The following is a 56769-nucleotide window of genomic DNA, read 5'->3' on the forward strand; positions in this document are numbered from 1 at the left end:
GGGGCGCGCCGTCGTCCCGACCGGCGGATGCGGGGGAGGCAGGGGCGAGACGCCGACCGACCCTGCCTGCCAGCCCCGTGCGGCCGCGCCCCCCCCCGGCGGCGGGGCGGCGGCGGGGCCGCCCCCCCCCCCCACCGCCGGCCCGGCCGCGACCGCCATCCAGGAGCGGACCGGCCGGGCCGCCGAGGCGGGACGCGACGCGGACGACGAGGACGGCGACGACGACCTCGGCTGGTGGGCGAGCCTGCGCGCCGGGCTCGCCGAGGCGCACGCCGACCGGGCCGTCCGCGCGGCGATGCTGCTGGTCGCGGCGGTCGCGGCGGTCTGGGGGGCCCTCGAGGAGTACACGCCGCTGCTGGCGCGGGACACCGGCGTCGCCGAGGCGACGGTGCCGCTGCTGCTCCTGCTCATCTGGGTCGGGGTGAGCGTCGGCGGCCTGCTCGCCCCGGCGGGGGAGCGGCTGACCACCCGCGGGTACGCCGGGCTGCTGGCGGTGTCCGGCGTGGCCCTGGCCGCCGGGGCGCTGCTCGCCCGGCCCGTCGGGTTCGTGCTGGTCGCGGCCGCGTTCTGCGGCTTCCAACTCGCCACCGTGCTCGCCGACGCCCGCTTGCAGGCCCGGATCACCGGCAGCAGCCGGGCCACGGTCACCTCGCTCGCCGGGATGGCCACCGACGTGACGATCATCGCCGTCTACGGCGGGTACGGCCTGCTCGCCACCGGGGCCGGCAACGGGGTCGCCTTCGCGGTGGCCGCCGTGCCGTACCTGATCGTCGCGCTGCTCCTGGTGACGCGCGGCGGCCGGCGGGCCCGACGCGGGCCGGGTCGGGTGGCCGCCGGTCGCGCCGGCTGACGGCGGGCCCGGCGGCGGTCGGTGTGACCGCCGCCGGGCCGGTCCGCCGTCAGCCGGCGACGCGCCGGTCCGACCGCTGGTGGCCGGATCGGAGGGGTCGTGCCGGCGACGTGCTCATCGGCCCGCGCCTTCCAGGAGGTGCTTGAGCGCGGCCAGCCGGTCCCGCCAGTACGCCTTCAGCTCGGCCGCCTGTTCCGCCCCGGTCAGTTTCTCGTGCTGGACGGACACCCGGGACTTCGTCTCGCCCACGGCGGCGAAGCCCACCACGAGCCGGGTCGACCCGTCGCCCCAGTCGGCGCGGAACGTCCGGGGCGCGGTGGCGGTGCGGACCCGGACCTCCGCGTCGGGCAGCCACCGGCGGCGCAGCGCGTCGTCGGCGAAGGCGTCGAAGAGCCGCCGCACCGGTACGGCCACCGTGCGGCTGCCGGCGGCGGAGAAGCCGCCGCCGCGCCGCTGCCCGGGGGCGCGCAGGCCGCGCGTCTGTTCGTACCCGACGGTGAGGGTCTGCGCCCACCAGCCCGGCACCTCGTGCGTGGTGACCAGCCAACGGGCGATCTCGGTGTGCGTACGCCCGGTCGCGTCCCAGGCGTCGAGCAGGACGAACCACTCGTCCCAGCCGCGGCCGGTGCGCTCCCGCAGGAGCGCGTCGGAGATCCGCTCGGTCTGCACCGCCGTGCCCGACGACGTCGCGCCCGGCGCGGGCTTCGAAGGCTCGGGCGGCGCGGCTGCGGGCTCGGGCTCGGGCTCGGCGGCGGTCGACCGGGCGACGAGTTGCCGGCGGGCGGTCGTGTAGCTCTCGCCGGTCTTGTCCATCCGGGCCCGGACCCGGGTCTTGAACGACCTGTCACGCGTCATCACATGCTCCCTCGTCGACGGCGCGGGTCGCAGGGACTCACGCTCCCGTCGACCGCGCCGGATCAGGGCATGTGGCACGGCATCCCGAGAACGCGAGGCTCCCTTTGCCTCCGCGACGCCGGTGGCGTGAGCACCGGTAAGGAGGTGAGGCGCGGGACGGCGCCGCCACCAGCATACGCCGGGCGAAGGGACGGCGGGAGCGGGACGGGGCGGGGTCGGGGCAGCGGTCAGGGGCCGGCGGTCTCGCCGGTCTGCTCCCAGATCGAACTCATCTCGTCGAAGGCCTGCTCCATGAGCTGCACCATGGCCTGCCGGGCGCGCTCGCCGTCGCGCCGCTGGATCGCCTGGGCCACCTCCGCGTGCAGTTGGAGGGCCTGCTCGTGCGGGTGGTGGGGCATGAGGTGGTGCTGGTGCCGGCCGGTGAGCACCTCCGCGACCAACTCCTGCAGCCGGACGAACATCTCGTTTCCGGAGGCGATCAGCACCCGCCGGTGGAACTCGATGTCGAGCCGCAGGAAGCGCTCCTCGTCGCCGGCCTTGCCGGCGGCCCACATCTTCGCCGCGAGCCCGACGAGGTCGCTCGCCTCGTCGTGACCGACCCGGCTGGCCGCGAGCAGGGCGGCGTGCGGCTCGACGGCGGTGCGCAGCTCGGTGATCGAGCGGAGCTGGGCGATGCGGCCGGACGAGGCGAGCCGCCAGCGGATCACCTGCGGGTCGAAGACGTTCCAGGCGTTCGTCGGACGGATCATGACGCCGACCCGTCGGCGGGTCTCGATGAACCCGATCGAGGCGAGCACCCGCAGGACCTCGCGGACGACCGAGCGGGACACGGCGTACCGCTCGACCAGTTCGTCGATGTTGAGGACGGCCCCGGCCGCCAGTTCGCCACCGCAGATGGCCGTGCCGAGGTGGTCGAGGACGCGTGCGTGCAGCCCGGCCTCGGCAGGGGCGATCGGGGCGACTGCGACCCCTGGGGAGGACGGTTTCACAGAGCGGATCATATCAGTTGGGTCTACCTCTTGAATAAATCTGCTTTTTCGGCCTAGCATCCCGACGTTAAGCGGATGTAAACAGGGAGGTGGCGGCCCCACCTCGGGCCCGGCCACGGCCACGGCTTAAGGAGAGATGGACGTGAGACGTCGATCAGTTATCGGGACTTCCCTGGCGATGGTCGTCGCCCTCGGCCTGTCCGCCTGCGGTGGCGGGGACGACGCCGGCGGCTCGGACACCGTGCGCGTGACGCTGGTGAACCACGTCTGGACGGACAACATCAAGAAGGCGCTGCCGGAGTTCGAGAAGCAGACGGGCCTCAAGGTCGAAGTGACCCAGCTCGGCGAGGACCAGCTCTCAGACCAGTACAACGTCAAGCTGAACGCCGGGTCCAGCGACATCGACGTGATGATGTACCGGCCCCTGCAGGAGGGGAAGCTGTTCGCCAAGAACAAGTACCTGGCCGACCTGACCGACAAGGCCAAGTCGGACGGCGCGTTCGAGTTCGGCGACTTCCAGACCGGGCCGGTGCAGGCCACCAGCTACGAGGACAAGCTGGTCGGGGTGCCGATCATCACCGAGCAGGAGGTCCTCTACTACCGCAAGGACCTGCTGGAGAAGTCCGGCTTCACGGCCCCGCCGAAGACCCTCGACGAGCTCAAGGCGCAGGCGGCCAAGGTCGAGGCGGACAACCCGGGCGTGGCGGGCTTCGTGTCCCGCACCGGCAAGGCGGCCGCCGTCACGCAGTTCTCCAGCTTCCTCTACAGCTTCGGCGGCGACTTCGTCGACGCCAACGGCAAGGCGTCGGTCAACACCGACCAGGCCAAGCAGGCGTACGCCTACTACGGCGGGCTGCTGCGCGAGCACGGCCCGGAGAACATCAGCACCGACATGAGCTGGTCCGAGGCGATGGCGATCTTCACCCAGGGCAAGGCGGCCTTCTACACCGAGGCCAACTCGCTCTACAAGAACGCCACCGACCCGGCCAAGTCGAAGGTCTCCGAGACCGTCGGGTTCGCCGCCTTCCCGGCCGGCCCGGCCGGCTCGAAGCCGTACAACATCCCCTCGTGGGCGCTCGGCGTCAACGAGACGTCCAAGAACCAGGACAACGCCTGGAAGTTCATCCAGTGGGCGGCCGGCAAGGAGCAGGCGCTGGCGCAGCAGAAGGCCGGCGTCCCCAGCGCCCGCACGTCCGTCTGGGAGAACCCGGAGGGCTCGGCGAGCTACCCGAAGGACCTCGCCGAAGCCACCACGGTCAGCACCGCCAACGGCGTGGGCCACGACCGTCCGCTGGTCGTGAAGGTCGCCCAGGCGCGGGAGATCGTCGGCCAGCCGATCGTCGACGCGATCACCGGCAAGGACGCGGCCGCCTCGGCGGACGCGGCCAACGAGGCGTTCCAGAAGTTCCTCGACGACGAGGCGAAGTAGCCCGAGGCGCAGGTGGCGGAGCCGACCGGCTCCGCCACCCCGCGTCGGGACGCTGGCCCTGACCCCCACCCGGAGACCTCATGTCAGCCGTCACCACACCAGTCAAAAGATCGACCGAGGCGCGTCCGGCGTCCCCGGAGACCTCAGCCTGGTCGCGCTGGGCCAACGAGCACCGTAAGTGGCTCTTCGCGGCACCCGCCATGGCGTTCGTCGCCGTGCTGATCGTCTTCCCGGTGGCCTGGACCGGGTACCTCAGCCTGACCGACGCCGAGGGCTCGGTACGCGCCGAGAGCGAGTTCATCGGCTTCCAGAACTACCTCGACGTGCTCACCGACACCGACCGCTTCTGGCCGGCCGTGTGGCGCACCGCCCTCTTCACCGGCGTCGTGCTCCTCGTCGAGGTCGTGCTCGGCATGGCGATCGCCCTGCTGCTGTGGCGGCCGTTCCGCGGTGAGAAGTGGGTCCGCGTCGCGATCCTGCTGCCGCTGGTCGCCACCCCGGTCGCGGTCGGCATGATGTGGCGGCTGATCTTCGACCCCAACATCGGTATGGCGAACCAGGTGCTCGGCTGGGTCGGGATCGGCCCCCAGCCCTGGCTGTCCGGGCAGAGCTCGGCCCTGCCCACGACGATGTTCATCGACATCTGGCAGTGGACGCCGATGGTCGTGCTGATCCTGCTCGCCGGCCTGACGTCGCTGTCCGACGAGCCGCAGGAGGCGGCGCTGATCGACGGCGCCAGCACCTGGCAGCGGTTCCGGCACGTCACCCTGCCGCTGCTGATGCCCACCGTGATCGTCGCGGTCCTGCTGCGCGGCATCGACGCCCTGAAGACCTTCGACATCCTCTACGCCACCAAGGGGCGCGGCGGCGGGTCGTTCCACGAGGTGGAGACCCTCAACGTCTACGCCTACGGCCTCAGCTTCGACTACAACGACTACGGCGTCTCGTCGACGGTCCTCATCATCTTCTTCCTGATCATCATCGGGGTGATGTGGGCCCTGACCTACCGCAAGAAGGGGCTGGACCGATGAAGCCGAGCAGGCCGTTCAAGGTCTTCCGGGCGGTGGCCCTGGTCGTCGTGGTGTTCTCGCTGGTGGCGCCGCTGCTCTGGATGATCCTCGCGTCGCTGAAGACCAACGTCGACATCTACGACACCGACAAGGCGTTCTCCTTCTCGCCCACCCTGGACAACTACGGCACGGTGCTGGAGCAGGCGAACTACGTCCAGTTCATCGGCAACAGCCTCTGGGTGGCGTTCGCGGCGACCGTGCTGTCGCTCCTGCTCGGCGTGCCCGCCGCGTACTCGATGAGCCGCTTCAACATGAAGAAGTCCGCGCTCGTCGTGCTCATGGCCCGGGTCATCCCCGGCGTCTCGCTGCTGGTGCCCTGGTACTACGTCTTCTCGAACCTGCAGATGGTCGGCGGGTTCACCGTGCTGATCCTCAGCCACATGTTCGTGTCGCTGCCGCTGATCGTCTACATCATGATGGGCTACTTCGACGGCCTGCCGGCCGAACTCGAGGAGGCGGCGCTCGTCGACGGGCTGACCCACATCGGCGCGTTCCGGCGGATCACCCTGCCGCTGTCGGTGCCCGGCATCGCCACCGCGGGGATCCTGTCCTTCATCTTCTCCTGGAACAACTTCATGTTCGCCCTCGTGCTCTCCGGCGCCGACACCAAGACGCTTCCCGTGGCGATCTTCGACTTCGTCGGCTACGCCAGCATCGACTGGGGCGGCCTGATGGCGGCGGCCACCGTGGTCACCGTGCCGATCATGGTGATCGCCCTGTTCGTGCAGAAGTACATCGTCTCCGGCCTCACCGCCGGCGCCACGAAGGGCTGAGGACGCCATGACGACAATCGAAAAGGTCGAGACCTTCCTCGTCGCGCCGCGCTGGCTGTTCGTCCGGGTGCAGACCTCCTCCGGCATCGTCGGCTGGGGCGAGGCGACCTGCGAGGGCCGTTCCGAGACCGTCCGCACCGCCGTCGAGCAGCTCAGCGAACTGCTGATCGGCCAGGACGCGCTGCGCATCGAGGACCACTGGCAGGTCATGACCAAGGGCTCGTTCTACCGGGGCGGGCCGATCCTGGCCAGCGCCGTGTCCGGGCTCGACCAGGCGCTGTGGGACATCGCCGGCAAGCACTTCGGCGCGCCGGTGCACCAGCTGCTCGGCGGTCCGGTCCGGGACCGGATCCGGGTCTACGGCTGGGTCGGCGGCGACGAGCCCGCCGAGGTCCGCGACCAGATCGCCGCCGCCGTCGAGACCGGCCTGACCGCGGTGAAGATGAACGCGTCCGGGAAGATGAGCCCGGTCGCCTCGGTCGCCGAACTCGACGGCGTGGTCCAGCGGGTGGCCGCCGCCCGCGAGGTGCTCGGCGACGAGCGGGACGTCGCGGTCGACTTCCACGGCCGGTTCACCCTCGCCACCGCCCGCCGGGTCGCCCCGCTGCTCGAGCCGTACCGGCCGTTCTTCCTCGAGGAACCGGTGGTCCCGGAGAACTCGCACCTCATCGGCGAGTTCGTCCGCTCCACCACCACGCCGGTGTCGACGGGGGAGCGGCTCTACAGCCGGCAGGAGTTCCTGCCGGTGCTGCAGGCCGGCATCGCGGTCGCCCAGCCGGACCTCTCGCACGCCGGCGGCATCACCGAGGTCCGCAAGATCGCCGCGCTGGCCGAGGTGTACGACGTGCAGCTCGCCCCGCACTGCCCGCTCGGGCCGATCGCCCTCGCGGCCTGCCTGCAGGTCGGCTTCGCCACGCCGAACTACCTGATCCAGGAACAGAGCATCGGCATCCACTACAACCTCGGCGCCGAGGTGCTCGACTACTGCCTCGACAAGACCCCGCTGACGTTCGTCGACGGGTACGTCGAGCGGCTCACGGCACCCGGACTCGGCATCGAGATCGACGAGCACGCCGTGCGAACGGCGGACAAGCGCGGCCACGCGTGGCGCAGCCCCACGTGGCGGCACCGTGACGGCTCCTACGCGGAATGGTGATCACATGACCCTCGACCTCACCGCCGAACTCACCGACGCCCGCATCCTCGCGGTCATCCGGGGCACCGACACCGCCGGCGCGATCGCCGCCGGCGCCGCCCTGCTGGAGGAGGGCGTACGCCTCGTCGAGGTGGCCCTCACCACGCCGGACGCCCTGCGGGCCGTCGAGGCGCTGCGCGGGGTCGCCCCCGCCGGCTCCCTGGTCGGCGCCGGCACCGTGCTCACCGCCGCCGACGTGGCCGACGTGGCCGCCGCGGGCGCCCAGTTCGTGGTGACGCCGGCCGTGGTCGAGTCGATCCCCGAGGCGGCCCGCCGGGGCATTCCGGTCGCCGCCGGCGCGTTCACCCCGACCGAGGCGTACACCGCCATGCGGATGGGGGCGTCGGCGATCAAGCTGTTCCCGGTGTCGGTCGGGGGCCCGGCGTACCTCAGGGCGGTGCGCGACCCCTTCCCGGACATCCCGTTCGTCGCGGTCGGCGGCGTGGGCCTGGCCGACGTGCCCGGCTACCTGAAGGCCGGCGCGATCGCGGTCGGCGTCGGCGGGCCGCTGGTCGGCGACGCCGCCTCCGGCGGTGACCTGGACGCGCTGCGGACGCGGGCCCGCACCTACCTCGCCGCCGTGCGGGAGCCGGCCGCGTCATGACCGCACCCGACCTGCTCACCTTCGGCGAGACCATGGTGTCGCTGCGCTCCGCCGGCCCCCTCGCCGCCGGCGGACCGCTGACCATGCACCTGGCCGGCGCCGAGTCCAACGTGGCGGTGGGGGTGGCCCGGCTGGGCCACCGGGCCGCCTGGGCCGGCCGGGTGAGCACCGACGAGTTCGGCGAGTACACGCTGCGGCAGCTGCGCGCCGAGGGCGTCGGTGTCGACGGCGTGACCCGCGACCCGGACCGGCCGACCGGCCTGATGTTCCTGGAGCAGCGCACCGCCGACCTGACCCGGGTGCAGTACCACCGGGCCGGATCGGCCGGGTCGGCGCTGCGCGTCGCCGACCTGCGGGCGCCGCTGGCCGCCGGCGCCGGAATACTGCACCTGACCGGGATCACCCCGGCGTTGTCCGACGCCGCCCGCGCGGCCACCCGCTGGGCCGCCGAGGCCGCGGCCGAGGCGGGCATCCCCGTCTGCCTCGACGTCAACTACCGCGCCCGCCTCTGGTCCCGGGACGCCGCCCGCGAGGTGCTCACCCCGCTGGCGGCGTACGCCTCGATCGTCATCGCCTCCGCCGACGAGCTCGACCTCGTCGGCGACCCGGGCGCCGACGAGTCCACGGTCGTGGCGGACCTGTTCGGGCGGGGCGTGGACACCGTCCTGGTCAAGCTGGGCGCCGACGGGGCCCGGGCGCACACCCCGGACGGCGTCCAGCACGTCGGGGCGCTGACCGTGACCGCCGTCGACCCCGTCGGCGCCGGGGACGCGTTCACCGCGGGCTACCTGTCCGGCTGGTTCGACGGGCTCGACCTGGCCGGTCGCCTGCGCCGCGCGGCCACCCTCGGCGCCTTCGCGGTCTCCAGCCGAGGCGACTGCGAAGGGCTGCCCCGCCGCGCCGAACTGTCCCTTCTCGACGGCCACGAGACGGGCAGCGTCCTCCGTTAGCCGCCCCGCGCACCTGTAGAAGAAAGGCATCCCGTGAAGATCGTCGCCGCTGACGTCATCGTCTCCAGCCCCGACCGCAACTTCGTCACCCTGAAGATCACCACCGACGACGGGATCACCGGCCTGGGCGACGGCACCCTCAACGGCCGCGAACTGTCGGTCGCCTCGTACCTGCGCGACCACGTCGTCCCGCTGCTGATCGGCCGCGATCCGCACCGCATCGAGGACACCTGGCAGTTCCTGTACCGCTCGGCGTACTGGCGGCGCGGGCCGGTCACCATGGCGGCCATCGCGGCGGTGGACGTGGCGCTGTGGGACATCAAGGCCAAGGCCGCCGGCATGCCGCTGTACCAGCTGCTGGGCGGGGCCTCCCGCACCGGCATCATGGCCTACGGCCACGCCTCCGGCCGCGACATCCCGGAGCTGTTCGACTCGATCCGCCGGCACCTGGAGCTCGGCTTCCGGTCGATCCGCGTGCAGACCTCCGTGCCGGGCATCAACGCCGTCTACGGCGTCGCCGCCCAGCCCAGCGCCGACGGCAAGCGGTACGACTACGAGCCGGCGCAGCGCACCCCGCTGCCGGCCGAGGAGGACTGGGACACCCGCGCCTACCTGCGGCACCTGCCCGGCGTCTTCGAGGCGGTCCGCAACGAGTTCGGCCCGGAGCTGCCGCTGCTGCACGACGGCCACCACCGGATGACCCCGATCCAGGCCGCGAAGCTGGGCAAGGCCCTGGAGCCGTACGACCTGTTCTGGCTCGAGGACTGCACCCCGGCGGAGAACCAGGAGGCGCTGCGGCTGGTCCGCCACCACACCACCACCCCGCTGGCCATCGGCGAGATCTTCAACACGGTGTGGGACTACCAGACCCTCATCCGCGAGCAGCTGATCGACTACGTCCGGTCCGCCGTCACCCACACCGGCGGCATCACGGCCATGCGCAAGCTGCTCGACTTCGCCGCCCAGTACCAGATCAAGTCCGGCATCCACGGCCCGACCGACATCTCGCCGGTCGGCATGGCCGCCGCGCTGCACCTGGACCTCGCCATCCACAACTTCGGCATCCAGGAGTACATGCAGCACGGGCCGCTCACCAACGAGGTCTTCCGGCAGTCGTTCACCTTCACCGACGGCTACCTGCACCCGGGCGAGCAGCCGGGGCTCGGCGTGGAACTCGACGAGGAAGCCGCCGCGAAGTTCCCCTACGTGCCGGCCTACCTGCCGTTCAACCGGCTCAAGGACGGAACCGTCCATGACTGGTGAGAGCCGCCGGAGCGGCGCGGCCGCGACCCGGCACGTGGTCGTGATGGGGGTCTCCGGGGCGGGCAAGACGACCGTGGCCCGGGGCATCAGCGCCCGTACCGGACTGACCTTCGCCGAGGCGGACGAGTTCCACTCGCCGGCCCACGTGGAGCAGATGCGGGCCGGCGTGCCGCTGGACGACGCCGCGCGGCTGCCCTGGCTACGCAACCTGGCCGCGTGGATGGCGGACCGCTCCGCCGAGGGCGTGTCGACGGTGCTGGCCTGCTCGGCGCTGAAGCGCTCCTACCGCGACGTGCTGCGCCAGGGGCCGCCGAGCGTCGAGTTCGTCCACCTGGACGGGCCGGCCGAGGTGATCCGGGACCGGTTGGCCCGGCGTGCCGGGCACTACATGCCGGCGAGCCTGCTGGAGTCGCAGCTGGCCACCCTGGAGCAGCCCCATCCGGACGAGTCGGTGCTGGTGCTCGACGGCTCGCTGACGCCGGACGAACTCGTCTCGGCGGCGGTCGACGGGCTCCGCCTGCACACCGGCGTCGCCACCAGCGGGTAGCCACGGCCCGGTCGCGGCGCCCCGGCCCCGCGACCGGGCGTCACCCCGGCAGCGCGTCGAGGTAGACCCAGCGCCCGTCCTCGCGGACGAACCGGCTGCGTTCGGTCTGCGTCCCCGGCCGGCCGCCGGCGCGGTAGTGGGCGCGGAACTCGACGACGCCGGTGGCGTCGAAGAGCCCGCCCCGGTCGGCGTCGACGATCTCCAGCCCCGTCCAGCGCTGGCCGGGTTCCAGGTCGAGCCGGCGCGGCCGGGTCGAGGAGTGCCAGCTGCGCAGCAGGTACGCGGTGTCGCCGACGGCGAAGGCGCTGTACCGCGAGCGCATCAGCGCCTCGGCGGTCGCCGCGTCGGCCTCGCCCCGGTGCAGTCGCCCGCAGCACTGCGCGTACGGCTGGGCGGAGCCGCACGGGCAGGTCCGGTCGGGGTCGTCGGCCGCGCTCCGGCGGGGTCTGGTCGCCACGGGCCCATTCTGGCCGACGGCCCGCCGCGACCGGCGTCCGGACCCCGCGCGCGGGCGTCCGCCCCGGCGCCGCACGCCGACGGGTGCGGTCCATTGCCGGAGCACCCGCCGTGCGGGCCGGGTCAGCGGCCGCTCGTCCGGGCTGTCCGCCGGTTGCCGAAGGACTCCATGGTCGTCGCCTTGCGGGCCGGCGCCTTCGCGGCCGCGCCGGCACGGGTCGCGGCGGCCTTCGCCGTCTTCTTCGCGGGCGCCTTCTTCGCCGGCGCGCCCGTGGCCGGCGCCTTCCGGGCGCGGGCGGGGGTCGCCGTGGCGGAGGTGGCCTTCTTCCGGGCCACCCGGGGCGTCGTCGACGTCGGCTTCTCACCCGGGGTCTTGGCCGCGGTCGTCCCGGTGGCCCGCTTCGTGGCCGTCGCCACCTTCTTCGCCGCCGCCGTCCGCTTCATCGGGGCCTTGCGCGCCCCGGTTGCCTTCCTGGCCCGTCCTGCGTCCGCCATCGTCGCTCCTCGGGAATCGGCCCTGGGCGCACCGTCTTCCCCCGGCCCCGGCGGTCAAACGCCGGCAGGTGCTGGGCGTCCGGCCGGCCGGTACACGCGGGCGCGTGGCGCGGGCCGGATCGGACCAGTCGGCGCGACGGAAATCGGCCCTGCCGGTGGGCCGATCGGTCGGTCAGGCTCGCAGGGACTTTCCCCGAGCGTCGACGGACTGGAACCCTCGCAATGACGACCGCCGACATGTCATTTGGGGAGCGCGACGTAGCGCCACTTGCTGTCGCCCGGGTCCTCCCTACCGTCGCTGAGGTCGATTTCGACCCCGGAAGGCTCCAGGGCATCCCGCAGCCGACGCATCATGGCCGCGCTGACGTAGTGGTGCTGGAGGTCGAGCCACCTCAGGTGAGTGAGGGGCCGGCCGTTGAGAAGCGCCGCGGCGCCGGTGTCCGACAGGGCGCCCATGGACAGGGCCAGGGACCGCAACTGTGCGACGACGGGAGCCTCGGCGACCGCCGCGGCAATCTCGTCCTGCAGCATGCTGTTGAGCAGTCCCAGGTGACGCAGCGCAGGGAAGCGTTCGCCGGAGAGCAGTGCTGCCAGGTCAGCAACGGTGGTGTCGCCCCCGCGATCCCGGACTCCGAGCCACAGCTCCAGTTCCTTCAGCGCGGGCAACTCGGAGGCGCAGAGTCCGCGCGCCACCTGGGCCGGAAGGCCAGCGCTCTCGAACTCCAGGTACTGCAGCGAAGTGTGGCGCAGCGGTGAGACGGCCATGCCTGGCCCGCCGCGCGCTTCGAACCGCTCCAGCAGAGGATAGGCGCTCAGCAGGGGGGTCACATCGGTCTGCCGGATCCAGGAGATGTCGCAATCCTCGTAGGAGATGTCCCCGAAGTGGAAGGCTCGCAGGCCGGTCAGTCGGTCCGCTGCGGCGACGGCCAGGCCGAGAATGGGCGCGGGGTCGAACTCATATGTGTCCGCCCAGCCGCCGAATACCAGGGCCCGTACCCCGGCGAGGTCGACCGCCTGGAGGAACTGCTGCCACGTCTCCGCGAAGCTCTGGTCGCTGTCGCACCCGCCACCACTCACGCGCCATGCCACCGACGCTGCTTCCTGTAGGTCACCGTCACTGGTGAAGTCGACGACCGGTAGGCCGTGAAACGTGTCTAGGTCACCCGGCATGGTGCAACTCCTCAGTTGCTGTGTTCTCGGTCATCGCTATCGGGGCAGCTCGATCGGCAGCGGCACGGGTCGCTTGGCGACCCGGTCGTCGCCGGAGGACCGCCCGCGCGCGTGCCGGACCAGCCAGGGCAGCAGGTGCCGGCGGGTCCAGGCCAGCTCGGCGCGGAGCACCTCGTGGCGCCGACGGCGCGGTGCGGTCTCCAGCGGGCGCGTCCAACCGTCGTCGGTTTCCGGCAGCCCGACGGTGTGCGCGAGCGCGGCGGCGATCCGCTCGTGGCCGGCGCTGTTGGCGTGCAGCCGGTCGTCGCTCCACAGCCGAGGGTCCGAGGCGACCGGGTGGGCGCCGAGGTCCAGCAGGGCGGCCCCGGTCTCGGCGGTCACGGCGCGCAGCGCGGCGTTCAGCGCGAGCATCCGGCCGCGCAGCGGGCGCGCCAGCGGCATCACCGGCACCGGGTCGGGCAGGGTGTAGGTCAGCACCGTGGCGCCCTGCCCGACCAGCGCCCGCTGCATGGCCCCGACGTCCTCGGCGACCCGGTCGGCGTCGAAGGAGGGGCGCAGCACGTCGTTCATCCCGGCCACCACGGTGGCGAGGTCCGGCGCGAGGTCGAGGGCGGGTTGCAGCTGCTCGGCGCGGATGCGGGCAGTGGTGCGTCCCCGGATCGCCAGGTTGGCGTACTCCAGGCCGCCCTGCGCGTGGGCCACCGCGAGGGCGAACCGGTCGGCCCAGCCCCGGTAGCCGCCGGCACCGTCGGGGTCGTCGAGCCCCTCGGTGGTGCTGTCGCCCACCGCCACGTACCGCTGCCACATCACGTGGGCGAGGGTAGCGGCCGACGGTCAGGCCAACTCGCGGGCCACTGCCGGGGAACCTCCGGCTCGGCCTGACCGGGCGGGTGGCGACCTCCGCTCAGAGCCAGCCGGAGCGGCGGAAGAGGCGGTGCAGGGTGACCGCGACCAGTGCCATCAGGCCCAGCGCGGCCGGATAGCCGTAGCGCCAGTTCAGCTCGGGCATGGTGGCGAAGTTCATGCCGTAGATCCCGGCGATCCCGGTCTGGGTGGCGGCGATGGCGGCCCAGGCGGCGATCTTGCGCATGTCGTTGTTCTGGTCCACCGCGAGCTGCGCCAACCGGGACTGCAGGATCGAGTTGAGCAGGTCGTCGTAGGCGGCGACCCGGTCCACCGCCCGGGTCAGCCGGGCGTCCACGTCGACGAACCGGCGGCGCAGGCCGCGCGGCGGGTTGTCGGGGCGCTCGTCGAGCAGCGACCGCAGCGGCGCCTGCAACGGCTGCACCGCCCGCTTGAACTCCACGATCTCCCGCTTGAGCTGGTAGATGTGCTGGATGTCGGCGGACCGGTCGCGCGCGAAGACCGTCTCCTCGACCCGTTCCAGGTCCCGCTCCACGTGCCCGGCGACCTCCAGGTAGAGGTCGACCATCCGGCCGCAGACCGCGTACGCCACCGCCCACGGGCCCTCCGCGAGCACTGCCGGGCGGCGCTCGATGTCGGCGCGGACCGGGGTGAGCGCGCCCGCGGCGCCGTGCCGCACGGTGATGACGAAGCGGTCGCCGAGCAGCACCATCACGTCCCCGGTGTCGATCACCTCCGAGGTGTCGGTCAGCTCGGCGTGCTCCACGTACCCGGCGGTGCGCAGCACCAGCAGGGTCACGCCGCCGTCGCGCCGCACCGTGGGGCGGTGGCCGTCGGCGAGCGCCTGCTCGACCGTCAGGTCGTCCAGCCGGAACGTGCGGCCGACCGCCGCCATCACCGCCGGGTCCGGCTCGTGCAGACCCAACCAGACGAAGGCGCCGCGGCTGCGGCGACTGCGGGCGTACGCGTCGGCGTAGTGCGGGCGGCCCGGCTCGCGCCGTCCGTCGACGTAGACGGCGCAGTCCACCACGGCGTCCGGGTTGGACCGTCGGGGCTCCCGCTCGCGCTGCCCGGGGACCGGCCGGCCGAGCAGCCGGTCGAACACGGCCGACAACCGCAGCCGCTCCCTCACCCGCTGCGCCACCCGTCCACCTCCGCGTCGCCGGCATCCGCGCGGACACCGTACTCGGGCCCGGCGAATCCTGGGTCACGGCACCCGGGTGGCGAAGACGACGACGTTGTCGACGTAACCGCCGACGCGCCGGTCGAACCGGCCGCCGCAGGTGATCAGGCGCAGGCCGGCCGCCCCGCTGGGGCCGTAGACCAGGTCGGTGGGGAAGCGGTCCTTCGGGTACGACGCGACACCGTCGACGGCGAAGGTCGCGACGCTGGCGTCGGCGCGGGTGATCCGCACCGTGTCGCCGGCCCGGAGCCGGCCGAGGTCGAAGAAGACGGCCGGCCCGGCGGCGGAGTCCACGTGCCCGACGATCACCGCGTTGCCGGTCTCACCGGGGCTGACTCCGTGCCGGTACCAGCCGGCGAGGGTGGGCCGGTCCAGCGGTGGCACCTCCAGGTGCCCGTCGGCGTCGGCGCCCACCGGGACGATCGGGGCCCGCACGTCGATGGCCGGGATCCGCACGTCCACCGGTTCGGCCCGGCCCAGCGGCGGCACCGACGGCGCGGGGCGGGCCCCGGGTGGCGCATCGGCGGCCCCGGGCCGGGGCGGGCGCGGCGGGGTCGTCGCCACCCCGGCGGTGACCAGGCCGAGCCCGGTGGTGCCGAGCAGGGCGACGACCGCGACCGCCCACCCGGGCCTGCGCCAGGACACGTTCCCACCTCCGTACGCGTTCGCCCGGGTGCCCGCTCCGGCGTTCACCGGTGCGGGCACCCGTCGCGGGGATGGACGGCTCGGCCGTCGGTCAGAGCGTGGCGCCGGCCATGTGGCGTCGGCGGCGGGCCAGGATCAGGGCGCCTCCGGCGGCGGAGCCGAGCAGGACGCCACCGGCGGCGAGCGCGCCGGCCCCGTCGGTGTCGTCGCGGCCGCCGGCCTGGGCGCCGCCGATCGGGGTGACGGTGAACGTGGCGCTGCCGGCCGAGCTGCCGTCGCCGCAGGTCGCGGTCACCGTGTAGGTGCCCAGGGTGAAGCCGGCGGTGAAGAGTTCCGCGCTCAGCCCGCCGCCGGCCGCCGCCGTGGTGGACCGGACGTTCTGGTCGCGGTTCGGCCCGGTGACGTGGAAGATCGCGTCGCCGGACTTGGGGTTGCACGTCGTCGCGGTGAGCACGACCGTCCCGCCGACCGGGGTGGTGGCCGGTGACACGACGGTGTCGGCCAGCGCGGCGCCCGGGAGCAGGAGCGTGCTGAGGCCCACGCCGACCGCCGCCGATACGAGAACTGTTGTGACCTTCATGCGCGTCTCCCTCACTTTTCGTCCGCTGACTGCGTGGGACGTCGTTCGGGTGGCCAACTCCGTGACTAGCACCGGTGTGACCAACCCTAGGAGGGTTGGACCCCCGATCCGGTGAAAATGAGAAATCCTCGTTGCCGTCACGTGTCCACCCCGGAGGCGGAGGGAGCAGCGGAAATGCCGGCACGGCCCGCCCGCGAGGGTTGGCCGGGGCCGATGCCGTCAGTGCCGGGCTGTCTGGGCCTGGGTCGGTCTCGGCCCGTGGCGGGGACGATGCGCGGGGGCGGGCCGGTCTCGTCCGTGCCGCCGCCGGCGCCCTGTACGCACCGAACCGGTGGCGAGGTGTTCGACCGGCACGGAAAAGTGCCTCCGGAACAGGCGGATGAGACCTCGAACAATCTCGTCGTGCCAGCCCGGAAGGCACTTTCGCGTTCCCGGCCTACCGGCCGGGCGGCCCTCAGGAAAGGTCGGGGCTAACAGGTTGACGAACTGGAAATCCGGATCTTGTCAACGGTGCCGTACTGGGACAGGTAGAGCGGGCTGTCCGGGCGGAGGCATACCTGCCTGCCGTTGGTGAAGTGGAAGTAGGCGACGTCGTCGTTGCGGGAGTTGAAGGCGTAGGCGGAGCCACGGCTGGACGAGCCGAGAGTCTGCCAGGTGCTGGTAACGTCCTGATACGCCGCAGTCGGCCGCTGTGCCGTCCAGTCCCCGGGGGTGAGGTAGAAGCACACGCGCGGATAGGTGCACCCGTAACGAGTGCTGGCCTGGGCGGCCATCGGGGCCACCAGTGCGCCGGCGACCAGCGATGAGGCGACAACCGCAGCTGAGGCGACGACTTTCTTCAACATGTAATAGACCTCCCCGTGCGTACCGCCCCCGTGGCAGTACGCATTTAAGGTGACATATGTAAATAATTACTGTCAATGGCTGCGTAACATTGTTGGCTCATCGCGGCCCGGGCCGTCGTACGGAGCCAGACGGTGGTGGGTGGCCGGCGGCCAGCAGCGCGCCAGTGTCGCGCGAATCCCGCGTGCCGGGTGTCGGCGGGGCCGGTAGGGTCGCCCGGTGACGGAGATCAGGACCGAACGGCTGCTGCTGCGGAGCTGGCGGGATTCCGACCTCGCCCCGTGGGCGGCGATGAACGCCGACCCCGAGGTGCGCGAGCACCTCGGCCCGCTGCTCGGCGCCGAGCAGGCCGCCGCCTCGGCGCGGTCGTTCCAGGCCGCCATCGACACGCTCGGCTACGGCTTCTGGGCCGTCGAGGTCCGCGACGGTGGCCGGTTCATCGGCTTCGCCGGCCTGGACCGCGTCGACGACGGGCTCCCGGTCAGCGGGGTGGAGGCCGGGTGGCGGCTCGCCCGCCCCGCCTGGGGCCACGGCTACGCCACCGAGGCGGCCCGGGCCGTCCTGCGGTACGGCTTCGACACCGTCGGACTGCCGGAGATCCTGGCGATCACCACCGCGACGAACGTACGCTCCCAGGCGGTCATGCGCCGCCTCGGCATGACCACCGACCCGGCCGACGACTTCGACGACCCGGACGTCGAGTCCGGCCCGCTGCGCCGGCTGGTCGTCTACCGCACCCGGGCGGGGGACCGCTGAGCACCTGACGCGCCGCCCGGTCGGCCGGCGCGCCGGTCAGGGCAGGACAGCCGCCCGGTCGGCCGGCGTGCCGGTCAGGGCAGGACAGCCGCCCGCTCCGGTGCCGCGCGGAACTGCCGGTCGACCAGGGCCAGCAGGGCGGCGTGCGTCTCCGCGTCCGCCGCGACGAGCAGCCCGCCGACGCCGGTGTGCAGGGGTTGTCCCCTCAGGCCGGTCACCACGCACCCGGCGGCCTGGCACAGGGCGATGCCGCTGGCGAAGTGCACGCTGTCCCGGACGTCCCGGTCGGTGACGTACGCGGCCCGCCGCCCGGCGGCCACCCACGCCAGCGCCAGCGTCGTGGAGAGCACCCGGGGACGGAACCGCGCGGCGAACTCCGGATCGGCGAGCAGCCGCAGCGCGTCGAACACGGGCGCGTTCGGGAACGGCGGGTCGAGGTCGACGTCCACCAGCCGCGACCGGGCCGACGGCACCAGGGCCTCGTCGACGCCGTCGCGGCGCACGTGGGCGCGGCCGTCCCCGACCCAGAACAGCTCCCCGGCGAGCGGGTCGGCGGCCGCCGCGGCGGTGATCTCCGCGTCGACGCGCAACGCCACGTTCACCGCGGCGAGCGGGGTCCGCGCCGCGTAGTTCAGCGTGCCGCAGAGCGGATCGACCAGCCAGGTCCGGGCCGCCGAACGGGAGCCGCCGTGCCCGCTCTCCTCCCCCAGCACGGCGTCGTCCGGCCGCGCACCGCGCAGGACGTCGAGGATGGCCTGCTCCGACTCCAGGTCGGCCACGGTGGCGAAGTCGCCGGGGCCCTTGTCGAACCGGTCCAACGTGCCGCCGTAGTAGGCCCGTACGACGGCCGCGCCGGCCTCCGCCGCGGCGATGGCCAGATCGGGGTCGGTGTTCGCCATGGCTGCACGGTAGACCGCCGGCGTCGGCGAGCCCGTCCTCAGCCCCGCACCGTGGGATCGGTCACCCAGCCGGCGAGCAGCACCAGCCCGGTGAACCGGTGCACGGCGAGGAACCCGAACGGACGGTCGACGTCGAGGCGCACCCGCCGCCTGCGTGCGGTGAGTCGCGGCGGGGCGGAACCCGCCCGCACGGAGAGGGCGGTGACCACGGCGGCGCGGAAGCCCGTCGCGCTGAAGGTGGCCGTCGCGCTCTGCCGCGCCTGCGAGACGGACAGGAGCCGGGCGATGCCGGGGAAGTGGTCGCCGTCCCCGGTCGCGGTCGCCAGGCCGAACGTCGCCGGCCGCTTCAGCAGGTCGTGGTCGGCGGAGACGGTGAAGCCGACCGTGGAGACGTACAGCTCCGGCCGGTCGTCGTACGCGTCCACGACCTGTTCGGTGACCCCGGGTCCGGCGGCGACGGGCAGCGCGGACGGCGCGCCGAGGCCGCCGATCGCGGCGGGCAGCACCTCCGCCGCCGTGCGCCCGGGCGCGCCCAGGGCGAGCACCACGTCGACGTCGGCGGTGCCGCGCACGGTCAGCAGGCTCAGCGGGCCGGCGGCGGTGTCGGCGACCCGGAGCGCGTCGAGGTCGTGGCTCAGCCGGCCCAGCCCGGCGAGCCGGCGGCCCCGCCACGGCCCGCCGGCCGGTTCGCACCGGGCGTCCCGGAACGGCTCGGCCCACTCGGTCAGCAGCGACAGCGCGCTGGCCAGGACCATCGCGGTGTCCGGGGTGACCTGCACCGGCATCCGGGGGACCAGGCCGTCGGTGTGGGTGGCGGCCCACTCGTCGAGGGCCCGCTGGTCCTGCGCCTCGTCGCCGGTCAACTCCCCGCGCATGGCCGCCGGCACCTCCCGCAGCCACCGGTCGGTCAGCCGGAGGTCCCGCCGTGCCCAGGTGGCGAGCGCGAGCCGGGTGGTGGGGGAGCGGTCCAGGTCGAACCGGGCCGGCTCGGGGGCGACCGCGAGCAACTCGTCGCGGGCCGGCCCGGCGGCGTAGGGTGCGAGCAGCGCCAGCAGCGGGTACACGCCCGCACCGGACAGGACGGTCTGCTCCCCGTCCAGGCTGGACGCCCAGCGGGCGGTGAGCGCGTTGGCGGCCGTGGTGCTCATGCGGTGCGGACCCTCCGGTGGTGGCGACGGTGCCCGTCGCCCGGCGGGGCGACCGCCGGCACCCTACCGCCGCGCGGCACCCGGCGGGTGCCCGCGACCGCCGGCCCGGCCGGCCGGTGGCCGGTCGTCGAGGAGGGTGTGGCAGCGTGGTCGGCGTGACCGCCTCCGCACCGCTGGACGTCGACCTGGCCCTGGTCGGCGGCGGCGGTGCCGCGTCGCTGGTGCTCGCCGCCCTGGACCGGCACGGTGTGCGTGACCTGCGGGTCGCCGTCGTCGACCCGGTCCACCGGCGCGGCCAGGACCGCACCTGGGCGTTCTGGGACCACCCCGGCAACGACCTGGACCCGCTGCTGGCCGCGAGCTGGCGACAGGTCGAGGTCGCGACGCCCGCCGGCCGCCGCGTCCTGGACCTCGCCCCCCTGCGGTACGCCATGCTGCGCTCGGGCCCGGTCTACGACCGGGCTGCCGAGGCCGAGCGGCGGCTCGGCGTACGGCGGATCGTCGCGCCCGTCGACAGCCTGCACGACGACGGCGGGCACGTCACGGTGCACGTCGGCGGGGGCCGGCCGGCGCTCCGCGCGTCCTGGGTGCTGGACTCCCGGCCCCGGCCGCCCCGCCGGCCCGGCCGCACCAACTGGCTCCAGCACTTCCGGGGCTGGTGGCTGGAGTCCGAGGCGCCGGTCTTCGACCCGGCCCGGGCCGTCCTGATGGACTTCCGCACCCCGCAGCCCGCCCGGGGCGTGTCGTTCGGTTACGTCCTGCCGGTCAGCGACCGGTACGCCCTGGTGGAGTACACGGAGTTCTCACCCGACCTGCTCAGCGACGCCGGGTACGACGCCGCGCTGGCCGGCTACCGCGACCTGCTCGGCCTCGACCCGGCGCAGCTGCGGGTACGGGAGGTGGAGAACGGCGTGATCCCCATGACCGACGGCCCGTTCGACGCCCGGCCCTCGCCCCGGGTGGTCCGCCTCGGCACGGCGGGCGGCGCCACCCGGCCCTCCACCGGCTTCACCTTCTCCGCCATGCGCCGCCAGGCCGAGCAGGTCGCGGCTGCCCTCGCCGCCGGCCGGCCGCCGGTGCCCGGGCCCGCGTACCCCCGCCGGCACCGCTGGATGGACTCGGTCGCGCTCCGGGCGCTGGACGCCGGCGGCGTCGGTGGGCCGGAGTTCTTCGACCGGCTCTTCGACCGCAACCCGGCCGAGCGCGTGCTGCGGTTCCTCGACGGCGCCACCACCCCGGCGGAGGAACTGGCGGTGATGAGCTCCACCCGGCTGCTGCCGATGGTCGCCGCCGCCGCCGGCGACGTCGTCGCCCGGCTCCGGGACCGCCTCGACCCGGCTCGCCGGTCGGCGACGTGGACGGTCCCGCCGCCGGTGCGGAGCGGCCGGACCGACGCCGACGGCTGACGGCGTGCGTCTGTTGCCCTCGTGGGCGTGGCGGCCGGGCCGGCCCTCCCGTCCGTGCATCGACAGCCGCGGCGCCGGGTCGGCTGCCCCGACGGCGGGAGAGCCGTTCGGGATTCGGTAGGTTGCCGACATGGCGGACGAGACGACCGGCAGGGTCGTGCAGATCTGGACCGACGGGGCGTGCAGCGGCAACCCCGGCCCCGGCGGGTGGGGCGTGGTGCTGCGCTACGGCGCGCACGAACGGGAGATCTGCGGCGGCGAGGCGACCCCGACCACCAACAACCGGATGGAGCTGATGGCCGCCATCCAGGCCCTGGAGAGCCTGACCCGGCCGGTCACCGTCGAGCTGCACACCGACAGCACGTACGTGCGCAACGGCATCACCAGCTGGCTCGCCTCGTGGAAGCGCAACGGCTGGCGGACCGCCGCGAAGCAACCGGTCAAGAACGCCGACCTGTGGCAGCGGCTGGAGGCCGCGTGCGCCCGGCACCGGGTCACGTGGCTGTGGGTGAAGGGGCACAACGGCCACCCGGAGAACGAGCGCGCCGACGCGCTGGCCAACCGCGGCATGACCGAGGCCCGCGCCGCCGCGGTCCCGGCCGGCCGCTGACACGGTCAGCGGCCGGGACCGCCGACACTATTCGCGGTTCGGGTCGACGGTGCCGGAGACGTCGGCCACGTCGTAGCCGGCGCGGCTGACCTCCCGGGCCGAGCGCCGGTCCTCGGCCGGCAGGTCCGCGAAGTCGTCGCCGGTGTCGTCGGTGCTGTGCAGGGACTCGCCCGGCGGACGCAGCGACGCCTGCATGGCGCTCGCGCCGTCCGGCTCGTCGGTGGCGGCCCGGTCGGTACGGTTCTGTTCGGTCATGCCGCCCCTCCTGCCCCCGTGGGGTGATCGCAAACGCCCGGTCCCGGGCTCAACGCGCCGCGTCCGGGTGACCCGGCATGCCGGACCCGCCGCTGGAACTGCCCGACGCGCCGCCGGCCACGCCGGACCCGTCGTCCTCGGTGACCAGGTCGGGCTTCGCCGTCGTGTCGTCCGGCGCCGGGACGTCGGTGTCCGCCCCGACCTGGACCAGCCGGGCCTGGCCGGCCTCGTCCTCGGCGTGCGCCGGGTCGACCGGCAGCTCGCCGTCGCGTGCCCGATACCCCACCGCTGCCTCCCCGTCGCCGCCGTGCCGTTCGGTCCCGGCTACCCGGCGCCGACGGGGTGAAACGTCGGCCGGTGGGCAGGAGGGAGTCAGTGTCGCCGGGTGGGACGGCCGGGCCGCCCGGGGGAGCGCGGCGCGCGGCGCACCGGGGTGAGCGCCAGCGGCGACCAGTGCCCGGGGCGCGTCCGGCCGGGCGGCAGCGCGGTGCGCTGGTCGCCCCGGGCCGCGTCGAGCTGCGACTGGTGCAGGAACAGGCTGCCGGACAGGTCCGCGCCGCGCAGGTCCGCCCCGCGCAGGTCGGCGCCGGTCAGGTCGGCCAGGCCGAGGTCGACGCCGCGCAGGTCGGCCCCGATCAGCAGCGCCCCGCGCAGGTTCGCTCGCCGCAGGTCGACCCGGCGCAGGTCGACGCCGAACAGTTTGGCGCCCCGCCGGTCCGCACCGGCCCGGCCGCCCCGCGACCGGGCCGCGTCCCCGGCGCGCGACAGCAGCGGGTTGACCCGCCCCCGGTGCGCGTCCACGTCGAGCGCCCGCAGCGTCTCGGGGGACTCCCGGGTCAGCCGCTCGGTCTCGGCGAGCGCGCCGACGAGCTCGTCGCGCAGCGGCTGCGGCGGGCGCAGCGTGAGCGCCTCGGTCAGGTACCAGAGCAGCTCGTGCAGCGGCCGCATCACCGCGAACGTGTCGAACATGCTCGCCGCGGTCTCCGGCGCGTCGCGCCAGTCCCGCCCGCCGAAGGTGTGCTGGGCCACCCGCTGCCCGGCGCCGAAGCAGTCGAAGACGGTGCAGCCGGGGAAGCCCCGCTCGCGCAGGTCGGCGTGGATGCCGCAGCGCGAGTCGGCCCCCAGGTTCGGGCAGGGGCGCCCGGCCGGCTTGTCGATGGCGAAGTCGGCCGACGCGGAGAAGGCGGGCGCGACGCAGCAGAGCCCGAAGCATCGGGCGCAGTCGGCGCGCAGGTCGTCCGCCGCCGACGATGACGACCGGGGTGTTTCCGACACGCTGACCGTTCTCCTGCCGATCGTGACCCTTCCACTCGCCGGGACGCGGGCGGACCTCCCATTGTCCCGCGCGGCGCTGGTGGCCCGCCCGGCGGGCCGGGCCACCAGCGCAGAGCGCGCGTCGGGCCCCGCCCGCCCCGCCACGAAACGCTCAGACCCGGGTGACGCGTACGGCGTCCGCGACCACGTAGCCGGTGCCCGAGGTCCACCGGCTCACACCCACCTTGTTGCCGTCGCCCCGGGCGAGGGTGAAGGTGCCCAGCGAGGACCACTTCCCGCCGTTGCTCCGCTGGTCGACGTGCACCGTCTTGTTGCCCGTCGAGGTGGCCACGATGTAGGGGGTGGCGGCGCTGTTGCCGGTGGACGCCGGGTACCAGACGTCGACCCGGTAGGTGCCGGTCTCGGGGACGTCGACCTTGTACCAGGCGACGTCGCTGGCGGCGACCGGGACGGCCCGACGGTAGCTGGTGCCGTACCGGCCGGTGAGGCTGGACGAGACGGCCCAGTTGCTGCTGGCGGTGAAGCGCCCGGCCGTGGTGTTGTCCACCACCGTGCTCCACGGGCTGAAGTGCGTCGACCAGAGGTTGTGCGTCGGCCAGCTGGTCACCTGGCGGGAGGCGGCCCACAGCGCGCCGTCGATGTCGCCGTAGTTGAGGCCGGAGGGATCGTCGCGCTGGTTGAACAGCGCCGCCCAGCTCATGCCCTGGTAGCTTTTGACCAGCAGGGTGTAGGTGCCGGCCAGGCTGCCGGTGTGCCAGATGTTGTACTTCGTCCCGCCGCTGGTGGCGAAGGGGCGCACGGCCCAGCCGAGGCCGTAGTACCAGCCGTTGCCGTTCACGCCGGTCGAAGGCACCGCGGTGACCTTGGCCAGCGAGGCGCCGTCGAGCACGCCACCGGCCCCGTCGAGCATGGTGGCCCAGCGGACCATGTCCACCGCCGAGGCGACCCACCCGCCGTTGGCGTCGCGCAGGCTCATGCTGAAGGTGCCGTACGGGGCCGGCACGATGGTGCCCGAGTCGTCCAGCACGGTGCGCCCGGTGTACTGCGACCGGTAGCTGACCTCGCCGGCGAGCCGCGTCAGGGCCTTCCCGTGCGCCATCCGAGCGATGCCCAACGGCGCGAGGAGCTTCTGCTTGACGTACGCCTCGTAGGACAGGCCGGTGACCTTCTCGACGACGCGGCCGGCGAGGAAGTAGCCGTAGTTGCTGTACGCCACGGTGCTGCCCGGGTTGTGTTGCAGCGGCTGGCCGGCCATGTAGCGCAGGACGTCCTCCTTGCGCAGCTCCAGCGGCACGCCCAGCGCCTGCGCGATGACGTGGTCCCGGCCGTGCAGGGGATCGAAGGTGAGGTCCCGGTCCCAGCCGCCGAGGTGCTGCAGCAGCCGCCGCAGGGTGACCTGCGGCAGCCTCGGGTCGACGGACTGCCCGGTCGGCGGGATGAAGTCCAGCACCGAGGTCACCGGGTCGTCGAGGCCGACCAGGCCGTCCTGCGCCAGCCGGAGCACCGCCGCCGCGGTGAGCGACTTGCTGAGGCTCGCGATGCGGAACAGTGACGTCGGCTGGATCGTCTCCGCCGAGTTGTTGCCGTAGCCCCGGGCCAGCACGAGCCGGCCGTTGTACGCCACCGCGAGCTGCCCGGCGCTGACACCGCGCGCCTGCATGAACGACTTCATGGCGTCGTCGAAGCTGCTCAGCCCGGCAACCGCGGTGCCGGTGGCGACCCACCCGTCCGCCGCCCTCGCCGGCCCGTGGAGCAGCGTGCCGGCACCGGCGGCACCGGCGCCGGCAGCGCCGACGAGCTTTCCGAACGTCCTCCTGCTGACTGTCCGCACGACATCTCCCCGTGTAGTTGATCTAGCTGGGGAGACCCTACAAGAGGATTCGAGATTGGACAGTCCGGTCGACGGCCGTCACGTCACTTTCGCACCGACCGCCAGTCGTGGGAGGTGAGCGCGTTGGCCTGCGGTCCCATCAGCAACATGCCGCCGTCGACGGGCCAGGACGCGCCGGTGACGTACGCGGCGGTGGGCGAGGCAGGCCTTGCCGATGCCGGAGTCGGCGCCGGTGACGACGGCGATTTTCGGGTAGTTCTCGTAACGCGCTGGCATGGTGCCGCACTACCCGTTCCATGCGGATGCAGCCATACGTTGATCCCGGCCCATGCGGGGGATTGCCCACGTCGATGCGCTCTGCCATTCTCCACCGTGGACGCTGCCAGCGACGGTCGCCAATCCGGAGGACCGTGCGGCGGCCCCTATCCGCCGGAGGGACCCTCGTGAAGCGCAGACGTCGCCACCTGCTCGTGGGACTGGCGGTCGGTGCCCTGGTGGCATCGACCGGTCTCGTTGGAATCCATTTCGCCGGCGCCCAGGTGCCGGCTCCCGCCGCCGCGTCCGGCGACGGGGAGATGCCCGGCGCGCTCGGCGCCCACATGGAACGGCTGCGCCAGGCCGTGCCGGGCAACGACGGCATGTCGCCGGACGGCCCGGGCAACGCCGCGCAGCAGGAGTTCCTGGAGCGCGCGTACCCGGCCAACACGATCAGCATCGCCCAGATGGACCGGTCGAAGGCGGCGTACTCGGCCGCGGAGCGGCGCGCCGGCGGCAGCCGGGGCTGGGTCAACGTCGGCCCGAGCGAGGCCCTCTACCCGTTCACCGAGTTCCGCAACGCCGGCAACTACGTGCCGAACGCGTACGTCGCGGGCGGCCGGGTCACCTCGATCGACATCGCGCCGGACTGCAACGCCCTGCTCTGCCGGGCGTACGTCACGCCGGCCGGCGGCGGCGTCTGGGGCACCCTGAACGTCCTCGCGCCCGAGCCGAAGTGGTTCTACCTGGGCGGGCCGCTCGGCATCAACGCCGCCGGCTCGGTCAAGATCGACCGGAACGACAGGACCGGCCTGACCATCTACGTCGGCACGGGCGAGGCGAACACCTGCGCCTCCGGCTGCGTCGCCGGCGTCGGCCTCTACAAGTCCACCAACGGCGGGGTCACCTGGAAGGGCCCGCTGGGCAAGGACGCCTTGGCCGGCAAGGGGATCGGCGAGATCACGATCAAGCCCGGCGACCCGAGGACCCTCTACGTCGCCACCACCACGGCGCTGCGGGGCATGTCCGGCTCCTGCTGCACCGGCGTCACGCGGCCGGTGCCCGACGCCGAGAAGTGGGGCCTCTACAAGTCCACCGACGGCGGCGCGAGCTGGAGGTTCATCCACAACGGCTCGGCCGACGCCACCCAGTGCACCGGCAGCGCCGCGGAGTACGCCAACACCACCGCCTGCTCGCCGCGCGGGGTGCGCTACGTCAAGCTCGACCCGCGCGACGCGAACGTCGTCTACGCCTCCTCGTACGCCCGGGGCGTGTGGCGCTCGGCGGACGCCGGCGCCACCTGGACGCAGATCAAGCCGTCGCTGAACCCGGCCGTCTTCCAGACCCGGGCCGCGATCGACGTGACCGCCCTGCCGAACGGCAAGACCCGGATGTACGTCTACGAGGGCAACCTCGGCAACCCGTACTCGCGGCTGTTCCGCAGCGACGACGTGGCCGGCGGTGCCCCCGCGTTCACCGACCTGACCAGCGCCAACCCGGCCGACCCGGGCTTCGCGACCTACAACCAGTGCACCGGCCAGTGCTGGTACGACGTCTTCGTGCACACCCCGGCCGGGCATCCGGACATCGTCTACACCGGCGGCTCCTACGTCTACGGCGAGACGGTCGCCCACAAGCGGGCGGTGGTCCTGTCCACCGACGCCGGGGTCAGCGGCACCGACATGACCTACGACGGTACCGACGAGCTGCACCCCAACGGCCTGCACCCCGACCAGCACGCGCTGGTCACCAACCCGCGCAACCCGTACCAGTTCTTCGAGGCCAACGACGGCGGCGTGATGCGCTCCAGCGGCCAGTTCGTGGACCGGTCGGCGTGGTGCGACAACCCGGACCGCAACCTCGTCACGGACGCCCAGAAGGCCCGCTGCAAGCAGATGCTGTCGCGGATCCCGTCGAAGCTGGACGGCATCAACAAGGGCATGAACACGCTGCAGTTCATCAGCCTGTCGGCGAGCCCGCACGACCACACGCTGCTGCAGGGCGGCACCCAGGACAACGGCACCTGGGAGAACAAGGGCCAGCGCAACCGCTGGGTCAACACGATGATCGGTGACGGCGGCGCGTCCGGCTTCGACGTCGGCAAGCCGGAGTTCCGCTTCCACACCTTCTACGACGCCTCGCCCGAGGTGAACTTCAACAACGGCGACGTGGGCAGCTGGATCTCGATCTCCGACCCGATCTTCGGGCACCCGGGCACCCTGTTCTACGCCCCGGTGGTCAGCGACCCGAAGGTCAGCGGCACGATCTTCGCCGGTACGTCCCGCACTGTCTACCGGACCAAGACGTTCGGCCTGGGCGACCGGAGCCTGGCGGAGGCCGACCGGATCTGCAACACCTGGACCGGCACCTTCGAGGCGCAGTGCGGCGACTTCGCGCCGCTGGGCACGGTCAACCTGACCGACGCCGCGTGGGGCGACCGGGCCGGCGGCGCCGTCTCGGTGGTCGAGCGGGTCGCCACCGACTCGTCCACCGCGTACGCGGCCACCAGCACCGGGCGGGTGTTCGTGTCCCGCAACGTCGATGCCGAGCCGGCCTCCGCGGTCACCTGGACGCGGATCGACACCGCCGCCACGCCCAACCGCTTCGTCACCAGCATCCACGTCGACCCGGCCGACCCGGCCCGGGCATGGGTCTCCTACAGCGGGTTCAACTCGAACACCCCGGCCACCCTCGGCCACGCGTTCGAGGTGAAGCTGGCCGGCGCCGGCGCGACCTGGGCCGACCGGTCGTACGACTTCGGCGACCAGCCGATCACCGACCTGGTCCGCGACGACGTCACCGGCGACCTCTACGCGGCCACCGACTTCGGTGTCCTGCGGCTGGCCAGGGGCAGCACGACCTGGGTGAAGGCGGCCCGTGGCATGCCGAACGTCGAGGTCGCCGGGCTGACCGTCGTGCCCGGCAAGCGGGTGCTCTACGCCGCCTCGCACGGCCTGGGCGCCTGGCAGCTCGCGCTCTGAGGAAGTCGACCATCGGCAACGACCGGGTGAGGGGCCGCGCGAGCGGCCCCTCACCGCTGCCCGAGGCGGCCGGCCGGGCCTGGCGCACCCTCGGCGCGGCGTTCGTCCTGCTCGTCTTCGTCCCGCCGCTGCTGCTGCTGGTCTCCGGCTCGCTCACCGAGCCCGGCCTGCCCCCGCCGCCCACGCCGCGGCTGGTGCCGGAGCCGGTCTCCACCGTCGGCTTCCAGCAGGCCGTCGAGTGGGGCGGGCTGCTGCGGGCCTCGCTCAACTCGGTCCTGGTCGCGGTCGTCGCGGTGCCGCTGAGCGTGCTCGTCGCCGCGCTGGCCGGCTTCGCGCTGGCCCGGCTCGCCCCGCGCACCACCGGCGTCGTCGTGGCGGCCTCCCTGGTGGCGCTGATGGTGCCGGCCACGGCGCTGCTGGTGCCCCGCTTCGCGATCTTCCGGATGCTCGGCCTGACCGATACCCTGGTGCCGTTGATCGCCCCGGCGTTGCTGGGCACCTCGCCGCTCTACGTCCTGGTCTACTACCTGGCCTTCCGGGCGCTGCCGGCGGACCTCTACGACGCCTGCCTGGTGGAGGACCTCTCGCCGATGCGCACCTGGTGGCGGGTCGCCCTCCCGCTGGTCCGCCCGGTCACCGCCGGCCTCACCGCGCTCACCTTCGTGCTCACCTGGTCGAACTTCCTCGACCCGCTGGTCTACGTCTACGACCGCGACCTGTTCACCCTGCCGCTGGCACTGCGCTCCCTGTCGGTGCTGGACCCGACGAACTTCCCGGTGTTCCTGGCCGGCGCGGTGCTGGCCACGGTGCCGGCCCTGGCCGTCTTCGTGCTCGCCCAGCGGCGCTTCCTCCACCACGACGACCCGACGGGACGAGACTGACGATGCGACCGGAGAGAGAACCGACGATGAGACCGAAGGCGCTGCTCGCCCTGCTGCTCGCCGCCGTGCTGGCCGCCACCGGTTGCGGTTCCGGCTCCGGGTCGTCCGACGACGGCCCGGTGCGGCTGCTGGTCTTCGGCGCGCCGGAGGAACTCGCCGCCTACCGCAGCCTCGTCGAGGCGTACGAGAAGGCGCGTCCCGGCGCCGACGTGCAGCTCGTCGAGGCCAGCGACCGCAAGGACCTGCTGGCCCGGCTCGCCACCTCGGTGGCCGGCGGCGCCCCGCCGGACCTGTTCCTGATGAACTACCGCTTCTACGGCCAGTTCGCCGCCAAGGACGTCATCGAGCCCCTCGACGACCGGCTCGCCGCCTCGCAGGCCGTCGACCCGGCCGACTACTACCCGGTGGCGTGGAACGCGTTCCGGTGGAGGGACCGGCAGCTCTGCCTGCCGCAGAACGTCTCCAGCCTCGCCGTCTACTACAACCGCACCCTCTTCGCGAAGTACGGCGTGCCCGAGCCGAAGGCCGGCTGGACGTGGAACGACCTGCTCACCACCGCGTCCGCGATGACCCGCGACTCCCGTGGCGTGGTCGTCAAGGCCACCGAGAGCGAGGGCGCGGCGCTGCGCCCCGCCGTGCACGGCCTCGGCGTCGAGCCGTCCATCATCCGGCTCGCCCCGTTCGTCTGGTCCAACGGCGGCCAGCTCGTCGACGACCCGGCGAGGCCGACCCGCCTGACCCTGGACACCCCGCCCGCCCGGGAGGCGCTGAAGAACCTGGTCGACCTGCGGCTGGCGTACGGGGTGGTGCCCACCGACGAGGAGGTCGAAGCCGAGGACGACGAGTCGCGGTTCGCCAACGGGCGGCTCGCCATGCTGATGAGCTCCCGCCGCTCCACCACCACGTTCCGCTCCATCACCGGCTTCGAGTGGGACGTCGCCCCGCTGCCCGTGTACACCGAACAGGTCGGAGTGCTGCACTCGGACGCGTACTGCATGACCCGGGGCGCGAAGCGCAAGGACGCCGCGTGGCGGTTCCTGGAGTTCGCCATCGCCGAGGAGGGCCAGCGCATCATCGCCGCCACCGGCCGCACCGTCCCGTCCCACATCGGGGTGTCGCAGTCGCCGGCGTTCCTCGGCCCGGCCCAGCCGCCGCGCAGCGCGAAGGTCTTCCTCGACGCCATCCCCACCGTCCGGGCGCTGCCCACCGTCTCCACCTGGCCGGAGATCGAGGACGTGACGTACGGCATCCTGGAGAACGCCATGCACCGGGGCGACCGGCTCGACGACGTGATCCGCGACCTCGACCAGCAGACCCGCCCCCTGTTCGCCCGCGGCGAGCACGGGTGAGCGACCCCGGCCTCGCCCTGGCGGGCGTCTCCGCCGCCTACCGCGGCTCGACGGTGCTGCACGAGGTGGACCTGACCGTCGCCCGGGGAGAACTGCTGGTGGTGCTCGGCCCGTCGGGGGCCGGCAAGTCGACCGTGCTGCGGGTGGTCGCCGGCCTGGAACCGGTCACCGCCGGCCGGGTCCGCATCGCCGGCCGGGACGTCACCGCCGACCGTCCCGGCCGGCGCAACGTGTCGATGGTGTTCCAGTCGTACGCCCTCTTCCCGCACCTGACCGTCGCCGAGAACATCGCCTTCGGCCTCGAGGTGCGCGACACCCCCCGCGCCGTCGCCCGGGACCGGGCCCGCGCCGCCGCCGAGACCGTCGGCTGCGCCGCCCTGCTGGACCGGCGGCCCGGGCAGCTCTCCGGCGGGGAGCGGCAGCGGGTGGCGTTGGCCCGCGCCCTGGTGCGGGAGCCGGACGTGTTCCTGCTCGACGAGCCGCTGTCCAACCTCGACCTGGCGCTGCGGGTGGAGATGCGCGCCGAGCTGCGCGCCCTGCACGACCGGCTGGGCGCCACCATGGTCCACGTCACCCACGACCAGACCGAGGCCCTGGTGCTCGCCGACCGGATCGCCGTGCTGCGCGCCGGCCGGATCGAGCAGGTCGGCACGCCCGACGAGATCTGGCGCACCCCGGCCAGCAGCTTCGTCGCCCGCTTCGTCGGCTCCCCGGCGATGAACCTGCTCCCGGCCGCGGGGGCGCTCGTGCCGTCGGGCACCGCGCCCGTCCGGGCCGCCGACGAGCTGGAGATCGGCTTCCGGCCCGAGGCGGTCACCCTCGACGCCGCCGACGGCACGGACGCCACCGTCGACCGGGTCGAGGTGGTCGGCGAGGACGCGTACGCGTACCTGACCCTCGCCGGCGGGCACCGGGTCGTCGCCCGGGTGCCCGCGGCCCGCCGGCCCGAGCGCGGCGCGGCGGTACGCGTCGGGGTGCGCTGGGCCGACGTGCACGTCTTCCACGCCGACTCCGGCCGCCGGTACACCCCGTGACGACTACGCGTCGGGGTGCGCTGGGCCGACGTGCACGTCTTCCACGCCGACTCCGGCCGCCGGTACACCCCGTGACGACGACGGACCGCCGCTCCCGCCGGCAGTTGGCGCTGATGCTGGCGCCGTACCTGCTGGGCCTGGTCGGGCTGGTGCTGCTGCCCGCCGCGGTCACCCTGGCGCTGGCCTTCACCGAGTACGACCTGCTGCGCCCGCCACGCTGGGTGGGACTGGACAACCTCACCGCGCTGGTCGACGACCCGGTGTTCCGGGTGTCGCTGACCAACTCGCTGGTCTTCGCTCTGGTGGCCGTTCCGCTGCGGATGCTCTTCGCGCTCGGCCTGGCGCTGCTGCTGCACCGCCGGGCCCTCGGGGTCGGTCCCGCCCGCACGGCGGCGGTGCTGCCGACAGCGGTGCCCGAGATCGCCTACGGGCTGCTCTGGCTGTGGCTGCTCAACCCGCTCTACGGCCCGATCAACCAGCTGCTGCGCACCGGCGGGGAGAACGGCCTGACCGCGCTGGGCCGCACCCCGCCGCAGTGGCTCACCGACCCGACCGACGCCCGGGCCGCGATCATCCTGATGAGCCTGTTCACCATGGGGGAGACGTTCGTGGTGCTGCTGGCCGCCCGCCGCGCGCTGCCCCGCGACGTCTACGAGATGGCCGCGATCGAGGACGCCACCGGCTGGGACGTGTTCCGCCGGGTCACCCTGCCGCTGATGGCGCCGGTGCTCGGGCTGCTGGCGGTGCGCGACGCCATCCAGAGCCTGCACTTCACGTTCGTGCCGGCGTTCGTGGTCACCGACGGCGGCCCGCCCCCGTACGCCACCACCTACCTGTCGCTGTTCGTCTACCGCACCGGCTTCGAGTACCTGCGCTACGGCTACGCGGCCGCCGCGACCCTGGTGATGATCCTGCTGACCGTGGCGGCGGTGCTGGTGCAGTGGCGGCTCATCCGCCGCTACCGCGCGTTCTACCGCCTCTGAGAACCCGGCGCGCGAAATTCCCGGGCGCCGGCCCCGGACAGCGTGACATGATCGCGCACTGCGCCGACCGAATGGCGGTGCGCGAGGAGGTCGGCATGGAGTTCGAGGTACGCCCGATCGGGCCGGAGTCGACCGCCGAGGCGGCCGCCGTGCTCGCCGACGCCTTCGACGGGTACCCCTGGATGGCCTGGACGGTGGCGGCCGACCGGCACCGGGAGCGGCTGGAGGCGATGTTCGCCGGCACCGTCGACGCGGTCGGGCTGCCCTACGGCGACGTCTGGGCGGCGGTGGACCCCGCCGGCCGGCCCGCGGCGGTGGCAGTCTGGCTGCGCCCGGACCGGCCGGTGCCGGACGAGGTCTGGGCCGGCGTCGCGGCGCGCAACGCCGAGCTGGCCGGCGACCGGCACGCGGCGCTGCGCGCCGCCGACGCGGCCTGTGCCTCGCTGCGGTCGGCCGAGCCGGCACTCCTGCTCGCCACCGTCGGCGTGCGCCGCGCCGACCAGGGTCGGGGGCTGGGCGCCCGGGTGCTGCGGCCCGGCCTGGCGGAGGCGGACCGTGCCGGCCTGCCGGCGGTGCTGGAGACGTCGTCGGAGCCGAACGTGCGGTTCTACCAGCGGCTCGGTTTCGCGGTCACCGGCCAGGCCCAGGTGCCCGACGGCGGTCCCCACGTGTGGGCGATGCGCCGACCGGCCGGGCGGGCCGACACCGAAACGCGGGTGTAAGGGCCGCTTGTCCGGGTAGCCGCCGGGAATGGAGCTGGTCGAGGAGTCGCCGTACCGCTTCCGGATCGACCGGCACGACCCGATGCGGGTGCCGGGAGTGGTCTTCGCGTCCCGGTCGTTGCTGCCCGACGCCGGGGCGGACAAGTCGCTGGAGCAGGTCGCGAACGTCGCCACGCTGCCCGGCATCGTCGACGCCTCGTACGCCATGCCCGACGTGCACTGGGGCTACGGGTTCCCGATCGGTGGCGTGGCCGCCACCGACGTCGCGCACGGCGGCGTGGTCTCGCCCGGCGGGGTGGGCTTCGACATCTCCTGCGGGGTCCGGCTGCTCGCCGCCGACCTCGACCGCGACGGGCTGCGGCCCCGGCTCGACGCGTTGATGGACGGGCTGGGCGAGGCCACCCCGCGCGGGATGGGCAAGGGCGCGGTGTGGCACCTGTCCTCGCGTCAGGAACTCGACGCGGTGCTGCGCGGCGGCTCCCGGTACGCGGTCGAGCGCGGCTTCGGCGTCGAGCGGGACCTGCACCGCTGCGAGGACTACGGCGCCGTCGGCGACGCCAACCCGGCCGAGGTCAGCGAGCGGGCGATCGAGCGCGGCGCGCGACAGGTCGGCAGCCTCGGCTCCGGCAACCACTTCCTGGAGGTGCAGGCTGTCGAGGAGGTGTACGACGACACCACCGCCACCGCCTTCGGGCTGCGCCCCGGCCAGGTCTGTGTGATGATCCACTGCGGGTCGCGGGGGCTGGGCCACCAGATCTGTACCGACTACGTCCGCGCGATGGAGAAGGTGATGGCCCGGTACAACATCCACGTGCCGGACCGGCAGCTCGCCTGCGCCCCGGTCTCCTCCCACGAGGGCCGCGCCTACCTGGGCGCGATGGCCGCCGCCGCCAACTACGCCCGGGCGAACCGGCAACTGCTGGCCGACGCCGCCCGGAAGGTCTTCGCCCGGGTGACCGGCAGCCGGCTGGACCTGGTCTACGACATCTCGCACAACCTCGCCAAGATCGAGGACCACGACGTCGACGGCGAACGGCGCGCGCTCTGCGTGCACCGCAAGGGCGCCACCCGCGCGCTGCCCCCGGGCCACGCCGACCTGCCCGACGACCTGCGCGACGTCGGCCAGCCGGTGCTGATCCCCGGTTCGATGGGCACCGGCTCGTACGTGCTCACCGGCGTGCCGGGGGCGCCCGCGTTCGCCTCCACCTGCCACGGGGCCGGGCGGGTGCAGAGCCGCAAGCAGGCCGTGAAGGCCGAGCGCGGGCTGGATCCGCGCGGCCAGTTGGAGGCGCAGGACATCGCGGTGCGCGGCGCGTCCCGGCGCGGCCTGGCCGAGGAGATGCCCGCCGCGTACAAGGACATCTCGGCGGTGGTGGCGGCGGCCGAGGGCGCCGGGCTGTGCCGGAAGGTGGCCCGGCTGGTGCCGCTCGGCGTGGTGAAGGGCTGAGCCGGCGGCTACACGTCGAGGGTTACCGCGCAGGACCAGACCCCGCCGTCGCGGCCGAAGCGCAGCTCGTGCAGGGACACGGCCTTCGGCACTGCCCCGACCAGCTCGACGGCGTCGGTGCCTGTCGTGCGCCAGCGCACCGTCAGGCCGCCGGCGCCGTCGTCGGCCACCTCGGTGTGCAGCGGCAGCTCGCCCTCCGTCTCCATCCGGAAGATCACCTCGTCGAGTACGGCCACCAGCAGGTCCTCGTCGTCGCCGGCCGGCGCACGGAACTCCCGCTCGCCACCCGGTGGTGCCCCGGCGGGGTCGACGAACGTCCCGACCATCGCGGCGACCGCCTCGGCCACGCACTCCTCCCGGCTCGGCGCCCACGCCTCGATGCGGACGTCGGCGGTGTGCGGCACGCAGCGGTGTCCGCGCTCGGGTCGTCGCTCCATGCCCCGATCATCCGTCACCGGGCCGCCGCGCGCGGGCCGGTCGACGCAGGCCGGGGTGGGCTCAGCGCGGGCCGGGGCGGCTCAGCGCAGGCCGAGGCGGGCGATGGGCTCGACGAGCTCGCGTTCCTCGTAGGCGAGGTGGGACAGCAGCGTGTCGCTGAGCAGGTCGACGGCCGCGCGGAGCTCGGCCATCCCGTCGGAGACGGAGACGAACGCGACGAGGGCGCGGTCGACCCGCTCCAGGACGTCGTGGATGGCGTGGTGCTCCTGCTCCAGCCGGTCGATGACCGGCGCGAGGCGGGGGTCGCCGGCGCGCAGGTGCGGGAACATCCTCTGGTCCTCGAGGGTGTGGTGGGTGGTGACCACCCGGCAGTACGACTCGCAGTAGGTGCCCAGCGTCCACTTGTTCTGCCGGATCGTCATGGTGTTGATGTGCGAGCGGGCCGTGCCCGCGTCGAGCAGCCCGGCGCCCACCTGCTCGACGAGGTCGTGGAGGCGGGCGAGTTCGGCCCGCAGCCCGTCGTGCACGTCGACGAGGTGCTGGGCGCTGGCCTGGTCGTGCGGGGTGTAGGTGCGTGTGGGGTCCGGCGCGGGGCCAGTCGGCCGGGTGCTCTCGTCCCAGACCCGGATCGCGCTGCGGCGGACGCCGTCGTCGGGCGTCGGCACGACCGCGAAGGCTTTCGCCCCGGCGGGCGGGCGTTCGACCGGAGGCTCCGTCGGGGCAGTCACCGGCACCGGTTCCGGCGCGTCGGAGGCGGTGGCGGCGGTGCGCTCGGCGGCCACGAGGTCGCGTACGGCGGGGGCGACCTCGGCGGCGAAGCGCCGCAGGTCCTCGGGGTCGTCGCTGCCCAGGATGAAGGTGCTGATCCCGTCGCCGAGCGCGAGGTCGGCGAGTTCCTCCGCCCACTGCTCGGGCGGGCCCTGCAACAGGCCGCGGCCGACCGGGGTGAAGCGGCCGGTCACGTTGAGCAGCCGGCGGACGTCGCCGGGGGACCGGCCCGCCTCCCGGGCCGCCTCGTCGATGGCGGCGTTGCCCCGGGCGAGGTCGCCGGGCTGGAGGTAGCCCAGCGACGGCAGCCACCCGTCGGCCCGGCGCCCGGTCAGGGCCAGCATGCGCGGCTTGTACGCGCCGAGCCAGATGCCCACGTCGTGGGCGGGCGCGGGGCCCCGCTTCGCGCCGACCACCCGGTGAAACTCGCCGTCGACGCGGACGCCGCCGCGCACGTCGACGTCCCAGACCTGGCGGATGACCTCGATCGCCTCCTCCAGGGCCCGTACGCCCTGCCCGGGGGAGAGCCGACGCCCGCCCATCGCCTCGATGGCCTCCCAGAACGCACCGGCGCCCAGGCCCAGCTCGACCCGGCCGTCGGAGAGCAGGTCGAGGCTCGCCACGCTGCGGGCCAGGACGGCCGGCGGGCGCAGCGGCAGGTTCGTCACGTTCGCGGCCAGCCGGACGCTGCTGGTCCGGGCCGCCACGAAGCTCATCAGCGTCCAGGTGTCCAGGAACGCCGGCTGGTACGGGTGGTCCTGGAAGGTGACCAGGTCGAACCCGACCTGCTCGGCCAGCACGGCGAGGCCCACCACCCGGCCCGGGTCGGCGTTGCCGGGCGTCAGGAACGACCCGAAGGTCAACGGGTGCCCGTAGTCGCCCATGTCGGCCTCTTCCCCCTGTCCCGCGGCTGCGCCGAGCCGCACGGCAGATGGTATGCCGGGCACGGACGTCGGCCGCCCCCGACCGACGATCCCGAGGGACGGGGCGGGGCCCGGTGGCCCGGCGGAGGGGATGCCCCGCGGCGGGGCGTTGACGCCGGTAGATAGGCCCCCTAGGGTCCTTACGGACCGGACCGTTATGTGCCCTCCCCGAGCCGTGTGCTCGTCGCGCGACGGGTCGGTCCCGGAGTCCGGGGCAGGAGTCAGATCGCCCGGGTGCTCCCGCTGCAATTCCGGATCCGACCGTTACGGCTCGACCGCCGGTGCCTCCGGCGGTCGCGGGAAGAGGAGCTGGCGCTCATGACGAACCGCCGCACGTTGATCCGCTACGCCGCCGCCCTCGCGGTGGCGCCGGCCGTCCCCGCCGCCTGGCCCGCGCCGCCCGCGTCGGCCGCGCCTGCCGCCGGGGTGACCGTCGATCCCTTCGGCATCCCGCTGCGCGACGTCCTGCTCATCGGCGGGACCGTCGCGCCCGGCCCGGACGGCAGGCCGGTGCTCTGGTCCGCCGTCTCCGGCGAGCCGGCCCGGCTCGCCGCCATCGACCCGGCGACCGGCCGGACGGTCTCCGACCAGGAGCTCACCGGCGCACCCGGCTCGTACGCGGTGGCCGCCGCGCCCGACGGCACCGTCTACGTCGGCGCGTACAGCACCGGCGACCTGTACCGCCGCCGGCCCGGCCCGGACAGTCCCGTCGAGAACCTCGGCCGGCCGCTGCCCTCCGAGACGTACATCTGGCGGATCGCCGTGGACGACGCGGGCGTCGTGTACGGCGGCACCTTCCCCGGCGCCCGGGTCTTCGCCCACGACCCCGCCACCGGGGCGACCCGGGACTACGGCCAGGTCCTCCCCGGCGCGCAGTACGTCCGCAGCCTCGCCGTCACCGCCGACAAGGTCTACGCCGGCACCCAGCCGGACGCCCACCTCTTCGAGATCGACAAGGTCAGCGGCGAGATCCGGGAGCTGCCCCTGCCCGATGGGCTCGGCGCGGGCACCGGCCAGACGGTGTACGACCTGAACGCCCACGACGGGCGGGTCTACGCCCGGTTCGGCTCCGCCATCAACGGCCGGCTCGGCGTGTACGACATCGCCGCCCGGCGGTGGACCGACCTGATCGACGGCGTCGCCGGGCTGGACGTCTCCGCGCCCGGCCCCGGCGGCCTGGTTTACCTCACCCGCGCCGGCCGGCTCACCGGCTACCACCCGGGCACCGGGAGCTTCACCGACACGCCGCTGGCCTTCCCGGGTCGGGTGGTCAACAACCGGGGCATCGGCTGGGTCACCCTCGCCGACCCGGACTGGCCGGGCCGCACGCTCGTCGGGCTGCTCTGGCGGGGCGACATGTTCCGCTGGAACCCGGTCACCGGCCGCGCCGACGTGGTGCAGACGGACGTGCCCGGCGAGCCCATCCCGATCGCCGCGCTGCACGTCGGCGCCTCCGGCGCGGTCTGGGTCGGCGGCTACCTCAACGGCGGCCTCGCCCGCGTCGACCCCGACACCGGGGTGTCGACGTTCCAGCGCTTCGCCCAGGTGGAGAGCGTCCTGGAGACCGGCGGGCAGGTCTGGCTGGGGGCGTACCCGGACTCACGGCTCTACCGGTACGACCCGGCGAAGCCGTGGAGCAGCCCCGAGTACTCGCCGGGTCTGCCGGGCAGCGCGGACAACCCGGTCAAGCTGCTCGACCTGAAGGCCGCCGACCAGGTGCGGGCGCGGGCGCTGACCGACGCCGGGGACAGCGTCGCCTACGGCACCATGCCCAACACCACCCTCGGCGGGGCGCTCGCCGTCGTGGACAAGGCCACCGGCGCGGCGCGCGTGCACCGGCCGGTGGTGACCGACCAGTCGATCGTCAGCCTCACCCACGTCAACGGCCTGATCGTGGGCGGCACCTCCGTCGACGGCGGATACAGCGTGCCCCGGCCCACCCAGACCGAGGCGCGGCTCTTCGGCTGGGACGTCGCCACCGACAGCGAGGCGTTCCAGTTCGTCCCGGTGCCGGGCGCGCGGGCCGTCCCGGCGCTGGCGGTGGACCGCTCCGGCCTGCTCTGGGGGCTGGCCGGCGGGCAGTTGTTCGCCGTCGACCTGGCCGCCCGGGCGGTGGTGCGGCGGATCACCCTCGCCCCGGGCGTGTCCGACAGCCGCGGCCGGCTGGGCTACGACGCCCCCCGCCACCTGCTGTACGCGCTGGTCGGCGGGCGGCTGCTGGTCCAGGTGGACCTCGGCGCCGGCGCGACGCGGCAACTGCTGGACCAGCCGACGGAGTTCCTCGCCGTGCACCCGGACGGGCGGCTCTTCGTCGGCGCGGGCGAGCACCTGCACCGGATCACCGTGACGGGCTGACCCGACGCGGCCGGCGGGCCGGCGATCTCCTCCGATCGCCGGCCCGCCTGCCGTCGTGCCGGTGCCTAGAGCTGGATGCGGACCAGGTTGCGGCCGCGCAGCGCGTAGAGCGCCGAGCCGTCCGGGGCGGCGGTGAGCAGCGCCCCGCCGCCGTACCACTGCGCGTTCAGGCCGGTGACGAACGGGGTGACCGTCATCGTCGCCGGGTCGAGCTGCCACACGTCCCTGCCGTTGGTGCCGTAGATCGTCGCGCCGACCTGCACCAGGGTGCTCTGACCCGGGGCGACGGCGGCGGTCGACACGACCTGGCGGGTGCGCCGGTCGACGGCGAAGAGCACGCCGGTCTCGGTGAGGCCGATGACGCGGTCGCCGGTGGCCACGAGGTCGACGATCTGCTTCGCGCCGGGGACCGGGGTGATCTCCCAGGTCTTCGTCCGGCTGGCGAGGTCGAAGCCGGCTAGCCGGGCCTCGGTGGCGCGCGGGGTGGTGCCGAAGCCGCCGTTGACGCTGCTGCCGAGGAAGGCGGTGCCGTGCTTCACCGCCACCGACCGGATCGACTGGTCGGCGACGACGTCGCGGTGCACGTCCAGGGCCCCGGTGCGGGGATCGTAGAGGCTGACCGCGCCGCCGTACCGGCCGTAGTCCGGTTCGGTGCCGACGACCAGCAGTCCGTCGGCGGGGGACCAGGTGGCGTCGAGCGGCCGGGTCTGTTCCGCGCCGATCGCGGCGACCCGGCGCGGGTCGCCGTCGGGCGCCATCCGGAACAGGTACGCCAGCGTGTAGACCGACATCCAGATCTCGCCCGCGACGGGCGTCATGGCCTTGGCCTCGCCGGGCAGGAACCGCCGGGTGGAGGTGCCCGCCGCCAGGTCGTGCACCTGCACGCCGGCCTTGCCGGAGACGTACACCCGGGGGCCGTCGGTGGCGATCGCCATGGCCAGTTCCGGCGCCGGCGGCATGCCGGCCTGGGTGAGGTCGACGCCGGTCAGCTCGCCGGTGTTCAGGTCGTAGGTGACCACCGTGTTGGTGACGACGCCGCGCAACTGGTCGCCGGTGACGAAGATCCGGCCGAAGGAGGCGCCGTCGTAGGGCACGGCGAGGGTGCTGAGCTGCCCGGTGTCCCGGTCGTACTTGCGCAGCGTGCCCGAGGGGCGGGTGCCGAGGTAGACGTCGTTGCGCGCCGGGTCGACGGCGATGGCGGTGATGAAGCTGTCCGGCGTCTGCACCACCTCGTACCTCGACGGGTTCGCGGTGTCGATCAGCAGCATGGTGCCGGTGGGGGAGAGGGCCGCGGCGAGGAGGCCGTTCTCCAGGGCGAGGGTGCCGACGAAGGTGCGGTCGGCGAACTCGGGCGGCAGGAGTTCCCGCTTCGCGCCGGTGGCCCGGTCGATCGCGATCAGGTGGGCGTGCGCCCCGACGCCGGCGTAGATGGTCGTCGCGTCGACGGCGATGCTGCGCACGTACTGCTCGCCGGGCACCGCGACGCCGTAGTCGCGGGTGGCGCCGGTGGCGGGGTCGTAGGAGAAGACCCGCCCGCCGGGGTAGGTGCCGCCGTAGACGACGCCGTCGGGCGCGGTGTCCAGGGCCCAGATGTACCGGTCGGGGGAGACGTCGGCGACCTTGGTGACCCCGGTGCCGGTGGTGTCCACCCGGTACAGGTCGCCCGGCTCGTAGGTGCCGACGTACAGGTCGGTGCCGACCGACGTGGTGGCCCAGGCGCCGCCGCCGGTCGGCAGCTCGTAGCGCTGGTCGACCGTCTGCGCGGCCAGGTCGTAGCCGCCCACCACGACCGGGTTCACGCCGCCGGTCGCGGTGTAGATCGTCCCGTCGATCAGCTCGGAGCCGTTGACCGAGGTGACCTCGGAGGCGGGCCCGAGGTCGGTGACGGTGCCGGGCGGGGGCGCCTCGGCGTGGGCGGGCCCCGCCGGGACCGCCAGGGTGGCGGCGGCCAGCAGCAGGGCCGCGGTGAGCGCGGTACGTCGCAACACGACCTCCAGAGTCTTCAGATTTCGGTCCGGGCTCTAACCGTCACAGCCCACCACGCGGATCGCGCCGTGTCGAGCCCCCGGCGCGGACTCCGCGCCGGGTCGGCGCAGGCATTCATCGGTGCCTCTAGAGTTCCGGACGCCACCGTAATAGGGTGCCGGCATCGTCGAACGTGGAGGTCGCGTCGTGTCGCCGTTACGTCGTCCCCTTGTGCCCGCCGTCGTCCTGGCGCTCGCCGCCGCCCTGCTGCCCGCCGCCCCCGCCACGGCCGCGCCGGCCGCCCCCGCGCCCGGCGGGGTCACCGACTTCGGGGTCCAGCAGACCGCCCTCACCGTCTTCGAGGGCCACTACGGCACCGGCGCCGCCGGCCGGCCCGTCGTCTACGGGGTCCAGATGGGCTCGCCCGGGGTGCTCAGCGTGGCCGACCCGGTGACCCGGGAGCTGCTCGACACCGCCTACCTGCCCGACTCCTCCGGCGCCTGGGGCATCACCCAGACCGGCGACGGCACCGTCTACGCGGGCAGCTACCCCAACGCCCACCTCTACTCGTACGACCCGGACACCCGGGCCACCGTCGACCTCGGCGCACCTGTGCCCGGGCAGACCGTCCTCTACGGCCTGCGCCCCGGCGCCGACGGCCGGGTCTACGGCGGCACCTACCCCGGGGCGCACGTCTTCTCCTACGCTCCCGGCGAGGGGTTCCGCGACCACGGCCGGATGCACCCCGGCGAGCAGTACGTGATCGACGTGGCGGTCGACGCCGCGCGGAACGTGCTGTGGGCGGCGGTCGGCACGGGCGGCCACCTGATCCGCCTCGACCTGACCACGGGCGAGAAGCGGGACATCTGGCCGGAGGCGCTGCGCGGCGACCCGAACCACCCGTACGACATCAACCTGGTCGGCGGGAAGCTCTTCGTCAAGCGCAGCAAGCTCCAGGCGCTCGTGCTCGACCCGGACACCGGCGCCGTCCTGGCCGACGGCTTCACCATGGGCTCCCGGGGCACCTCGCCGCTCGCCCCCGACGGCCGGTCGGTCTACTTCACCTCCGGCACCGACCTCTGGCGCTACGATCTGCCGACCGACACCGCCGGGCCGGTGCGCGATGCCGCGGGCGCGCCGGTGCGCAGCGACGGGGCGGGCATCGGCTTCGGCTTCCTCGACGGCCAGCTCTACGCCGTCGTCGGCAACTACGCCGGGCAGGCGCTGCGGTACGACCCGGCGACCGGCGCCAGCGAGCGGTACCGGCTGCCGTTCCCGCCACAGGCGCTGGACATCAACAACATCACCGCCGGCCCGGACGGCCGGATCTGGACGAACCTCTACATCAACGGCAACCTCGCCGTGCTCGACCCGGCCACCGGCGCCGCGACGAACGTGGGCCGGCTCGGGCAGGCCGACGGCTTCGGCTGGCGCGACGGGAAGATGTACCAGGGCGTCTACCCGTACGGCGGGGTGCTCGTCTACGACCCGACCCAGCCGTACCGCCTCGGCACCAATCCGCGCGAGCTGTTCCGGCTGCAACCCGAGGGCCAGAACCGCCCGATCGCCTTCGCCTCGGCCGGCAGCCGGGTCTACGTCGGCAGCACGCCCGACTACGGCCTCTGGGGCGGCGCGCTGACCGTGTACGACACCGCGACCGGCGCCCGCACCACCCGCCGGGGCATCGTCGCCGACCAGGGCGTGATCAGCCTGGCCGTGGTCGGCGACCGGCTCTGGGCCGGCACGACGGTCAGCGGCGGCGGGGGCACCGTCCCGCGTGCCACCGAGGCGAAGCTGTTCACCGCCGACCTGGTGACCGGCGAGAAGACGGCCGAGTACACCCCGGTGCCGGGCGCGGACGCGATCACCTCGGTCGTCGCCGGGCCGGACGGCATGATCTGGGGACTCGCCGACGGCGAGGTGTTCGTGCTCGACCCGGCGACCGGCGCGGTGACGCACCGCGTCGACGTGCCCGGCGGCTACTCCGGGGTGGCCGACGAACTGGTCGTCAGCGCCGCCGACGAGCACGTCTACGCCTCGCTCGACGGCTACCTGCTGAAGATCGACCCGCTGTCGAAGGCGGTGCGGGTGATCCGGGACGCGGAGACCTACCGGCTGACCCAGGACGGCCAGGGCAACCTGTGGTTCCGCAACGGGGTCAAGGCGTCCAACCGGGCGGTCCAGTACGGCTCGCACCTGCTGCGGTACGTGCCAGAGGCGGACGCCTGCCCGCGCTCCGACCTGCGCCGTCAGGTGTACGCGGGCGGCGCGACCGCCGTGCCGAACCGGTACGCCGACGGCGGGTGCACGGTCAACGACCTGATCCGCGACGAGGCCGACTGGGGCAACCACGGCGCGTTCGTCGCGCACGTCGCCTCGGTCACCGACGGGCTCGTGGGATCCGGCGTGCTGGACGACGCCGAACAGGACGCCATCGTGGCGGCCGCCGCCGCCTCCTCCGTCGGCCGCTAGGCGGTCGCGCGGCGTTTCCTGCGGGCGCCGTGGGCGAGGACCCGGACGGTGTACGCCGTCCGGGCCCCGCCGAGCGCGCCGAGATCGTGGTGGACGTCCGCTCGGGGGAGCGGGTGACCCTGCGCAGCACCCCGCCCGACCCCGGCGCCGGCGCGCTGGCTGACCGGTTCGCCGGGGCACGGACCGCTTCGAGTGCTGCAACTGCGCGCCGCCGGCACCCTCGCGGCATCGCCGTCGGTGCCCGACACGCTGGTCCCGGTCGACCGGCTGGACCCGGCGTCCGCCGGCGAGACCCGGCGGTTCACCCTCACCGGCCGCAGCATCAACGGCCGCTCGATGAAGATGGACCGGATCGACTTCGTCGCCACGAAGGACGCCACCGAGGTCTGGGAGGTGGTCAACCAGGACGGCACCCCGCACAACTTCCACGTGCACGACGTGCAGTTCCAGGTGCTGTCGGTCGGCGGTCAGGCCCCGCCGCCCGCGCTGGGCGGCTGGAAGGACGCAATCTTCCTCGCGCCGCAGCGGCCCGTCCGGCTGGTCCTGCGCTTCACCGGATCACCGCCAGGATGCCCCGTCCTTCAGGAGGGGAGGAATAGCGGACGCGGTGCGAGCCATGCTCTACCAGGACGCGGGCATGATGGGCCAGTTCGTGGTGGTGGAACCGGGCCAGCGCGCCGGCACCCCACCCCGGCCCGGCACCCACGCCGGGCACGACTGAGTCTGTCGCACCCGCTCGTTACCATGCCGGCATGATCATGGACGACGCGGACGCCACCACCGTACGGTTCCTCCGGATGATGCGGGCCACCCTGCGCGAGGAGAAGGTCGGCGAGGACACCCTGGGGCGCACGGTCGAGCTGGCGCGCGCCTGGGGCACGAGCGAGGCCGCCGACGCGCACCTGCGCGCGGCGCTGCGGCGGCTGCACGGTGAGTCCCCGGATCCCGACGACCCCCGGCAGGTGGCCGACGAGTGCGCCGGCCTCGACCCGGACGGCGTGCCGGACGCGGCCACGGCGGCGAGGGGCCGGGCGATCGGCCGGTTCGCCGCGAACGCCCGGCGGCTGCGCGAGGGCGAGATCGGCCCCGCCGAGTTCGACCGGATCGTCGGAGAGGGCCGGGAGGGCTGACGGTCGCGGGCCGGCGGCGTACGGTCGGGCGGGTGCGGATCACCAAGTTCACCCACGCCTGCGTCCGGCTGGAGCACGACGGCGGCGTGCTGGTCATCGACCCGGGCACGTGGAGCGAGCCGCGCGCCCTGGCCGGCGCGGACGCCGTGCTGGTCACCCACGAGCACACCGACCACGTCGACGTGCTCCGGCTGGCCGGCCTCGGCGTGCCGGTCTTCGCGCCGGAGGGCGCGGCGCTGCCCGGCCCGGTCCCGCTGCCCGTGACCCGGGTGGGCGCCGGGCAGCGGTTCACCGCCGCCGGCCTCACCGTGACCGCGCTCGGCGGCCGGCACGCCGCCATCCACGGCGGTCAGCCCGACTGCGCCAACCTGGGCTACCTCGTCGGCGACGACGTCTACCACCCGGGCGACTCCCTGCACCCGCCGGACCGGCCCGTCCGGACCCTGCTCGTCCCCGCGCAGGCGTCCTGGCTGAAGCTGACCGAGGCGATCGACTTCGCCCGGGCCGCCGGGGCGGAGCGGGTGTTCCCGATCCACGACGCCCAGCTCAACGACCGGGGGCTGGCCAGCGTCAACGGCTGGTTCGCCGAGACCGTGCCCGGCTACCGCCACCTGGCGCCGGGGGAGTCCGCCTGAGCGGCCGTCTCCTCGCCCGCCTGCCGTCCTCGACCCGGGAACGGGCGCCCTGGCCGGTGGTCGGCCGAGTCGCCCCGGTGCCCCTGTGCCGCCCAACGGCCGATTGCTATACGGTCGCCAGGTGAGGATCGAAGAGCACTGGTGGAACGGCGACACGTCCCAGCGCGGTCGCCGCGACGTGTACATCCGCACGGACGGGCAGCGCTGGGACGTGCAGGTGCAGATCGGCGGAGCCTCCGGCCGGTCCCGGGTGCAGGAATGCCCGGGCCGGGCATCGGCGGTCATCCTCGCCGGCGCCTGGCGGGGCAACCATCCCGCCTGGCGTGAGGTGTCCGCCTGACGGCGCAGACCCGGCCGGCGCACCGGGCCGGGGTCGACGTCGGCGAGGGTCGACCCGTTGTGACGCCACCGGGTCATGGTGGGCGTTGACCTGCCCACCCCCGCCGGCGCCTGGTTACGCTCGGGTCGTCGTCGAGGTCGGGGGAGCAGCATGAGCAGCCAGACGGTCCCCACGGTGATGCCGGCGGCGTTCTTCGGGCACGGCAGCCCGATGAACGCCCTGGAGCTGAACCGGTACACGTCCGCGTGGCGCGCCTTCGGCCGGTCGGTGCCGCGACCCCGCGCGATCCTGGTGGTGTCGGCCCACTGGTACATCGGCGCCACCGCCGTCACGGCGATGCCCCGACCGAAGACGATCCACGACTTCTACGGCTTCCCGCAGGAGCTGTTCGACGTCCGCTACCCGGCGCCGGGACTGCCGGAGCTGGCCGAGGAGATCAGCGACGTCGTCCACCCCACCTGGGTCGGCGCGGACGTCGACTCCTGGGGCATCGACCACGGCACCTGGTCGGTGCTCACCCACGCCTTTCCCGACGCCGACATCCCCGTCGTCCAGTTGAGCATCAACGCGTTCAAGGATCTGGACTACCACCTGGACCTGGGCGCGAGGTTGGCGCCGCTGCGCGAGCGTGGCGTGCTCGTCGTGGCCAGCGGCAACGTGGTGCACAACCTCGGCGGGGTGGATCCGCGAATGGTCGACGAGGGCTTCGACTGGGCGCACCGGTTCGACGAGGCGGCGAGGGAGGTCATGCTCGGCGAGCCGACCGAGGCGCCCACGCTCGACGCCCACCGCGACTTCGGCCTGGCCGTGCCGGCGCCGGACCACTTCATTCCGCTGCTCTACCTGGCCGGCCTGGCCGGGGCCGCCGGCAACGGCTCGGAGGTGCTGGTGGACGGGTACGCGTACGGATCGCTGTCGATGACCGCGTACACCGTCGGGCTGGCCTGCCAGGGGCCGGGGCCGGCAGCCGGAGCGCCGCTGCTCCCGGCCGGCGTGCCGCCCGACTCCTCGAACATCTGACCACCCGGCCCCAGCACTCGAAGCCGCCGGCGAGCCGGTCGGGTCCTCCCTCAGGACTCGGCGCGGGCCAGTAGCAGCCCGAGCGCCACGAACGAGCCGGCGAAGCCCCGGCGCAGCCATCGGGTCACCGCCGGCCGGGCCAGCACCCGGTCGCGCACGGCGCCGGCGAGCATCCCGTACGCGCCGAACACCACGAAGGTGAGCAGCATGAACACCGTCCCCAGCCCCAGCATCCGGGCCACCTGGTCCGGCTCGTCGGGGCGGACGAACTGCGGCAGGAACGCGACGAAGAAGATGGTCAACTTCGGGTTGAGCAGGTTCGACAGCACCGCCACCCCGATCACCCGGGCGGGCGACGGCGCGGGCTCCGCCGCCGCGACCGTGAACCCGCTGCCGTCCCGCCACGTCGTCCAGGCCAGGTAGAGGAGATAGGCCACCCCGACGCACTTGAGCACCTGGAAGGCCGCGGCGCTGGAGTGCAGCAGCGCGGCCAGGCCGGTGACCGCCGCCGCGAGGTGCGGGGCGACGCCCAGGGTGCAACCGGCGGCGGCGAGCAGTCCCGCGCGACCGCCGCGGGTCAGCCCGGCGGCGAGCGTGTAGAGCGCCCCCGTACCGGGGGTGGCGATCACCACGAGCGAGGTGAGCAGGAACGCGACGGTCATCGTCGTCCTTTCCGAGCGGCGGCGGGGTGGCGACGGCCTCCACTCTGCTGCCAGGATGGTCCGATGAGCAGGGCCAAAAGACGCCTGCCCGAGGAGTCCATAACTGCCGGGTCGGACTTCCTTCACCTCGACATCGCCGTCGCGCCGCCCGGCCGTCGTGCCGACTGGCTCGCCGACCAGCTCCGGCGGGCCATCGCCGACGGGCGCCTCCCCGTCGGCGGTCGACTTCCCGCCACCCGGGTGCTCGCCGCCGACCTCGGCGTCTCGCGGGGCGTCGTCGTGGAGGCGTACCAGCGGATGGTGGAGGACGGCCACGTCGCCGGGCGCGGGCGGGCCGGCACCGTGGTCGTCGCCGCCCCGGCCGTCCCGCCCGCGCCGCCGGCCCCGGCCTCCGCGCCGACACCGGCCACTCTCTTCCCGCCCGCCCCGGGCACCGACATCTTCGACGCCGTACGCATGGCGCCCGCGCGGATCGACCTGACGCCCGGCGTACCCGATCTGGCGGCGTTTCCGCGGGCGGACTGGCTGCGCGCCGAACGGGCCGTGCTGCGGCACCTGGCGGCGTCGGACTTCGGCTACGGCGACCCGCGCGGGACACCGGCACTGCGGCGGGCCGTCGCCGTCTGGCTCGCCCGCAGCCGGGGCATCGCGGTCGACCCCGCCGAGGTGATCGTCACGACCGGCGTCTCCCAGGCGCTGGGGCTGGTCGCCCAGGCACTGCGCCCTGACGGGATCGACACCGTCGCCGTCGAGGACCCGGGTTCGCTCGGTGTGCGGCAACACCTGAACAACTGGCGGATCGCCACCCCGCCGGTCGCGGTCGACGCCGCCGGACTGCGGGTCGACGAGCTGGCCGCCAGCGGCGCTCCGGCGGTGATGCTCACCCCGGCCCACCAGTTCCCGACCGGCGTGGTGCTCGCCGGCGACCGCCGCCGCCAGCTCGCGGCGTGGGCCCGGGCCGGCGGCCTGGTCGTCGAGGACGACTACGACGCCGAGCACCGCTACGACCGGCCGCCGGTGCCCGCCCTGCGCGCCGTGCTGCCCGACCACGTCTGCTACGCCGGCAGCGTGTCGAAGCTGCTCGCGCCCGCCCTGCGGATCGGCTGGCTGCTGGTGCCGCCGCGGCACCGGGACGCGGTGGTCGACGCCAAGCGCAACGCCGACCTGGGTAACGCGGTGCTGCCGCAACTGGTGCTGGCCGAGCTGATGACCTCGGGTGCGCTGGAGCGGCAGCTGCGGCTGCTGCGTCGACGGCACGTCCGGCGGCGCGACGCGATGGTGGCCGCCGTCGCCCGGCACCTGCCGGGCGCGACGGTGCACGGGGCGGCGGCCGGGCTGCACCTGACGGTCACGCTGCCCGGCGCGGTGGCCGACACGGAGGTGGCGGCGGCCGCGTTGGAGCGCGGGGTGAAGGTGCAGCCGCTGTCGTGGCACTGCCAGCGTCCCCACCCTCCGGGGCTGGTCCTCGGGTACGCGGCCAACACTGCCTCGGCCATCGAGGAGGGCGTCGGGGTGATCGCCGCGGCCCTGGGAGCCGGCCGGAACTGACCGGCACCGGCAGCGAGCGGACGTGCCCGGCAGGGCGGCCGTCGACCGGGGGCGACCCGCCGTGTGCGGACCGCCGTGGGCCCGACCCGGGTGGTCGCAGGGAGTTTGTCCGGTGTCCGCGCGGGGACACGTCCCTGCCACCGCCATGCGTGAGAAGGAGTAGGCGTGCGTTCCTCAGCCGGCCTCGACGCCGTTTCCGGCCCACCCGGGTCATGACGCCGCCGTGTCCGCCCGACGAGTGACGGGAGCGCGGCGTCTCCGCTCGGTGACCGAGCAGTCCCGGGTCGCCACGGAGGAGCTCTTCCTCGACGTGGTGTTCGTCTTCGCGTTCATCCAGGTGACCACCCTGATGACGGCGGAAGCGGGCGAGCTCGGCGTGCTGCATGGCCTGCTCGTTCTCACCGTCCTGTGGTGGTCCTGGTCGCTGTTCGCCTGGCTCGGCAACCGGGCCCAGGCGAGCTACGGCATGTCTCGGCTGGTGATCCTCTCCGTCACACCGATCATGTTCGTGCTGGCGGTGACGATCAGCGAGGCATTCACCGACCTTCCGGGCGGCACGGACACGTCGCTGGCGTTCGTGGCGTGCTTCGCCGCCGTGCGGGTGCTCTACCTGGCGCTGCGGATCTACGCGACCCCCGGACTGCGCCGCGTCGACCTCGCCGCGCTCACCGTGCCGATGGTCGTCGCGGTCACCCTGCTGCTGGCCGCGGCGCTGCTTCCCCGATCGAACCTCGGCACCGACCAGGCAAGGGCCGGGCAGGTCGTCCTCTGGCTGCTGGCGGTCATCGTCGACTACGGGGCAGGACAGACGCTCCGGGTCCCCGAACGCCAGATCTTCTCCGCCCGGCACTGGGCCGAGCGGCACAACCTGATCATGATCGTGGCGCTCGGCGAGGTGCTGGTGTCGGTCGGCATCGCCGGCGGCGACGAACCGGGCTCACCGGGTCTGCTCACCGCCTCCGCGCTCGCCGTGGTGGTCGCCGGCGCCCTCGAATGGATCTACTTCGACCTGTCCGCCCTCATCGGCGAACGTGCGCTGCGGGACGCGGACCAGGCCCGCCGGGTGGCCCTCGCCAGAGACGGCTACACCTTCCTGCACCTGCCGATGATCGCCGGGATCATCCTGCTCGCGCTCGGGCTGAAGCACGTGCCGTCGCTGGTCGGCGACGCCCACGCCTACCGGCGGGGCGACCCTCTCGACAGCCTGGGTCGGTACGCCATGTACGGCGGGGTGGCGCTGTTCATGCTCGCGCACGCCGCGTTCCAGTGGCGGCTGAGCCGTGCCGTCCGCGCCCTCGTGTGGCCGCGGGTCTTCGCGGCGATCCTGCTGGTGGCGCTGATCCCGGTCATCGCCCGCCGGTCGGCACTCGCGGCGCTGGCGTGGCTGAGCGTGATCTGCGTCGTCACGGCGGTGATCGAGTTCTTCCTGTCCCGCCGCGAGCGGCGGCGGCTCCGCGAGGCGCTGGCGGAGGAGGAGTGCCCGAACAGTGTGCCGGCCGCGTGATCGGTGTGGGAGGCGTCCGCCGCACCGCTACGGGAGGTCGCTGTCGCCGCCCAGGTTGGCGATCATCCGGCGGAGGACGTTCAGGGCCGCGACGTACTCGTGGTCGGGCGCCGGTGGGCCCTCCCGTCGGTGAGCGGAAGGGGCCACCGCGGCCGTCATTCGTCGCAGCCGACGCCGTCGCCGTCCCGGTCCAGGTCGTAGATGTCGCTGCCGACCACCCACACCGGTCCCTCGACGTACGCGGGCCCGTTTCCGCTACCGCCGGCGCAGTCGACGTCGCTGGCGACGGGTACACAGGCGCCTGTGTAGTTGGGGTCGCACCGTTGCGTCTTCTTCGTGCCCACGGCGACGACCTGCGTGATCGGCGCCCTGGTGACAGCCGACCGCACCAGCTTTCGGTCGGTCTGGACGCCGTCGGTCACGGTCACCTCGTAGGTGAGGGTCCTGATTCCCGCGACACCGCGGGTCCGCACCTTCCGGGTGCCCTCCGGGAGGCTGGAGTCCTTGACCGTCCTGGTCTGGTAAGGAACCTTCTGGGTCTGCGTGACGGTGCGGATTTCGACGACCGGCGACGCCTCCACCGTGGGCGTCGGCTCCGCCGGTGCCGCCTCCGTCGGCGTCGGCCCTGCCGGGGCGGCGATGTCTGCCGCCCCGGCCGTGGATGCGTCCGCGCCCGATGTCTTCGGCTGCTCCTGGGTGGCGACGGCCCCCGGCCGCTCCGTGCCCGGAGGCGGATCGGTCGTCGCTCCGATCGCGAGGCCTCCGCAGCAGCACAGCACCAGGAGGCCGGTGGCCGCGAGCGTGATCTGCGCCCTGCCGGGCAACCTGCGCCACCACGACCGTCGGTCCTGCTGCGCGAACTGAGCCGTCGGGCGAGGAGGGACCCGGGCGTACGCGGCGGTCGGCGGCTCGAAGGGCTGGGGTGGCGGCACCCGGCCCTGCCAGGGGTCCTGCGGAGGCTGATATGTCACGTCCCACAGTGTGCTTGCGTCATCAACAATTGCCGCCGGCCAAGCGGCCACTGTCCGTATCGGCGTCGGACGGATCGTCGCGACGGAAGGTCGTCGATGGGTGGCCGGCCGTGCACGTGTCCGTCAGGTGACCGGAGGAGGGCCGACACGGCTGGTTCGACGTGGTCGGGCGTCGGTACCGGCGCCCGACGTCGTGCGTAATCCTGACGGCATGGCCGACGCGAACGTCCCGGAACCGCTCACGCTCCACGTGTACTGCCGGCTCACGGTCGCCGTGACCGACCCGCGAGTGCTCACCGACCACGCGGTGGCCGAGCTGCGGGCGGCGGACATCGACTGGTCGGCGGAGGAGGACGACCTCGACGCGGCCGCGGCGGAGCTGCGGGCCGACGTCGCGGTGTCGCTGGCGTCGGTGGTGGACATCGGCCGGCTGGTCAACGGGCTGCCGGGCGTGGCGGCCAGGGGCGGACTGTGCTGGGCCGAGGCCGGAGCACCCCGGGAACCGCACTGGCCCGGTTCCCCGAGCCCGCAATGACGGCGGCGACGGCATCCGGCTGTGCGACAACCCCGGCGGTGAGCCGATCCGCCTTCACGGGTCGGCGGCCGACCGAGTCCGGTGGCGGTGCCGTCGCGTCGGGTGGGGTGGGAGGTACGGGTGCGAGCTGTGGACGGCCGACACCCCGGCGCCGCCCGAGGTGTCGACGCCGCTCATGTCCGATGTGGTCGGTGTCACGCTAGCGTCTGCGCACGCCGACACCACCGCCACCGCTCCCGGACAGGAGAGCGCCATGCCCACACCGCTCAGGGCCGCCACCGCCCTCGTCACCGCGCTGCTGCTCGTCCTCACCGCGGCGGCCCCCGCCCAGGCCGCCACCCCGTACACCAAGACACCCGTCTCCGGGTCGCTGCGCGCCTACAACGTCTCCGGCGTCTCCTCCGGTGGCTACATGGCCACCCAGCTCCACGTCGCCTACTCGTCGCGGATCCGGGGCGCGGCGGTCTTCGCCGCCGGGCCGTACTACTGCGCGCAGAACAACGTCGTCCAGGCGCTCAACGGCTGCGGCGACAACCTGTACCCGACGAACGTGACCGCCCTGCAGACCTACACCCGGACGTGGGCCACCTACGGCTGGGTCGACCCGGTCGGCAACCTCTCCGGCGATCCTGTGTACGTCTTCCACGGCAACAACGACGGCGTCGTCAAGAAGTCCGTCACCGACGACCTGGTCCGCTACTACCAGCACTTCGGCGCCGCCGTGCAGTACGACAGCGGCTCGTCGGCCGGCCACGCCTGGGTCACCCCGTACGGGACGCTGGGTTGCACCGCCACCGCCTCGCCCTTCCTGAACGACTGCGGCACCCACCCGCAGAACGCCCTGCTGCGCAAGCTGCTCGGCAGCGTGCAGGCGCCGAACACGGGCCCGCTCGGCGGCACGCTCATCCGGTTCAGCCAGAACACCCACGCGGTCAACGGTTGGGCCAACGGCCTGAGCATGGACGCCAACGGGTTCGCCTACGTCCCGGCGACCTGCGCCGCCGGGCAGTCGTGCCGGCTGCTGGTCGCCCTGCACGGCTGCCTCCAGGGCTACGGCGCGATCGGCACCGCCTTTGTCGACCGGGCGAACCTCAACCAGTACGCCGACACCAACAACCTGATCGTGCTCTACCCGCAGGCGCGGGCCACCGCCGGCACCAACCCGAACGGGTGCTGGGACTGGTGGGGCTACCTCGGCGCGACCAACTACCCGATCAAGGGCGGCGCCCAGGTGGAGACCATCATGAACATGGTCCGCCGGCTGGACGGCTGAGCCGCCCCGACGCCTGAGCGGGGGCCCCGCACCAGGCTCCCGCTCAGGCCGGCTCGTCGGCGGGCGCGTCGCTGCCCACCAGGCGCGCGTCCGCCGCGGCCTGACCGTCGGCGTCCCCCGCCTCCTCGCACACCGTGGCGGCGTCCACCCAGTGCCGCCGCGCCTCGGCGGCGTCGCCGAGGGCCGCCGCCGCGTCGCCCAGGTGCAGCAGCGTCCGCCCCAGCCCCGCCGTCGGCCGCCCGCCGCGTAGCCGCCGGCTCTCCGCCAGCAGCTCGTACGCCTGCCGTGCCTGGCCGGGCGCGGAGGCCAGCAGCGCCGCTCCCGCGTTGAGCAGCGCGGCGGCCCGGTTGGTCGGGTCGGCCACGGACTCGTACTCGCGCAGCGCCGCCCGCCACGACTGCGCCGCGTCGAGGTGCTCGCCGAGCCCGGCGTGCACGAGCACCAGGTTGGTCAGCGCCGCCGCGTAGCCCCGGGCGTCGCCGAGCGCGCGGAAGGCGTTCGCCGCCCGCACCAGGTGGTGGTGCGCGGTCTCCAGCTCGCCCCGCGCCAGCCGGGCGGCACCCATTCCGAGGTCGGTCAGCGCGTGCCCGGCCCGGTCCGCGCCGGAGCGGTGCCGCCGGGACAGCTCCAGGTGCTCCACGGCGTCGTCGAGCTGCCCCAGGTCCAGCAGCACCAGGCCGAGGTTCATCCGCGCCTGCGCGGTGCCGCGCCGGCCCCGCTCCGCCACCGCCAGGCTGAGCGCCGTCGCCGCCCCCTGCGGGTCGCCCCGGCGGCGGCGCAGCACCCCCAGCTCGTTGTGCGCCCAGCCGGCGATCTCCGGCCGGTCGTCGGCGGTGGGCGTGGCCAGCACCGTGCGGCACACCTCCTCCCACTCGCCGAGCCGCTCCGCGTGGGCGAGCCACCCGCACAGCGCCACCGCCAGCCGGAACCACCAGCGGCGCACCCGCCGCGGCAGCGTCTCCGCCGCGCCCGCCGGCACCTTCACCACCGCCAGCAGCAGCTCCTGGTGCAGGTCGAACCAGCCGTACGGGTCGTCGTCCAGGGCCAGCGTCGGCTCCCGGTCCGGCGGCGAGCCGGCCACCGCGAGGCTCGCGGCGTGCCGCTCGGCGCAGCGGGCCAGGTGCCGGGTGAGCCGGGCCTGCGCGGCCACCCGCCGCCGCGCCGGCTCCGCGTCGCGCAGGTGCATCCGGGCGTACGGACCCAGCAGCGGGCGCACCTCGTAGCGGTCCCCGGGCGCGCCGGTCACGAACCCGCCGGTGGCCAGCTCGTGCAGCAGCGCGGCCACCCGGTCCGGGCGGCGGCCGGCGAGCGCCGCGATCGTCGGCCGGTCCAGCGGCACCGGGCTGAGCGACATCAGTCGCCACAACCGCCGCGCCTCGCCGCCCAGCGCGTGGTACGCGGTGTCCCGCCCGGTCACCAGCAGGGTCGCCGGGGACGCGGCGACGTGCTGGTGCGGGGGCGTGTCGACGGCGCGGCGCAGCGCGTCGAGCACGTCGGCGTGCCGCCAGCCGTGCTGCGCCGTACGCCGGCCCAGCTCCGCCACCGTGCGGGGCTGCCGGCCGCACAGCTCGACGAGGGCGCGTACGGCCGGGTCGGTGCGCGGATCCGGGCGGTGCGGCCGGGCGACGGGCGCGGCGGCGCCCGCGGCGGCGAAGAGCTCGACCGCGTCGTCGGCGTCCGGCTCGGCGAGGCCGTGCGCCACCACCCCCTCCAGGGCGTCGAGCGCGGGCGTGCCGACCAGCAGCAGTCGGCAGGCCCGCGCGGTCGGCGGCAGCAGCGGCCGGACCTGGCCGGGGTCGTCCACGTTGTCCAGCACGACCAGGATCTGTCGGCCGTCGAGCTGCCCGCTCACCTCGTCGGCGGCGTCGGCGAGGTCGTCGGCGTGGCCCGACGCCGGCGGCCGGGTGCCCAGGATCCGGGCCAGCGCGGTGAGCACCTGCCGCGGGCCGTGCGGCCGGCCGCCCCGCCGCAGGTCCAGGTAGTACTGGCCGTCGGGGAAGTCCTCCCGGCACAGGTCGGCGGCCTGGATCGCGCAGGACGAGGTGCCGACGGCCCGCCGGCCGACCACCGCGACCGCGTGCTCCTTCGTCAGCAGGTCGATGATCGCGTCGAGGTGCCCGGCCCGCCCGGTGAAACCCGCCGGCAAGGGCAGGGTGGGACCGCCGACGGCGGGCGGGGCCTCGGGGTCGTCCTTCGGCGTGGCCTGCTGACGCTGGCGCCGCCACTCCACGATGACGGCGGCGGCGAGGCCGAGCACGATCACCCCGGCGCTCGCGGAACCGAGCTGGGCGACCGACAGCTCGGAGAGCAGGTTGCCCGTGACGTTGCCGAGCACCGCGCTGACCGTCCCGCCGACCACGCCACCGATCGCCAGCAGCAGGCTCAGCCGGCGCGGCCGGCGGGAGCGGCCGGCAGGCCCCTGCCCGCTCACCGGACGCCCCCGGCGACCAGGCCGGCGACGAGCTGGCGGCGGGCCAACACCACCAGCAGCACCGGCAGGATCGAAGCGATCACCGAGCCGGCGGCGAGCGCGCCGCTGTTGGCGACGAAGCCGCGGGTCTGGCCGGCGAGGAACAGCCCCAGCGGCACCGCGCCCGGGCCGCTGAACAAAAGGCCCACCACCAGGTCGTTCCACACCTGCACGAACTCCAGCACGGCGACGGCGACGACGGCCGGGCGGTTGTGCCGAGCGAGCAGCCGCAGCGTGCCCCACCAGTGCCGCCCGCCCACCCGGGCCGCCCGCACCTGCTCGGCGGGCAGGTCGGCGAAGGCGTTGCGCAGCACCAGCACGGCGAACGGCACGCCCAGCGCGACGTGCACCAGCGCCAGGCCGCGCGCCGTGCCCGAGGACAGCGCCACCCCGAGCACCTCGTTGACGGGCCCCGCGATCACCTGCACCGGCACGATGCTGGCGGCCATCAGCAGCAGGCCCGTGCCCTGGGCGGCCGGCCCCGTCAGCCAGGCGAGGGGGTACGCGGCGAGCAGCGCGACGCCCAGCACCGCGGCGGTCACCACCGTCGCCAGCACCAGCGTGAAGCCCAGCGTGCGCCACAGCTCGACGCCGGTGAGCAGTTCCCGGTAGGAGGCGAGGCTCGGCGGTCTCGACCACCAGCCTTCACCCGCGGCGTCCACCGTTCCGTGCAGCGAGGTGGCGAGCAGCACCCCGAGCGGCACCAGCCAGGCGACCGCCGCGCCCGCGACCAGCAGCCGGGTCGACCGGCGTGGTGCCGGCGCCGCCGGGTCGGGCCCGGCGGGCGCCGGGTCCCGGGGCGGAGGCCAGGCCTGCCGCACGAACAGCGCCGCGACCAGCACCCCGGCGGCCACCGCCACCAGCCAGACGACGCCGAGCGCGGCGCCCTCACCGGTGGTGGCGCCGTTGGACGTCTGCCAGACCCGCAGCGCCAGCACCGACGCCTCGTCGCGCACCGAGCCGGGCGCCAGCACCAGGATCAGGTCGAACGTGCGGGTGGTGCCGAGCGCCACCAGGGTGAAGACGACCGCGACCGTACGCAGCAGCAGCGGTCGCCACTGGGCGTCCCAGAGCACGTCGCGGCGGTTGCCGCCGTACGCGCGGACCGCGTCGGCGAGGCTCGGCGGCACCGCGTCGAGGGCGGCCCGGAACACCAGCACGGCCAGC

The 56769-nt window shown here is 74.1% G+C and carries 52 protein-coding genes and 1 pseudogene (1 of these 53 only partly in view); 30 read left to right on the plus strand and 23 right to left on the minus strand.

Annotated features, from left to right (window positions below):
• Nucleotides 1-850: pseudogene (locus ABZ793_RS24555) on the plus strand (hypothetical protein); the annotation flags it as partial.
• Between the two features lie 114 nt (nt 851-964).
• Here the strand turns inward: ABZ793_RS24555 and ABZ793_RS24560 are convergent.
• Both ABZ793_RS24560 and ABZ793_RS24565 read right to left on the minus strand, forming a co-directional pair.
• Nucleotides 965-1705: a hypothetical protein gene (locus ABZ793_RS24560; protein ID WP_357461333.1), complete on the minus strand. Its 741-nt coding sequence runs from the start codon at nt 1703-1705 to the stop codon at nt 965-967.
• 227 nt (nt 1706-1932) lie between these two features.
• Complete coding sequence (locus tag ABZ793_RS24565) at nt 1933-2694, minus strand: FCD domain-containing protein (protein ID WP_357461336.1); 762 nt, start codon at nt 2692-2694, stop codon at nt 1933-1935.
• A gap of 142 nt (nt 2695-2836) precedes the next feature.
• On the opposite strand from ABZ793_RS24565, the gene ABZ793_RS24570 reads away from it, so the two are divergent.
• The 8 genes from ABZ793_RS24570 to ABZ793_RS24605 all read left to right on the plus strand — a co-directional run bounded on the left by ABZ793_RS24570 (nt 2837) and on the right by ABZ793_RS24605 (nt 10525).
• Nucleotides 2837-4123 (plus strand): sugar ABC transporter substrate-binding protein, encoded by a 1287-nt coding sequence (locus ABZ793_RS24570; protein ID WP_357461338.1) that lies wholly within the window; start codon nt 2837-2839, stop codon nt 4121-4123.
• An 80-nt stretch (nt 4124-4203) separates the two neighbouring features.
• A complete protein-coding gene (locus tag ABZ793_RS24575) occupies nt 4204-5154 on the plus strand; it encodes a sugar ABC transporter permease (protein WP_357461340.1) in 951 nt (316 codons plus the stop codon).
• The gene (locus tag ABZ793_RS24580) at nt 5151-5966 is read left to right on the plus strand and encodes a carbohydrate ABC transporter permease (RefSeq protein WP_357461343.1); all 816 of its coding nucleotides are present in this window, start codon (nt 5151-5153) and stop codon (nt 5964-5966) included. The genes ABZ793_RS24575 and ABZ793_RS24580 overlap by 4 nt, the downstream gene beginning before the upstream one ends.
• Nucleotides 5967-5973: 7 nt before the next feature.
• The gene (dgoD, locus tag ABZ793_RS24585; RefSeq protein WP_357461346.1) at nt 5974-7122 is read left to right on the plus strand and encodes a galactonate dehydratase; all 1149 of its coding nucleotides are present in this window, start codon (nt 5974-5976) and stop codon (nt 7120-7122) included.
• Nucleotides 7123-7126: 4 nt separating this feature from the next.
• Nucleotides 7127-7765: a bifunctional 4-hydroxy-2-oxoglutarate aldolase/2-dehydro-3-deoxy-phosphogluconate aldolase gene (locus ABZ793_RS24590; RefSeq protein ID WP_357461349.1), complete on the plus strand. Its 639-nt coding sequence runs from the start codon at nt 7127-7129 to the stop codon at nt 7763-7765.
• On the plus strand, nt 7762-8715 hold the full coding sequence (locus ABZ793_RS24595; RefSeq protein WP_357461351.1) for a sugar kinase: 954 nt from the start codon (nt 7762-7764) through the stop codon (nt 8713-8715). The genes ABZ793_RS24590 and ABZ793_RS24595 overlap by 4 nt, the downstream gene beginning before the upstream one ends.
• A 33-nt stretch (nt 8716-8748) precedes the next feature.
• Nucleotides 8749-9978: a D-mannonate dehydratase ManD gene (gene manD, locus ABZ793_RS24600; protein ID WP_350708225.1), complete on the plus strand. Its 1230-nt coding sequence runs from the start codon at nt 8749-8751 to the stop codon at nt 9976-9978.
• Nucleotides 9968-10525, plus strand: coding sequence for a gluconokinase (locus ABZ793_RS24605; RefSeq protein WP_357461355.1), 558 nt, complete (start codon nt 9968-9970; stop codon nt 10523-10525). Before manD ends, ABZ793_RS24605 begins: the two co-directional genes overlap by 11 nt.
• Before the next feature lie 40 nt (nt 10526-10565).
• Here the strand turns inward: ABZ793_RS24605 and ABZ793_RS24610 are convergent, their stop codons facing one another.
• The 8 genes from ABZ793_RS24610 to ABZ793_RS24645 all read right to left on the minus strand — a co-directional run bounded on the left by ABZ793_RS24610 (nt 10566) and on the right by ABZ793_RS24645 (nt 16763).
• Nucleotides 10566-10982, minus strand: a complete 417-nt coding sequence (locus ABZ793_RS24610; protein WP_357461357.1) for a YchJ family protein — start codon at nt 10980-10982, stop codon at nt 10566-10568.
• Nucleotides 10983-11104: 122 nt separating this feature from the next.
• Nucleotides 11105-11476 carry a hypothetical protein gene (locus tag ABZ793_RS24615; protein ID WP_357461359.1) on the minus strand — a complete coding sequence of 124 codons (372 nt, stop codon included), beginning with the start codon at nt 11474-11476 and terminating at the stop codon, nt 11105-11107.
• A 240-nt stretch (nt 11477-11716) separates the two neighbouring features.
• The gene (locus ABZ793_RS24620) at nt 11717-12646 is read right to left on the minus strand and encodes an STM4015 family protein (RefSeq protein WP_357461361.1); all 930 of its coding nucleotides are present in this window, start codon (nt 12644-12646) and stop codon (nt 11717-11719) included.
• Nucleotides 12647-12682: 36 nt separating this feature from the next.
• On the minus strand, nt 12683-13453 hold the full coding sequence (locus ABZ793_RS24625) for an SGNH/GDSL hydrolase family protein (RefSeq protein ID WP_357461530.1): 771 nt from the start codon (nt 13451-13453) through the stop codon (nt 12683-12685).
• Nucleotides 13454-13550: 97 nt separating this feature from the next.
• The gene (locus ABZ793_RS24630; RefSeq protein WP_357461364.1) at nt 13551-14654 is read right to left on the minus strand and encodes a magnesium and cobalt transport protein CorA; all 1104 of its coding nucleotides are present in this window, start codon (nt 14652-14654) and stop codon (nt 13551-13553) included.
• A gap of 63 nt (nt 14655-14717) precedes the next feature.
• Nucleotides 14718-15338 (minus strand): class F sortase, encoded by a 621-nt coding sequence (locus tag ABZ793_RS24635; RefSeq protein WP_357461367.1) that lies wholly within the window; start codon nt 15336-15338, stop codon nt 14718-14720.
• A 91-nt stretch (nt 15339-15429) separates the two neighbouring features.
• Nucleotides 15430-15918, minus strand: coding sequence for a hypothetical protein (locus ABZ793_RS24640; protein WP_357461369.1), 489 nt, complete (start codon nt 15916-15918; stop codon nt 15430-15432).
• 470 nt (nt 15919-16388) lie between these two features.
• Entirely contained in the window at nt 16389-16763 is a 375-nt protein-coding gene (locus ABZ793_RS24645; RefSeq protein WP_357461371.1) for a hypothetical protein, read from the minus strand.
• A 217-nt stretch (nt 16764-16980) separates the two neighbouring features.
• Here ABZ793_RS24645 and ABZ793_RS24650 point away from each other — a divergent pair, with 217 nt between their 5' ends.
• On the plus strand, nt 16981-17517 hold the full coding sequence (locus ABZ793_RS24650) for a GNAT family N-acetyltransferase (protein WP_357461373.1): 537 nt from the start codon (nt 16981-16983) through the stop codon (nt 17515-17517).
• 74 nt (nt 17518-17591) lie between these two features.
• On the opposite strand, the gene ABZ793_RS24655 is transcribed toward ABZ793_RS24650, so the two are convergent.
• Both ABZ793_RS24655 and ABZ793_RS24660 read right to left on the minus strand, forming a co-directional pair.
• Nucleotides 17592-18416: an inositol monophosphatase family protein gene (locus tag ABZ793_RS24655; RefSeq protein ID WP_357461376.1), complete on the minus strand. Its 825-nt coding sequence runs from the start codon at nt 18414-18416 to the stop codon at nt 17592-17594.
• 38 nt (nt 18417-18454) lie between these two features.
• Nucleotides 18455-19564: a hypothetical protein gene (locus ABZ793_RS24660; RefSeq protein ID WP_357461379.1), complete on the minus strand. Its 1110-nt coding sequence runs from the start codon at nt 19562-19564 to the stop codon at nt 18455-18457.
• A gap of 155 nt (nt 19565-19719) precedes the next feature.
• Between ABZ793_RS24660 and ABZ793_RS24665 the strand changes: the two genes are divergently transcribed.
• Both ABZ793_RS24665 and rnhA read left to right on the plus strand, forming a co-directional pair.
• Nucleotides 19720-20970, plus strand: coding sequence for a lycopene cyclase family protein (locus tag ABZ793_RS24665; protein WP_357461381.1), 1251 nt, complete (start codon nt 19720-19722; stop codon nt 20968-20970).
• Nucleotides 20971-21100: 130 nt separating this feature from the next.
• Entirely contained in the window at nt 21101-21580 is a 480-nt protein-coding gene (rnhA, locus tag ABZ793_RS24670) for a ribonuclease HI (protein ID WP_357461384.1), read from the plus strand.
• A 27-nt stretch (nt 21581-21607) separates the two neighbouring features.
• Here rnhA and ABZ793_RS24675 read toward each other — a convergent pair whose 3' ends face one another.
• The 4 genes from ABZ793_RS24675 to ABZ793_RS24690 form a co-directional block, all read right to left on the minus strand.
• Entirely contained in the window at nt 21608-21835 is a 228-nt protein-coding gene (locus tag ABZ793_RS24675) for a hypothetical protein (protein WP_357461387.1), read from the minus strand.
• A gap of 49 nt (nt 21836-21884) precedes the next feature.
• Nucleotides 21885-22121, minus strand: a complete 237-nt coding sequence (locus tag ABZ793_RS24680; protein WP_357461389.1) for a preprotein translocase YidC — start codon at nt 22119-22121, stop codon at nt 21885-21887.
• Nucleotides 22122-22207: 86 nt separating this feature from the next.
• Entirely contained in the window at nt 22208-23110 is a 903-nt protein-coding gene (locus ABZ793_RS24685; protein ID WP_357461391.1) for a pentapeptide repeat-containing protein, read from the minus strand.
• A gap of 151 nt (nt 23111-23261) precedes the next feature.
• Nucleotides 23262-24941 carry a serine hydrolase gene (locus ABZ793_RS24690; RefSeq protein ID WP_357461394.1) on the minus strand — a complete coding sequence of 560 codons (1680 nt, stop codon included), beginning with the start codon at nt 24939-24941 and terminating at the stop codon, nt 23262-23264.
• A 443-nt stretch (nt 24942-25384) separates the two neighbouring features.
• Between ABZ793_RS24690 and ABZ793_RS24695 the strand changes: the two genes are divergently transcribed.
• From ABZ793_RS24695 to ABZ793_RS24725, 7 genes are all read left to right on the plus strand, one after another.
• Nucleotides 25385-28177, plus strand: coding sequence for an exo-alpha-sialidase (locus ABZ793_RS24695; RefSeq protein WP_357461397.1), 2793 nt, complete (start codon nt 25385-25387; stop codon nt 28175-28177).
• Nucleotides 28178-28203: 26 nt separating this feature from the next.
• Nucleotides 28204-29058 carry a carbohydrate ABC transporter permease gene (locus ABZ793_RS24700; RefSeq protein ID WP_357461399.1) on the plus strand — a complete coding sequence of 285 codons (855 nt, stop codon included), beginning with the start codon at nt 28204-28206 and terminating at the stop codon, nt 29056-29058.
• Between the two features lie 26 nt (nt 29059-29084).
• The gene (locus tag ABZ793_RS24705; RefSeq protein ID WP_357461402.1) at nt 29085-30407 is read left to right on the plus strand and encodes a sugar ABC transporter substrate-binding protein; all 1323 of its coding nucleotides are present in this window, start codon (nt 29085-29087) and stop codon (nt 30405-30407) included.
• Complete coding sequence (locus ABZ793_RS24710; protein WP_357461404.1) at nt 30404-31441, plus strand: ABC transporter ATP-binding protein; 1038 nt, start codon at nt 30404-30406, stop codon at nt 31439-31441. The genes ABZ793_RS24705 and ABZ793_RS24710 overlap by 4 nt, the downstream gene beginning before the upstream one ends.
• A gap of 113 nt (nt 31442-31554) precedes the next feature.
• Entirely contained in the window at nt 31555-32424 is an 870-nt protein-coding gene (locus ABZ793_RS24715) for a sugar ABC transporter permease (protein ID WP_357461533.1), read from the plus strand.
• Nucleotides 32425-32519: 95 nt separating this feature from the next.
• Nucleotides 32520-33146, plus strand: coding sequence for a GNAT family N-acetyltransferase (locus ABZ793_RS24720; protein WP_357461536.1), 627 nt, complete (start codon nt 32520-32522; stop codon nt 33144-33146).
• A 28-nt stretch (nt 33147-33174) separates the two neighbouring features.
• Nucleotides 33175-34593: an RtcB family protein gene (locus ABZ793_RS24725; protein ID WP_357461406.1), complete on the plus strand. Its 1419-nt coding sequence runs from the start codon at nt 33175-33177 to the stop codon at nt 34591-34593.
• An 8-nt stretch (nt 34594-34601) separates the two neighbouring features.
• On the opposite strand, the gene ABZ793_RS24730 is transcribed toward ABZ793_RS24725, so the two are convergent.
• Both ABZ793_RS24730 and ABZ793_RS24735 read right to left on the minus strand, forming a co-directional pair.
• Nucleotides 34602-35030 carry an archease gene (locus tag ABZ793_RS24730; protein ID WP_357461409.1) on the minus strand — a complete coding sequence of 143 codons (429 nt, stop codon included), beginning with the start codon at nt 35028-35030 and terminating at the stop codon, nt 34602-34604.
• An 81-nt stretch (nt 35031-35111) separates the two neighbouring features.
• Complete coding sequence (locus tag ABZ793_RS24735) at nt 35112-36683, minus strand: LLM class flavin-dependent oxidoreductase (protein ID WP_357461413.1); 1572 nt, start codon at nt 36681-36683, stop codon at nt 35112-35114.
• Between the two features lie 357 nt (nt 36684-37040).
• Between ABZ793_RS24735 and ABZ793_RS24740 the strand changes: the two genes are divergently transcribed.
• Nucleotides 37041-39077, plus strand: coding sequence for a hypothetical protein (locus ABZ793_RS24740; RefSeq protein WP_357461416.1), 2037 nt, complete (start codon nt 37041-37043; stop codon nt 39075-39077).
• 65 nt (nt 39078-39142) lie between these two features.
• Here ABZ793_RS24740 and ABZ793_RS24745 read toward each other — a convergent pair whose 3' ends face one another.
• Nucleotides 39143-41065 carry a hypothetical protein gene (locus ABZ793_RS24745; RefSeq protein ID WP_357461419.1) on the minus strand — a complete coding sequence of 641 codons (1923 nt, stop codon included), beginning with the start codon at nt 41063-41065 and terminating at the stop codon, nt 39143-39145.
• A gap of 184 nt (nt 41066-41249) precedes the next feature.
• On the opposite strand from ABZ793_RS24745, the gene ABZ793_RS24750 reads away from it, so the two are divergent.
• From ABZ793_RS24750 to ygiD, 6 genes are all read left to right on the plus strand, one after another.
• A complete protein-coding gene (locus ABZ793_RS24750; protein ID WP_357461422.1) occupies nt 41250-43514 on the plus strand; it encodes a hypothetical protein in 2265 nt (754 codons plus the stop codon).
• A 192-nt stretch (nt 43515-43706) separates the two neighbouring features.
• On the plus strand, nt 43707-44270 hold the full coding sequence (locus ABZ793_RS24755) for a multicopper oxidase domain-containing protein (protein WP_357461425.1): 564 nt from the start codon (nt 43707-43709) through the stop codon (nt 44268-44270).
• Nucleotides 44267-44644, plus strand: coding sequence for a hypothetical protein (locus ABZ793_RS24760; RefSeq protein WP_357461429.1), 378 nt, complete (start codon nt 44267-44269; stop codon nt 44642-44644). Before ABZ793_RS24755 ends, ABZ793_RS24760 begins: the two co-directional genes overlap by 4 nt.
• A gap of 32 nt (nt 44645-44676) precedes the next feature.
• Nucleotides 44677-45279 (plus strand): MBL fold metallo-hydrolase, encoded by a 603-nt coding sequence (locus ABZ793_RS24765; protein WP_357461432.1) that lies wholly within the window; start codon nt 44677-44679, stop codon nt 45277-45279.
• A gap of 121 nt (nt 45280-45400) precedes the next feature.
• Complete coding sequence (locus ABZ793_RS24770) at nt 45401-45619, plus strand: hypothetical protein (protein WP_350708282.1); 219 nt, start codon at nt 45401-45403, stop codon at nt 45617-45619.
• A gap of 150 nt (nt 45620-45769) precedes the next feature.
• Entirely contained in the window at nt 45770-46639 is an 870-nt protein-coding gene (ygiD, locus tag ABZ793_RS24775; protein ID WP_357461436.1) for a 4,5-DOPA dioxygenase extradiol, read from the plus strand.
• Nucleotides 46640-46689: 50 nt separating this feature from the next.
• On the opposite strand, the gene ABZ793_RS24780 is transcribed toward ygiD, so the two are convergent.
• Entirely contained in the window at nt 46690-47301 is a 612-nt protein-coding gene (locus tag ABZ793_RS24780; RefSeq protein ID WP_357461439.1) for a LysE family translocator, read from the minus strand.
• Between the two features lie 63 nt (nt 47302-47364).
• On the opposite strand from ABZ793_RS24780, the gene ABZ793_RS24785 reads away from it, so the two are divergent.
• Nucleotides 47365-48849 (plus strand): PLP-dependent aminotransferase family protein, encoded by a 1485-nt coding sequence (locus tag ABZ793_RS24785; protein WP_357461442.1) that lies wholly within the window; start codon nt 47365-47367, stop codon nt 48847-48849.
• Between the two features lie 265 nt (nt 48850-49114).
• Entirely contained in the window at nt 49115-50353 is a 1239-nt protein-coding gene (locus ABZ793_RS24790; protein WP_357461445.1) for a low temperature requirement protein A, read from the plus strand.
• A 155-nt stretch (nt 50354-50508) separates the two neighbouring features.
• On the opposite strand, the gene ABZ793_RS24795 is transcribed toward ABZ793_RS24790, so the two are convergent.
• Nucleotides 50509-51324 carry a G5 domain-containing protein gene (locus tag ABZ793_RS24795; RefSeq protein ID WP_357461448.1) on the minus strand — a complete coding sequence of 272 codons (816 nt, stop codon included), beginning with the start codon at nt 51322-51324 and terminating at the stop codon, nt 50509-50511.
• A 211-nt stretch (nt 51325-51535) separates the two neighbouring features.
• On the opposite strand from ABZ793_RS24795, the gene ABZ793_RS24800 reads away from it, so the two are divergent.
• Both ABZ793_RS24800 and ABZ793_RS24805 read left to right on the plus strand, forming a co-directional pair.
• On the plus strand, nt 51536-51859 hold the full coding sequence (locus ABZ793_RS24800) for a hypothetical protein (RefSeq protein WP_357461451.1): 324 nt from the start codon (nt 51536-51538) through the stop codon (nt 51857-51859).
• A gap of 253 nt (nt 51860-52112) precedes the next feature.
• Nucleotides 52113-53132: a PHB depolymerase family esterase gene (locus tag ABZ793_RS24805; protein WP_357461455.1), complete on the plus strand. Its 1020-nt coding sequence runs from the start codon at nt 52113-52115 to the stop codon at nt 53130-53132.
• Between the two features lie 43 nt (nt 53133-53175).
• Here the strand turns inward: ABZ793_RS24805 and ABZ793_RS24810 are convergent, their stop codons facing one another.
• Together ABZ793_RS24810 and ABZ793_RS24815 are read right to left on the minus strand one after the other, a co-directional pair.
• Complete coding sequence (locus ABZ793_RS24810; protein WP_357461458.1) at nt 53176-55563, minus strand: tetratricopeptide repeat protein; 2388 nt, start codon at nt 55561-55563, stop codon at nt 53176-53178.
• Nucleotides 55560-56769, minus strand: the 3' portion of a protein-coding gene (locus tag ABZ793_RS24815; protein ID WP_357461460.1) for an ABC transporter permease subunit. 554 nt of this gene lie beyond the right edge of the window; 1210 of the gene's 1764 nt are visible here — the last part of the coding sequence; its start codon lies beyond the right edge, outside the window; the stop codon is at nt 55560-55562. Before ABZ793_RS24815 ends, ABZ793_RS24810 begins: the two co-directional genes overlap by 4 nt.

The organism is Micromonospora sp. NPDC047465 (assembly GCF_040643125.1).
GTDB lineage: Bacteria > Actinomycetota > Actinomycetes > Mycobacteriales > Micromonosporaceae > Micromonospora.

What these genes read in the sequence shown, in the direction of transcription:
- ABZ793_RS24735 (WP_357461413.1), bottom strand. Translation starts at nt 36,683, where the DNA reads ATGGGCGACTACGGGCACCCGTTGACCTTCGGGTCGTTCCTGACGCCC.
- ABZ793_RS24560 (WP_357461333.1), bottom strand. Translation starts at nt 1,705, where the DNA reads ATGACGCGTGACAGGTCGTTCAAGACCCGGGTCCGGGCCCGGATGGAC.
- ABZ793_RS24595 (WP_357461351.1), top strand. Translation starts at nt 7,762, where the DNA reads ATGACCGCACCCGACCTGCTCACCTTCGGCGAGACCATGGTGTCGCTG.
- ABZ793_RS24655 (WP_357461376.1), bottom strand. Translation starts at nt 18,416, where the DNA reads ATGGCGAACACCGACCCCGATCTGGCCATCGCCGCGGCGGAGGCCGGC.
- ABZ793_RS24805 (WP_357461455.1), top strand. Translation starts at nt 52,113, where the DNA reads ATGCCCACACCGCTCAGGGCCGCCACCGCCCTCGTCACCGCGCTGCTG.
- ABZ793_RS24760 (WP_357461429.1), top strand. Translation starts at nt 44,267, where the DNA reads ATGATCATGGACGACGCGGACGCCACCACCGTACGGTTCCTCCGGATG.
- ABZ793_RS24800 (WP_357461451.1), top strand. Translation starts at nt 51,536, where the DNA reads ATGGCCGACGCGAACGTCCCGGAACCGCTCACGCTCCACGTGTACTGC.
- rnhA (WP_357461384.1), top strand. Translation starts at nt 21,101, where the DNA reads ATGGCGGACGAGACGACCGGCAGGGTCGTGCAGATCTGGACCGACGGG.
- ABZ793_RS24780 (WP_357461439.1), bottom strand. Translation starts at nt 47,301, where the DNA reads ATGACCGTCGCGTTCCTGCTCACCTCGCTCGTGGTGATCGCCACCCCC.
- dgoD (WP_357461346.1), top strand. Translation starts at nt 5,974, where the DNA reads ATGACGACAATCGAAAAGGTCGAGACCTTCCTCGTCGCGCCGCGCTGG.
- ABZ793_RS24625 (WP_357461530.1), bottom strand. Translation starts at nt 13,453, where the DNA reads ATGTGGCAGCGGTACGTGGCGGTGGGCGACAGCACCACCGAGGGGCTC.
- ABZ793_RS24620 (WP_357461361.1), bottom strand. Translation starts at nt 12,646, where the DNA reads ATGCCGGGTGACCTAGACACGTTTCACGGCCTACCGGTCGTCGACTTC.
- ABZ793_RS24785 (WP_357461442.1), top strand. Translation starts at nt 47,365, where the DNA reads ATGAGCAGGGCCAAAAGACGCCTGCCCGAGGAGTCCATAACTGCCGGG.
- ABZ793_RS24675 (WP_357461387.1), bottom strand. Translation starts at nt 21,835, where the DNA reads ATGACCGAACAGAACCGTACCGACCGGGCCGCCACCGACGAGCCGGAC.
- ABZ793_RS24730 (WP_357461409.1), bottom strand. Translation starts at nt 35,030, where the DNA reads ATGGAGCGACGACCCGAGCGCGGACACCGCTGCGTGCCGCACACCGCC.
- ABZ793_RS24725 (WP_357461406.1), top strand. Translation starts at nt 33,175, where the DNA reads ATGGAGCTGGTCGAGGAGTCGCCGTACCGCTTCCGGATCGACCGGCAC.
- ABZ793_RS24575 (WP_357461340.1), top strand. Translation starts at nt 4,204, where the DNA reads ATGTCAGCCGTCACCACACCAGTCAAAAGATCGACCGAGGCGCGTCCG.
- ABZ793_RS24605 (WP_357461355.1), top strand. Translation starts at nt 9,968, where the DNA reads ATGACTGGTGAGAGCCGCCGGAGCGGCGCGGCCGCGACCCGGCACGTG.
- ABZ793_RS24740 (WP_357461416.1), top strand. Translation starts at nt 37,041, where the DNA reads ATGACGAACCGCCGCACGTTGATCCGCTACGCCGCCGCCCTCGCGGTG.
- ABZ793_RS24640 (WP_357461369.1), bottom strand. Translation starts at nt 15,918, where the DNA reads ATGAAGGTCACAACAGTTCTCGTATCGGCGGCGGTCGGCGTGGGCCTC.
- ABZ793_RS24720 (WP_357461536.1), top strand. Translation starts at nt 32,520, where the DNA reads ATGGAGTTCGAGGTACGCCCGATCGGGCCGGAGTCGACCGCCGAGGCG.
- ABZ793_RS24705 (WP_357461402.1), top strand. Translation starts at nt 29,085, where the DNA reads ATGAGACCGAAGGCGCTGCTCGCCCTGCTGCTCGCCGCCGTGCTGGCC.
- ABZ793_RS24715 (WP_357461533.1), top strand. Translation starts at nt 31,555, where the DNA reads ATGCTGGCGCCGTACCTGCTGGGCCTGGTCGGGCTGGTGCTGCTGCCC.
- ABZ793_RS24645 (WP_357461371.1), bottom strand. Translation starts at nt 16,763, where the DNA reads ATGTTGAAGAAAGTCGTCGCCTCAGCTGCGGTTGTCGCCTCATCGCTG.
- ABZ793_RS24590 (WP_357461349.1), top strand. Translation starts at nt 7,127, where the DNA reads ATGACCCTCGACCTCACCGCCGAACTCACCGACGCCCGCATCCTCGCG.
- ABZ793_RS24660 (WP_357461379.1), bottom strand. Translation starts at nt 19,564, where the DNA reads ATGAGCACCACGGCCGCCAACGCGCTCACCGCCCGCTGGGCGTCCAGC.
- ABZ793_RS24615 (WP_357461359.1), bottom strand. Translation starts at nt 11,476, where the DNA reads ATGGCGGACGCAGGACGGGCCAGGAAGGCAACCGGGGCGCGCAAGGCC.
- ABZ793_RS24580 (WP_357461343.1), top strand. Translation starts at nt 5,151, where the DNA reads ATGAAGCCGAGCAGGCCGTTCAAGGTCTTCCGGGCGGTGGCCCTGGTC.
- ygiD (WP_357461436.1), top strand. Translation starts at nt 45,770, where the DNA reads ATGAGCAGCCAGACGGTCCCCACGGTGATGCCGGCGGCGTTCTTCGGG.